This window comes from Pararhizobium sp., from assembly GCF_035497515.1.
In the GTDB taxonomy this organism is placed as follows: Bacteria; Pseudomonadota; Alphaproteobacteria; order Rhizobiales; family Rhizobiaceae; genus Pararhizobium.
This window is the reverse complement of record NZ_DATJDJ010000103.1, coordinates 115,344-160,821: the sequence shown is the minus strand read 5'-3', so window position 1 is coordinate 160,821 and position 45,478 is coordinate 115,344. Positions and strand designations below refer to the sequence as shown.

Annotated in this window: 40 protein-coding genes (1 of these 40 running past the window's edge); 8 read left to right on the top strand and 32 right to left on the bottom strand. The window is 61.1% G+C overall.

Annotated elements, in window-relative coordinates; genetic code table 11:
- The 4 genes from VL202_RS10955 to urtA form a co-directional block, all read right to left on the bottom strand.
- The coding region (locus tag VL202_RS10955) for an ATP-binding cassette domain-containing protein (RefSeq protein ID WP_325464142.1) at positions 1-206 on the bottom strand (206 nt) is incomplete at its 3' end.
- 5 nt (positions 207-211) lie between these two features.
- Positions 212-1,393 carry an urea ABC transporter permease subunit UrtC gene (gene urtC / locus VL202_RS10950; RefSeq protein WP_414692838.1) on the bottom strand — a complete coding sequence of 394 codons (1,182 nt, stop codon included), beginning with the start codon at positions 1,391-1,393 and terminating at the stop codon, positions 212-214.
- A gap of 8 nt (positions 1,394-1,401) precedes the next feature.
- On the bottom strand, positions 1,402-3,009 hold the full coding sequence (gene urtB, locus VL202_RS10945; RefSeq protein WP_325464140.1) for an urea ABC transporter permease subunit UrtB: 1,608 nt from the start codon (positions 3,007-3,009) through the stop codon (positions 1,402-1,404).
- Between the two features lie 301 nt (positions 3,010-3,310).
- Positions 3,311-4,600 (bottom strand): urea ABC transporter substrate-binding protein, encoded by a 1,290-nt coding sequence (gene urtA, locus VL202_RS10940; protein WP_414692837.1) that lies wholly within the window; start codon positions 4,598-4,600, stop codon positions 3,311-3,313.
- A gap of 224 nt (positions 4,601-4,824) precedes the next feature.
- On the opposite strand from urtA, the gene VL202_RS10935 reads away from it, so the two are divergent.
- Entirely contained in the window at positions 4,825-8,217 is a 3,393-nt protein-coding gene (locus VL202_RS10935; RefSeq protein WP_325464139.1) for a hybrid sensor histidine kinase/response regulator, read from the top strand.
- Positions 8,210-9,133 (top strand): response regulator transcription factor, encoded by a 924-nt coding sequence (locus tag VL202_RS10930; protein WP_325464138.1) that lies wholly within the window; start codon positions 8,210-8,212, stop codon positions 9,131-9,133. Before VL202_RS10935 ends, VL202_RS10930 begins: the two co-directional genes overlap by 8 nt.
- On the opposite strand, the gene VL202_RS10925 is transcribed toward VL202_RS10930, so the two are convergent.
- The 12 genes from VL202_RS10925 to VL202_RS10870 form a co-directional block, all read right to left on the bottom strand.
- The gene (locus VL202_RS10925; protein ID WP_325464137.1) at positions 9,134-10,108 is read right to left on the bottom strand and encodes a D-glycerate dehydrogenase; all 975 of its coding nucleotides are present in this window, start codon (positions 10,106-10,108) and stop codon (positions 9,134-9,136) included.
- Positions 10,109-10,345: 237 nt separating this feature from the next.
- The gene (locus tag VL202_RS10920; RefSeq protein WP_325464136.1) at positions 10,346-11,464 is read right to left on the bottom strand and encodes a branched-chain amino acid ABC transporter substrate-binding protein; all 1,119 of its coding nucleotides are present in this window, start codon (positions 11,462-11,464) and stop codon (positions 10,346-10,348) included.
- A gap of 115 nt (positions 11,465-11,579) precedes the next feature.
- Positions 11,580-11,924, bottom strand: a complete 345-nt coding sequence (locus VL202_RS10915; protein ID WP_325464135.1) for a DUF6867 family protein — start codon at positions 11,922-11,924, stop codon at positions 11,580-11,582.
- A 101-nt stretch (positions 11,925-12,025) separates the two neighbouring features.
- Positions 12,026-12,751: an ABC transporter ATP-binding protein gene (locus VL202_RS10910; protein ID WP_325464134.1), complete on the bottom strand. Its 726-nt coding sequence runs from the start codon at positions 12,749-12,751 to the stop codon at positions 12,026-12,028.
- Positions 12,751-13,629, bottom strand: a complete 879-nt coding sequence (locus VL202_RS10905) for an ABC transporter ATP-binding protein (protein ID WP_325464146.1) — start codon at positions 13,627-13,629, stop codon at positions 12,751-12,753. The genes VL202_RS10910 and VL202_RS10905 overlap by 1 nt, the downstream gene beginning before the upstream one ends.
- On the bottom strand, positions 13,629-15,014 hold the full coding sequence (gene livM, locus VL202_RS10900; RefSeq protein ID WP_325464133.1) for a high-affinity branched-chain amino acid ABC transporter permease LivM: 1,386 nt from the start codon (positions 15,012-15,014) through the stop codon (positions 13,629-13,631). Before livM ends, VL202_RS10905 begins: the two co-directional genes overlap by 1 nt.
- Positions 15,015-15,018: 4 nt before the next feature.
- Positions 15,019-15,921, bottom strand: a complete 903-nt coding sequence (locus tag VL202_RS10895) for a branched-chain amino acid ABC transporter permease (RefSeq protein ID WP_325464132.1) — start codon at positions 15,919-15,921, stop codon at positions 15,019-15,021.
- A gap of 302 nt (positions 15,922-16,223) precedes the next feature.
- Positions 16,224-18,650, bottom strand: coding sequence for an FAD-dependent oxidoreductase (locus VL202_RS10890; protein WP_325464131.1), 2,427 nt, complete (start codon positions 18,648-18,650; stop codon positions 16,224-16,226).
- A 183-nt stretch (positions 18,651-18,833) separates the two neighbouring features.
- Positions 18,834-19,388 carry a sarcosine oxidase subunit gamma gene (locus VL202_RS10885; RefSeq protein WP_325464130.1) on the bottom strand — a complete coding sequence of 185 codons (555 nt, stop codon included), beginning with the start codon at positions 19,386-19,388 and terminating at the stop codon, positions 18,834-18,836.
- A gap of 13 nt (positions 19,389-19,401) precedes the next feature.
- Entirely contained in the window at positions 19,402-22,359 is a 2,958-nt protein-coding gene (locus VL202_RS10880; RefSeq protein WP_325464129.1) for a sarcosine oxidase subunit alpha family protein, read from the bottom strand.
- Positions 22,356-22,634, bottom strand: coding sequence for a sarcosine oxidase subunit delta (locus tag VL202_RS10875; protein WP_325464128.1), 279 nt, complete (start codon positions 22,632-22,634; stop codon positions 22,356-22,358). Before VL202_RS10875 ends, VL202_RS10880 begins: the two co-directional genes overlap by 4 nt.
- 10 nt (positions 22,635-22,644) lie before the next feature.
- Complete coding sequence (locus tag VL202_RS10870; protein WP_325464127.1) at positions 22,645-23,895, bottom strand: sarcosine oxidase subunit beta family protein; 1,251 nt, start codon at positions 23,893-23,895, stop codon at positions 22,645-22,647.
- A 287-nt stretch (positions 23,896-24,182) separates the two neighbouring features.
- Here VL202_RS10870 and cysQ point away from each other — a divergent pair, with 287 nt between their 5' ends.
- On the top strand, positions 24,183-24,959 hold the full coding sequence (gene cysQ / locus VL202_RS10865; protein WP_325464126.1) for a 3'(2'),5'-bisphosphate nucleotidase CysQ: 777 nt from the start codon (positions 24,183-24,185) through the stop codon (positions 24,957-24,959).
- A 132-nt stretch (positions 24,960-25,091) separates the two neighbouring features.
- Entirely contained in the window at positions 25,092-26,123 is a 1,032-nt protein-coding gene (locus VL202_RS10860) for a DUF2793 domain-containing protein (RefSeq protein ID WP_325464125.1), read from the top strand.
- Between the two features lie 25 nt (positions 26,124-26,148).
- On the opposite strand, the gene VL202_RS10855 is transcribed toward VL202_RS10860, so the two are convergent.
- Together VL202_RS10855 and VL202_RS10850 are read right to left on the bottom strand one after the other, a co-directional pair.
- The gene (locus VL202_RS10855; protein ID WP_325464124.1) at positions 26,149-26,541 is read right to left on the bottom strand and encodes a response regulator; all 393 of its coding nucleotides are present in this window, start codon (positions 26,539-26,541) and stop codon (positions 26,149-26,151) included.
- Between the two features lie 141 nt (positions 26,542-26,682).
- Positions 26,683-27,438, bottom strand: a complete 756-nt coding sequence (locus tag VL202_RS10850) for a Crp/Fnr family transcriptional regulator (protein ID WP_325464123.1) — start codon at positions 27,436-27,438, stop codon at positions 26,683-26,685.
- Between the two features lie 168 nt (positions 27,439-27,606).
- Between VL202_RS10850 and VL202_RS10845 the strand changes: the two genes are divergently transcribed.
- A complete protein-coding gene (locus tag VL202_RS10845) occupies positions 27,607-28,470 on the top strand; it encodes an SDR family NAD(P)-dependent oxidoreductase (RefSeq protein WP_325464122.1) in 864 nt (287 codons plus the stop codon).
- Positions 28,471-28,582: 112 nt separating this feature from the next.
- On the top strand, positions 28,583-30,139 hold the full coding sequence (locus VL202_RS10840) for a VOC family protein (protein WP_325464121.1): 1,557 nt from the start codon (positions 28,583-28,585) through the stop codon (positions 30,137-30,139).
- Positions 30,140-30,145: 6 nt separating this feature from the next.
- Here the strand turns inward: VL202_RS10840 and VL202_RS10835 are convergent, their stop codons facing one another.
- The 11 genes from VL202_RS10835 to speB form a co-directional block, all read right to left on the bottom strand.
- On the bottom strand, positions 30,146-30,706 hold the full coding sequence (locus VL202_RS10835) for an NADPH-dependent FMN reductase (RefSeq protein WP_325464120.1): 561 nt from the start codon (positions 30,704-30,706) through the stop codon (positions 30,146-30,148).
- Between the two features lie 93 nt (positions 30,707-30,799).
- Complete coding sequence (locus tag VL202_RS10830; protein ID WP_325464119.1) at positions 30,800-31,753, bottom strand: ring-cleaving dioxygenase; 954 nt, start codon at positions 31,751-31,753, stop codon at positions 30,800-30,802.
- Between the two features lie 146 nt (positions 31,754-31,899).
- Positions 31,900-32,682, bottom strand: a complete 783-nt coding sequence (locus tag VL202_RS10825; protein ID WP_325464118.1) for a carbon-nitrogen hydrolase family protein — start codon at positions 32,680-32,682, stop codon at positions 31,900-31,902.
- Positions 32,679-33,479 carry an ABC transporter permease gene (locus VL202_RS10820; RefSeq protein WP_325464117.1) on the bottom strand — a complete coding sequence of 267 codons (801 nt, stop codon included), beginning with the start codon at positions 33,477-33,479 and terminating at the stop codon, positions 32,679-32,681. Before VL202_RS10820 ends, VL202_RS10825 begins: the two co-directional genes overlap by 4 nt.
- Entirely contained in the window at positions 33,476-34,330 is an 855-nt protein-coding gene (locus VL202_RS10815; protein WP_325464116.1) for an ABC transporter permease, read from the bottom strand. Before VL202_RS10815 ends, VL202_RS10820 begins: the two co-directional genes overlap by 4 nt.
- Positions 34,327-35,361: an ABC transporter ATP-binding protein gene (locus VL202_RS10810; RefSeq protein WP_325464115.1), complete on the bottom strand. Its 1,035-nt coding sequence runs from the start codon at positions 35,359-35,361 to the stop codon at positions 34,327-34,329. The genes VL202_RS10815 and VL202_RS10810 overlap by 4 nt, the downstream gene beginning before the upstream one ends.
- A 212-nt stretch (positions 35,362-35,573) precedes the next feature.
- Positions 35,574-36,662, bottom strand: a complete 1,089-nt coding sequence (locus VL202_RS10805) for an ABC transporter substrate-binding protein (RefSeq protein WP_325464114.1) — start codon at positions 36,660-36,662, stop codon at positions 35,574-35,576.
- An 88-nt stretch (positions 36,663-36,750) separates the two neighbouring features.
- Positions 36,751-37,398 carry an amino acid ABC transporter permease gene (locus VL202_RS10800; protein WP_325464113.1) on the bottom strand — a complete coding sequence of 216 codons (648 nt, stop codon included), beginning with the start codon at positions 37,396-37,398 and terminating at the stop codon, positions 36,751-36,753.
- On the bottom strand, positions 37,395-38,063 hold the full coding sequence (locus VL202_RS10795; protein ID WP_325464112.1) for an amino acid ABC transporter permease: 669 nt from the start codon (positions 38,061-38,063) through the stop codon (positions 37,395-37,397). The genes VL202_RS10800 and VL202_RS10795 overlap by 4 nt, the downstream gene beginning before the upstream one ends.
- Positions 38,064-38,067: 4 nt before the next feature.
- Positions 38,068-38,868: a transporter substrate-binding domain-containing protein gene (locus VL202_RS10790; RefSeq protein ID WP_325464111.1), complete on the bottom strand. Its 801-nt coding sequence runs from the start codon at positions 38,866-38,868 to the stop codon at positions 38,068-38,070.
- 180 nt (positions 38,869-39,048) lie between these two features.
- A complete protein-coding gene (gene speB, locus VL202_RS10785) occupies positions 39,049-40,110 on the bottom strand; it encodes an agmatinase (RefSeq protein WP_325464110.1) in 1,062 nt (353 codons plus the stop codon).
- Between the two features lie 254 nt (positions 40,111-40,364).
- Between speB and VL202_RS10780 the strand changes: the two genes are divergently transcribed.
- Both VL202_RS10780 and VL202_RS10775 read left to right on the top strand, forming a co-directional pair.
- A complete protein-coding gene (locus tag VL202_RS10780; protein WP_325464109.1) occupies positions 40,365-41,414 on the top strand; it encodes a LysR substrate-binding domain-containing protein in 1,050 nt (349 codons plus the stop codon).
- Positions 41,415-41,451: 37 nt separating this feature from the next.
- Positions 41,452-42,630, top strand: coding sequence for an aminotransferase (locus tag VL202_RS10775; protein ID WP_325464108.1), 1,179 nt, complete (start codon positions 41,452-41,454; stop codon positions 42,628-42,630).
- A 282-nt stretch (positions 42,631-42,912) separates the two neighbouring features.
- On the opposite strand, the gene VL202_RS10770 is transcribed toward VL202_RS10775, so the two are convergent.
- The 3 genes from VL202_RS10770 to VL202_RS10760 form a co-directional block, all read right to left on the bottom strand.
- The gene (locus VL202_RS10770; protein ID WP_325464107.1) at positions 42,913-44,346 is read right to left on the bottom strand and encodes an aldehyde dehydrogenase family protein; all 1,434 of its coding nucleotides are present in this window, start codon (positions 44,344-44,346) and stop codon (positions 42,913-42,915) included.
- Between the two features lie 468 nt (positions 44,347-44,814).
- Entirely contained in the window at positions 44,815-44,961 is a 147-nt protein-coding gene (locus VL202_RS10765) for a hypothetical protein (protein WP_325464106.1), read from the bottom strand.
- 175 nt (positions 44,962-45,136) lie between these two features.
- Positions 45,137-45,478, bottom strand: partial view of a transglutaminase family protein gene (locus VL202_RS10760; protein WP_325464105.1) — the final stretch only. Its footprint extends 576 nt past the window's final position; only the last 342 of its 918 coding nucleotides appear in the window; its start codon lies off the right edge, out of view; its stop codon occupies positions 45,137-45,139.

The following is a 45,478-nucleotide window of genomic DNA, read 5'->3' as shown; positions in this document are numbered from 1 at the left end:
TTGAAGAAGACCTGGCCCGAATCCGGCCGGGTCTTGCCGGTGATGATGTCCATCATCGTCGTCTTGCCGGCGCCGTTCGGGCCGATGATCGCGCGCAACTCGCCCGGATCGACCACGAAGGACAGCGAATTCAGCGCCTTGAAGCCATCGAAGGAAACAGACACGCCATCAAGATACAGCAGGCTTTTGGAGGGTTTCTCATCCATAGACTTTACTCCGCGGCCTGGGGTTCGAGTGCAGCAAGCTGGCTATCCGCCTTGGCAGTGGCCTTGTCCTGATAGGCCTTCTCGATCGCATCAGCCTTCTTCTGTTCCTGGCGGCGCGCGAGATACTGCTGAACGGTGCCGACCACGCCCTTGGGCAGGAACAGGGTGGTTGCCACAAACAGCGCGCCGAGCGCAAACAGCCAGAATTCAGGGAAAGCGGCGGTAAAGATGCTCTTGCCAAAATTGACCAGCACAGCGCCGATGATCGGTCCGATCAGCGTGCCGCGCCCGCCGACCGCGGTCCAGATGACCACTTCGATCGAATTGGCCGGAGCGAATTCACCCGGATTGATGATGCCGACCTGCGGCACGTAAAGCGCGCCGGCGACACCCGCCATCATCGCCGAAACGGTGAAGATGAAGAGCTTCATGTTCTCGACGCGGTAACCCAGGAACCGGGTCCGGCTTTCCGCATCGCGCACGCCGACCAGCACCTTGCCGTATTTCGAGCGAACGATGGCGGAGCTGAAAACAAGTGCGAGAGCAAGGGCAAGAGCGGTTGCGGCAAATAGAGTTGCCCGCGTGCCGCCGGCCTGGATATTGTAGCCGAGGATTTCCTTGAAATCGGTCAGGCCGTTGTTGCCGCCAAAGCCCATTTCGTTGCGGAAGAAGGCCAAGAGCAGGGCATAGGTCATCGCCTGGGTGATGATCGACAGATAGACACCGGTGACGCGCGAGCGGAATGCGAACCAGCCGAACACGAAGGCGAGAATCCCCGGCACCAGGAACACCATCAGGGCCGCAAACCAGAAATGGTTGAAGCCCGTCCAGTACCATGGCAGTTCGCTCCAGTTGAGGAAGACCATGAAGTCCGGCAGCAACGGGTTGGCGTAGACGCCCCTGTCGCCGATCTGGCGCATCAGGTACATGCCCATCGCATAACCGCCCAGCGCGAAAAACGCACCGTGGCCGAGCGAAAGAATGCCGCAATACCCCCAGACCAGATCCAGCGCCAGAGCCAACAGCGCGTAGCACAGGTATTTCCCGAGCAGCGGCACCAGATGGCCCGGCACGTGGAAGAAATTGTCTTCCGGGATCAGCAGGTTGGAGAGTGGCACGAAGGCCGCGACGAGAAGGATCAGGCCGACCGCCCAGATCGTTTTCTTTTCATGTCTCATGAACAGCATTTGCGCAATCATTGTTCGACCGCCCTTCCCTTGAGCGCGAACAGGCCGCGGGGCCGCCGCTGGATAAAGAGAATAATGAAGATGAGGATGATAATCTTGCCCAGCACCGCACCGGCATAGGGCTCAAGGAACTTGTTGGCGATGCCGAGCGTCAGGGCCCCGACCAGCGTGCCCCAGAGATTGCCGACCCCGCCGAAGACCACGACCATGAAGCTGTCGATGATGTAGTTCTGGCCGAGATTGGGCGAGACATTGTCGATCTGGCTGAGCGCCACGCCGGCCATGCCGGCAATGCCCGAGCCGAGGCCGAAGGTCAGGGCGTCAACCCAAGGGGTACGAATGCCCATCGAGGAGGCCATGCGGCGGTTCTGGGTGACGGCGCGCATCTGCAGGCCGAACTTGGAACGCTTGAGCAGGAGCAGCAGCGCCACGAAGACGCTGAGCGAGAACAGGATGATCCAGAGGCGGTTCCAGGTGCTGGACAGACCACCGATCTCGAACACGCCGGACATCCAGCCCGGATTGTCGACCTGCCTATTGGTGGGGCCGAAGATCGTGCGGATTGACTGCTGCAGGATCAGCGAAATGCCCCAGGTGGCAAGCAGCGTTTCGAGCGGGCGGCCGTAGAGCCAGCGGATGACGCTGCGCTCGATGGCGATACCGACCAGCCCGGTGAAGACGAAGGCTGCGGGAACGGCAAAGACCAGCGAATAATCGCTCATGCCGGGCGCCACGGAATCGATCGTCTGCTGCACGACATAGGTCGTATAGGCGCCCAGCATGACCATTTCGCCATGCGCCATGTTGATGATGCCCATGACACCGAAGGTAATGGCCAAACCGATAGCGGCGAGCAGCAGGACAGAGCCGAGCGACAGGCCGTACCAGACGTTCTGGAAGACGTCCCAGACCGCCAGGCTGCGGGTGATGGAATCGATATTTGCCTCGATGACGGGCTTGAGATCGTCCGGCGCGTTGTCCATCGCGGCCATCAGGATTGCCAGCGCATCGCGATTGCCGCGCGCCGCGATCGTGTCGATGGCCGCCTTCTTGTCCTCGGCGCTGGCATCCGTCTTCAGCATGATGACGGCGCGCGCCGCTTCCATCGTCGCCTTGATTTCGCCGTCCTGTTCTTTCGACAGAGCGGAATTCAAGAGATCGAGGTTGTCCGGGTTGGCTTCCTTCAGAAGGTCCTGCGATGCGGCGAGACGTGCCGCGCGGTCGGGGCTGAGCAGCGTCAGTTGGCTGAGTGCGACGCCGATCGCGCCGCGCAGGCCGTTGTTCAGCCTGATCTTCGCAAGATTGCCCGGCGGATCGGCGACGGCAACGCCGGTGAGAACGTCGACATAGGTCCCGTCTGTCGGGCCGGCAAGATAAACCGCCCCGCCCGTTTTCGGCGCATACAGCTTGCCATCGCTGAGGTTCTGCAGGATTTCGGCAACTTTCGGATCACCGGACGCCGCCAAGGACTTGACCGCCTCGATCTTCTGCGGAAACGCGGTACCTCCGAGCCCATCAACGAAGGGACGAATAGCCTCCTGTGCACGCAGGCCCGTTGCCAGGCAACTGACGAGCAGGCAGAGAGCGACGAGAAAAGTCTGAGTGGCGCGATACATGAGCTCTTCTTGTTCCGTTCGCTTGGCGTCGTAACAGCGGCAGGAAGACCCGGCGCTGGCGACGCTGCTTAAGATTTCCGCAATTCGCTCGTCCGACGATCAGATCAGTCGGGACCGGCAGCCGGAACCGTATCCCCGGGCCTCACCATGCAGAAAACATGCCAGATAGGAGGCAAAAGGATGGAAGTCCCTCCGCCTGGATGGGAGATCCGGACGGAGGGTATTGGCATCAATCAAAAGGTCATTGGATCAATTGGCGAACGGCGGTTAAGCCGTTCGGAGTATATTGGCCTTGATGAAATCAGGAGCCCTTACCGCCGCACTTGCCCGTTGCGACGTTGAAGTTGCCGCAGGACATCGGCTTGCGCCAGTCGGAGATCAGGTCTTTCGAGTCGGGCAGGTAATCGGACCATTCGTCACCGACGACGGCGGGCGTCTGCTGCACGATCTCGAACTGGCCGTCTTCCTGGATTTCACCGATCAGCACCGGCTTGGTGATGTGGTGGTTCGGCATGACGGTGGCGTAGCCGCCCGAAAGGTTCGGAACGGTGGTGCCGATGATCGTGTCGAGAACGGCGTCGGTGTCGGTCGTGCCGGCTGCTTCAACGGCGGATACCCAGGCCTTGAAGCCGATATAGGCAGCTTCCATCGGGTCATTGGTTACGCGCTTGTCGTTCTTGGTGAAGGCGTGCCATTCCTTGATGAACTCGGCATTGGCAGGCGCATCGACCGACTGGAAGTAGTTCCAGGCAGCAAGGTGCCCGACCAGCGGCTTGGTGTCGAGACCGGCAAGTTCCTCTTCGCCGACCGAGAAGGCGATGACCGGAATGTCGGTCGCCTTGATGCCCTTGTTGCCGAGTTCCTTGTAGAACGGAACGTTGGCATCGCCGTTGATGGTCGAGACGACGGCGGTCTTCTTGCCGGCCGAACCGAATTCCTTGATCTTGGCAACTTCCGTCTGCCAGTCGGAGAAACCGAACGGCGTGTAGTTGATCAGGATGTCTTCCTTCGGAATACCCTTGGCGATCAGGTAGGCTTCGAGAATCTTGTTGGTCGTGCGCGGGTAGACGTAGTCGGTGCCTTCAAGCACGAAACGCTCGACGCCTTCGGTGTTCATCAGGTAATCGACCGCCGGAATGGCCTGCTGGTTCGGCGCTGCACCGGTGTAGAAGATGTTGCGCGAGGATTCTTCACCCTCGTACTGGACCGGGTAGAAAAGCAGCGAGTTCAGCTCTTCGAAAACAGGCAGAACGGACTTGCGCGACGACGAGGTCCAGCAACCGAACACGGCCGAAACCTTGTTGACGGAAATCAGTTCGCGGGCCTTTTCGGCAAACAGCGGCCAGTCGGACGCCGGATCGACGACGACGGCTTCGAGCTTCTTGCCGAGCAGGCCGCCCTTCTTGTTCTGATCCTCGATGAGCATCAGCATGGCATCCTTGAGCGTGGTCTCGGAAATGGCCATGGTGCCGGACAGCGAATGCAGGATACCGACCTTGATCGTGTCGTCGGCAGCGTAGACGCCTGAAAATGCTGTCGTGGCAAGCGCAGCTGCCAGAAACGCGCTCATGACATGAGACTTGAATTTCATTGTGAACCCCTCTCGTTCTTTGACGACGGCTCTTGGGAGACCTTTACCGTTCGTAAAGGAACTATCCGACGGGGACCCGGAATTCTGTATACGTCAATTGACGTAGAAGAGGTGGGCAAGTGTGCAATGCAGCACACTTAATGCCCGCGTACATCTGTGCTACGACTTCGTTGCGGCCACTCGACAGGCCATTCTATCAGCATCTAGGGAAACGCACGCAGCAGATGACAGCACGCCAGCGCATCATTCCGGTCCGGCGCGAATATAATCGCTGGGTCGCCAACCAGACGCTGGAAGACTACGCGTTGCGCTTCACCGCCAAGAGCGCCCGGCAGTTCTCCTCGCAACGCATCTCGCAGACCGCTATCGGGGCGATCTCGTTCCTGGCTCTGGAGGCCATCGGCGGGGCGATCACGCTGTCCTATGGCACGACCAACGCCATCCTCGCCATTCTCGTCGCCAGCGTCGTCATGCTCGGGGTCGGCCTGCCGATCAGCCGCTACGCCATCCGCCACGGCGTCGATATCGATCTCCTGACCCGTGGCGCCAGCTTCGGCTATATCGGCTCGACGATCACCTCGCTGATCTATGCCTCGTTCACCTTCATGCTGTTTGCCATCGAAGCCTCGATCATGTCGGCGGCTCTGGAGCTGGCGCTCGGGATTCCTCTCTGGATCGGCTACATCATCAGCGCCGTCATGGTCATCCCGCTGGTAACGCATGGCGTGCGACTGATCAGTAAGTTCCAGTTGATCACCCAACCGTTCTGGATCACTCTCAACATCGCCCCGTTCATTTTCATCGCATTCGCCGACTGGGGGAAATTCGATCTGTGGCTCGCCTTTGCCGGAGCGGCCAAGCCGGCGGGTGCCCCCGGTACCCTCGCCTCCTTTTCGCTGATCGAGTTCGGCGCCGCCTCCGCCGTCATCCTAGCGCTGATGGCGCAGATCGGTGAGCAGGTCGATTTCCTGCGCTTCCTGCCGGCGGAGGGCCAGCGCAAGCTGCATCACCGTTTTGCAGTGTTCCTCGCCGGTGCCGGCTGGGTGATTGTCGGCGCACCAAAACTTTTGGCAGGCTCATTCCTCGTGGTGCTTTGCCTCAGCGCCGGCGTACAGGTGGAGGATGCCGCCGATCCCGCGCATATGTACCTCACAGCCTTCGGCTACATGATCCCCTGGCATAATGCGGCGCTGCTGCTGATGGCCGCCTTCGTGGTCGTCTCGCAGCTGAAGATCAACGTCATGAACGCCTATGCAGGCTCGCTCGCCTGGTCGAATTTCTTTTCCCGCCTGACCCACAGCCATCCGGGCCGCGTGGTCTGGCTGATGTTCAACGTAGCGATCGCGCTGTTGTTGATGGAACTGGGCATCTACAAGCTGCTGGAGGAGACGCTCGGCATCTTCTCGATCATCGCCATGTCATGGCTCTGCACGATCTCGGCCGACCTCTTCATCAACAAGCCGCTGGGTCTTGCCCCGCCCAATATCGAATTCAAGCGTGCCCATCTCTACGACATCAACCCGGTCGGCGTTGGCGCCATGACGGTTTCGGCGCTGATCGCGCTGACGGCCCATTTTGGTGTGCTGGGTGCCGTTGCAGCATCGCTTGCGCCCTATATCGCGCTAATCACCGCGCTTGTCGTCTCCCCGGCCATCGCCTGGGCGACCAAGGGCAAATATTATCTTGCCCGCAAGCCGCGCCAGAGCTGGAAGAAGCTCTCGACCGTCACCTGCTCGATCTGCGAGCATCCGTTCGAGCCAGAGGACATGGCCTGGTGCCCGGCCTATGCCGCGCCGATCTGCTCGCTCTGCTGTTCGCTCGACAGCCGCTGCCACGACATGTGCAAGCCGCATGCGAGCTTCAACGCGCAGACCGCTGTGATCGCCAAGGCTCTTTTACCTCAGAAGGTAACACAAACCCTCTCAACTCGTCTCGGCCGCTATGGCATAGCTGTCGTCCTGTCCGTCGCCGGCATCGGCATGATCCTGGCCATGATCGCGCATCAGACGGGCACCGCCTCGCCGGAAACGGCCGCGGTCGTCAACCGGACCGTCGGCGTGGTGTTCTTCGTCTTCGCGGTGGTGACCGGGGTCGTCTGCTGGTTCTATGTGCTTGCCCATGACAGCCGATTGGTCGCCGAGGAAGAATCGTCCCGGCAGAACACCTTGCTCCTCAAGGAAATCGCCGCCCACAGGAAGACCGACGCGGCGCTTCAATATGCCAAGGAAACGGCAGAAGCGGCCAACCGGGCCAAGAGCCGCTACGTCGTGGGCTTGAGCCATGAACTGCGCACGCCGCTCAATGCCGTGCTGGGTTATGCCCAGATTCTCGAGCGCGACGAGACGATCCCCGCCCCGCGCCAGTCGGCAATCAAGGTCATCAAGCGCAGCGCCGACCATCTTTCCGGCCTGATCGACGGGTTGCTCGACATATCGAAGATCGAAGCCGGGCGGCTACAGGTCTATTCCAACGAGATCAACATCCAGGATTTCCTCGACCAGATCGCCGACATGTTCCGCCCGCAGGCACAGGCCAAGGGCCTGGTATTCGAACACGATCGGACCAGCGCCCTGCCGCAATATGTCCGCACCGACGAAAAGCGGCTTCGGCAGATTCTCGTCAACCTCCTGTCCAACGCCGTCAAGTTTACCGATACCGGCACCATCCGCTTCGACGTTGCCTATCGCAGCCAGGTCGCGACCTTCACCGTGTCCGACACCGGCCGCGGGATCTCCAAGACGGACCTGCCGCGCATTTTCGAGCCCTTCCAGCGCGGCGAGGCCGAGCATGTCCGGCCGATGCCGGGCCTTGGCCTGGGGCTGACGATTACCCGTCTGCTGACCCAGACGCTTGGCGGCGATATCGTCGTCGATAGCGAGCGCGATGCGGGTTCGACCGTCAAGGTGCGGCTGATGCTCTCGGCGATCGACCGGCCAACAACCGCCTTGCCCTCGATCCGCAAGATCACCGGCTATTCCGGACCACGGCGCACCATTGTCGTCGTCGATGACAACGAGGATCATCGCGACCTGATGCGCGAGGTGCTGATGCCGCTCGATTTCGTGGTGCTGACGGCGGCCGGCGGCGCTGAATGCCTGACGCTGATCGAAGGCATCCAGCCCGATCTGTTTTTGATCGACATCTCGATGCCGGGCATGAACGGCTGGCAGTTGGTGACGCGGCTGCGCGAGGACTATGAGCAGACGGCGCCGATCATCATGCTGTCGGCCAATATCGGCGACGGCACGGCAGCCGACGCGCAGACGGGCCATAACGACACGCTCGCCAAGCCCTTCGATATCCGCCAGTTGCAGGACAAGCTCGCCGTCCATCTGGCACTGGAATGGACCTATAACGACACGTTGCCGCCGCCAGCCAGGCGGAAGGCCAACGGCACGGTAAAGACCCCGGGCGTAACGCATGTCGAGGAACTCATCCGCCTCGGTGAGATCGGTTATATCAGAGGCATCGAGGCCAAGCTCGCCGACCTGGCGAAACATGATGAAAATCAACCGTTTACAGAAGCAGTGAAGACCTACGTTCAGGCTTTCGATCTGGCCGGCTATGCCGAGTTCCTGCACAACATCAATAAACAGGGGAGACTGGCTGGTGAATGAAATCGTGCATCCACGCGACATCGTACTCATCGTGGATGACAGTCCCGAGACGCTGGGATTCCTGACCGACGCGCTCGAGCAGTCCGGCTTTTCCGTGCTGATCGCCACCTCCGGCAATGCGGCGATCAAGGTGGTCGATCGCATCACGCCTGACGTCATTCTCATGGACGCGGTCATGCCCGGTATGGACGGTTTCGATACCTGCCGGGCACTGAAGACGAACCCGGCGGTGGCCCAGGTGCCGGTGATCTTCATGACCGGGCTGACCGAAACGGAGCACATCGTCCATGCACTGGAATCCGGCGGCGTCGATTATCTCTCGAAGCCCATCAATATCGACGAGCTGCGCGCCCGTATCCGCGTTCACCTTGCCAATGCGCGCTCCGCCCAAAGTGCCCGCGTGGCACTGGATGCAGCCGGACGGCATCTCCTTGCGGTGCGCGGCTCCGGTAATATTCACTGGTCGACGCCGCAGGCAACCCGACTGGCCAATGCGGCCACCGGACGCGACGACGGGCTGGATATACTGGTCGTTCCTATCCACCAGTGGCTGCAGGAGCGCGAAAGGCACGGCGCGGCCAAGGATAGCCCACTGTTGATCCACCAGAATGGTCAGCCGGTGCTGCAGCTTGCCTATCTTGGTGCCATCGGCGGCGACGAATTCCTGTTTCGCCTGACGGGGGTCAGCCAGACCAGCGACGATGAGATCCTGCGGCAGAATTTTTCTCTGACAGTGCGCGAGGCGCAGGTGCTGCTCTGGATCGCCAAGGGTAAATCGAACCGCGACATCGGCGAAATCCTCGGGCTCAGCGCCCGCACGGTCAACAAGCACCTGGAGCAGATCTACGTCAAGCTCGGGGTCGAAAACCGCGCGTCAGCCGCCGTCAAGGCTGCCAAAGTGCTGCACCAGCAATAGTCAGGCGACCCTGTCCGGCGGCTCGCGGCCTTCGAAGAAGGCGGTGATATTATCGACCACCTTCATGCCCATGGCGGTGCGCGTCTCTTCCGTCGCGCTGCCGAGATGCGGCAGGAGTACGACATTGTGGAGCGCACGCAGACGTTCGGGAACGGCGGGCTCTGCCTCGAAGACATCGAGCCCCGCACCACGGATAGTCCCGGCTTCCAAAGCTTCGATCAGCGCCGTCTCGTCGACGATGTCGCCGCGCGCGGTATTGATCAGGTAAGCACCGGGTTTCGTGATCTTGAGCCGGCGGGCGTCGATCAGATGCCGGTTCTCACCGCCGCCCGGGCAATGCAGTGATACGAAATCGGCGATCGCCAGAACCTCGTCGATTGTATCGAGTTGGCGCGCGCCATAGCGCGCCGCTTCCGACAAATCGACCTTCGAGCGATTGTAGAAAACGATGTCCATGTCGAAACCGAAATGGCAGCGCTTCGCCATTGCCTTGCCGATGCGGCCAAAGCCGATGATCCCGAGCGTCTTGCCGGTGACCTTGGTACCGATCATATGCGTCGGGCGCCAGCCGGTCCATTCGCCGGCCCGGACCTGCCGCTCGCCCTCGCCTGCGCGCCGCGCGACGGAGAGAAGCAGCGACATGGCGATATCGGCGGTGCAGTCGGTCAGCACGCCCGGCGTGTTGGTGACGACGATGCGGTTCGCCTTGGCGGATGCTACGTCGATATGGTTGTAGCCAACACCAAAATTTCCGAGGATTTTCACCCGGACGCCACCGCCCTCGAAGAGTGCTGCCGGCAGGCCGTCGGAGACGGTCGGCAGGACGGCATCGAAATTGCGCAGGGCATCGGCAAGGGCCGCCGCATCCATCGGACTGTCCGGCCCGTTGAAAACTGCGTCAAACCGCTCGGACAGAACCTGTTCGACCGCGCCGGGCCAGCGGCGGGTCACGAGGATGCGTTGCTTCTCAGTCATCGGTTACTCCTGAATCGATTCCGGAGTTGACACCTAACACACGAACAGTCGCCAATCAGCGGCCGTTCTTATGAAAGTGCTGTACGAATCGGAGAAAGCACAACCGTCCGATCCACTCTTCGGGACGGACAGGCCGTCGTTCGGCAGAACGCCATGTATCGGTATAGCGGAAATGCAAAAGGCCCGGCAAAACCGGGCCTTTCGTGATCCTGAGACCAATCGGATTTCCGAAAAAGATTATTCGTTCTCGACGTAGGTATACTTGCCGTCGTCACCCTTCTTCCAGGTGTACATGACGTAGTCCGGACGGGTGATGTCGCCCTTCTCGTCGAAGCCGAGTTCGCCGATGGCAGTCTTGAACGGACCCTTGGCCTTGATGGCTTCGGCAACAGCCTGCGGATCGTTGCCGCCGGCTGCCTTGGCGCCTTCAGCGATGACCTGAACGGCAGCGTAAGCGTAGAGCGTGTAGGCTTCCGGCTCGAAACCGGCAGCGCGGAACTTCTCGACGAGCTCCTTTGCAGCTTCGTTCTTGCGCGGATCCGGAGCAAACGTCATCAGCGTGCCGTCGACTGCGTCGCCGGCGATCGAAGCCAGTTCGTTCGAGACGATGCCGTCACCCGAGATGAAGGTCGCCTTCAGGCCCTGGTCGGCGGACTGGCGCTCGATGAGGCCGAATTCTGTGTGCAGGCCACCCCAGTAGACGACCGATACGCCAGCTTCCTTCATCTTTGCGATGAGAGCCGAGAAGTCCTTGTCACCGACATTCACGCCTTCATAGACGGCTTCCGTGATGCCAGCAGCGTTTGCTGACTTCCGGGTTTCATCGGCAAGGCCCTGACCATACGGGGTCTTGTCATGAAGAACGGCAATTTTGGCGTCCTTGAAATTTGCAGCGATAAACGCGCCAGCAACGGCGCCCTGCTGATCGTCACGACCGCAGGTGCGGAAGGTGTTCCACAGACCGCGTTCGGTGTAGGTCGGGTTGGTCGAAGCCGGGGAAATCTGCAGGATGCCGTTTTCGGCGTAGACTTCCGAAGCCGGGATGGAAACGCCCGAGTTGAAGTGACCGACAACGAACTTGACGCCATCGGCAACGAACTTGTTGGCAACAGAAACGCCCTGCTTCGGGTCGGACACGTCATCACCGAGCACGACCTTGATCTGCTCGCCGTTGATGCCGCCGGCTGCATTGATGTCGGCAGCCGCCTGCTCGGCACCCTTCTGCAGCTGCGCGCCGAATGCGGCGTTAGGACCGGTGATCGGGCCACCAACGCCGATCAGAATATCGGCCCAGGCATTGCCGCTGAAGGCGACCATTGCAGTCAGCGCGACAGCAGACAAAAGTGATTTCTTCATCTTGTTACTCCCAAAAAATTGAGCGGGTGTTTTTAAACCGATCACGATACCCGCCATAATCGCCCCGGTTTTCTTATATCCGCGTCAGCGCGAGCGGCTGGCGCGTTTCCCTCTGTCATTTGGCTTTCCAGGAAAAGGGCGACGCCTTCTCATAAAGCCAGTAGTATTTTTCCGTCATCTGCTTCGTCCGGTAGAAGCGATAACCGCCCGTAGCAAACAACAAAAGAATGACCGTGTCCACGACATAGTACCGGCCCGTCAGCATCGAGCCTTCAAAAAGTGCATGATGGATGAAGCGGATAGCGACACCCAGGAGCAGCGTATAGGCCACCAGCGTCGCGTAGCTGCTCCAGTTGTCGGCGCAGCTCTTTCCCGTGCGCCAGGCGGTCCAGCCGCCCATGATCACGGTCACCAGCATGAACTGCCAGATAGTCGGTTCTTCGTAGAGAATGCCCTGCATTCCTTGCTCCCTTCAAAGCGCCGGCGGCGTGAAAACGTCCCTGCCCTGCGCCTCAATTCCCAAACTCTGCCCATCGCCGGCAGCCCGGCGACAGCGCGGGATCAATGATGGCCACCCTCGAGGTAGGCGGCACGAACCTCCGGATTGGCAAGCAGTTCCTTGCCGCTGCCGCTCATCGTCACCTTGCCGTTGACCATGACATAGCCACGGTGCGACAGCTTCAAGGCAGCAAAGGCGTTCTGCTCGACGAGGAAGACCGTCAGGCCTTCCGTTTCGTTGAGCTTCTTGATTGCCGCAAAGATGCCCTTGACGATCAGTGGCGCGAGACCGAGTGATGGCTCGTCCAGGAGTAAAAGCTTCGGACGCGCCATCAGCGCACGGCCGATCGACAGCATCTGCTGCTCGCCGCCCGAGAGCGTTCCGCCGCGCTGCGCCTGGCGTTCCTTGAGGCGCGGAAACAGCGTGAATATCTTTTCGACGTCCTCGTTGAAATACTTCAGATTGTCCAGGCTGGCGCCCATCTGAAGATTTTCGAACACCGTCATGCGCGGGAAGATGCGGCGGCCTTCCGGCGATTGTGCGATGCGCAGCCGGGCGATTTCGTGCGTCGGCATGCGGGTGATGTCCTGGCCGTCGAAGACCACCGAACCGGTGCGGGCCTGCGGACTGCCGCAAATGGTCATCATCAGCGTCGACTTGCCGGCGCCGTTGGCGCCGATCATGCAGACGATCTCGCCCCTCTTGACCTCGACATCGACACCCGCCAGAGCGCGGATATTGCCGTAGTATGTTTCGACGGATTTTACATGCAGGAGATTGTCGCTCATCAAAGCGGTCCTCCCGGCGTGATGTGCTCGATCTCTTCGATCACCTCTTCGACCTCATCATCTTCAACACCGAGATAGGCCGCGATAACCTTCGGATCGTTCTTCACATGGTCCGGATTGCCGTCCGAAATTTTCTGGCCGTATTCGAGCACCACGACATGGTCGGAGATTTCCATAACCACGGACATGTCGTGCTCGATCAGCAGGATCGACGTGCCGGTGTCCTGGCGAATGCTGCGCAGCAATGTGTTGAGCGCCAGCGACTCGCGCGGGTTGAGCCCGGCCGCCGGTTCGTCGAGGCAGAGGAATTCCGGTCCCGTGCACATGGCGCGGGCGATTTCCAGACGACGCTGGGCGCCATAGGGGAGGTCACCGGCCGGGTCGTCGGCGCGATCGATCAGATTGGCTTTCTCGAGCCAGTACTTCGCCTGCTCGATCGACTGCGCCGCAGCCTTCTTGTAGGCGGGGAAGCCGAGCAGGCCGAGGATCGTGTAGCCCGAGGCCAGCATCAGCTTGTTGTGCTGCGCGACCAGCAGGTTTTCCAGAACCGTCAGGCCGGAAAACAGCCGGATGTTCTGGAAGGTACGGGCCACCTTGGCATCGCGGTTGACCTCGAAATCCGACATGCGCTCGAGGAGGAATTCCTTGCCCGCCTTTTGCCGCATCGTGATCATGCCCATCGTCGGCTTGTAGAAGCCGGTGATGCAGTTGAAGACCGTGGTCTTGCCGGCGCCGTTCGGGCCGATGAGAGCGGTGATATCGCCGCGATAGGCTTCGAACGACAGGTCGTTGATAGCCATGAGGCCACCGAAGCGCATCGACAAATGGTCGACTTTGAGGATGGGATCTTTCGTCATCGTATTCGTTCCGGCCATGATCAACCGTGACCTTCCTTGGTGAAGCTGCCGGAGACAGTCTTGCGCTCGCGCAGGAATGCCGTGGGTTCGCGCGAGCCGACAAAGCCGCGGGGCTTCCACACCATGACGATAACCATGGCCAGACCGAAGATCAGCATGCGGTAGAGTTCGGGGGTGAATTCGGGGCCGAAGATGTGCTTGAGGAATTCCATCTCGCGCAACATTTCCGTGCCGCCGATCATGAGCGTCGCGGCAACAGCGATCCCGATCAGCGAGCCCATGCCGCCAAGAACAACGATGGCAAGGATGATGGCCGATTCCAGGAACACGAAGGATTCAGGCGAGACGAAGCCCTGGCGAACCGCAAAGAAGGAGCCAGCAAAGCCGCCGAACATCGCGCCTGTGGCAAATGCCGTCAGCTTGGTGGTGACGGTGTTGATCCCGAGCGACCGGCAGGCGATCTCGTCTTCGCGCAACGCTTCCCAGGCACGGCCGATCGGCATGCGCCGCAGCCGGATGGTCACGAAGGCGGTCAACAGGCAAAGCGCCAGGATGAGATAAAACAGGAATATCTTGTAGTAGGCCGATGACATCGGCAGGCCGAACGCCTTGGTGAAGTTGTTGGCCGCGCCGATATCGAACGACCAGATACCAAAGACCGACGCCTTGGCGATGCCGGAAATCCCGAACGTACCCTTGGTGACGGCAGTCCAGTTGATCAGGACGAGGCGGATGATTTCCCCGAAAGCGAGCGTCACGATCGCGAGATAGTCACCCTTGAGGCGCAGTACGGGGAAGCCGAGGATGATGCCCCACAGCGCCGCGAAGATGCCGGCCATCGGCAGGAGCAGCCAGAACGACAGCCCGAAATGGGCCGAGAGGAGCGCGTAGGAATAGGCGCCGACCGCGTAGAAGGCGACATAGCCGAGATCCAGCAGACCGGCGAGGCCGACAACGATGTTCAGACCCCAGGCCAGCATCACATAGATGAGGATCTGGATGCCGAAGTTATCGACCCATTTCAGCGATCCCTGGAAGCCGAAGAAGTAGACCATGATCGGCGGATAGACGATCAGTGCGATAATCGCGATCATGCTGAAATTGCGGGTAACGAAGCCGGCTTCCTGTACAGGAGCCGCCGACTTCGCTGCCTTCCGCTCGGCCAGATAAGGACGAATGAAGGCGACCGACAGGAAGCGCCCGACCATGGCGATGACGACGAAGGTCGCCAGCAGGCTCCAGCGCTGAACGAGGATCAACTCGTTCAGGATGTTCTGGTCGGTCTTGAGGCCGACGAAGAGAACGAAGAGACCGAGCGCCACGAGGCCGGCATAAAAGGCCTCGCGCAGAGCCCGCGCCATCAGATTGCTGCTGGCGCCCTCATTGGTGTTCGAAATATTTGCCATGAAATTATACCTTCTCGACTTCAGGCCGACCCAGGATGCCGGACGGCTTGAAAATCAGCACGATGGCGAGGATCGAGAATGTCGCGACATCCTTGTAGTCGATGGTGAAGTAGGCGGACCACAGCGACTCGATGAGGCCGATCATCAAACCACCGAGAACGGCCCCCGGCAGCGAGCCGATGCCGCCGAGAACCGCGGCCGTAAAGGCCTTGACGCCCGGGGTGAAGCCGTCGGTGAAGACGATGACACCGTAATACATCAGGTACATCGTACCGGCGACGGCAGCGAGCGCCGCCCCCATGATGAAGGTGATCGAGATCGTCTTGTCGACGTCGATGCCGAGAAGAGCCGCCATCTTGCGGTCCTGCTCGGTCGCACGTTGGGCACGACCCAGCGGCGTGTGATTGACGACATACCAGAAGACCGTGAGCAGAACTGCCGTCACGACAACGATGATGATCTGCTTCAGCGAAATCGAGATGCCGAAAATCTCATAGACCGAAGATACCATCGGCGGGATCGGCTTGTTGCGCGGGCCCTGCGTCACCTGAATGAAGTTGGACAGCGCGATCGACATGCCGATCGCGGTGATCAGCGGCGCCAGGCGGAACGAGCCGCGCAACGGCCGATAGGCCATTTTTTCGATAACCCAATTCCACAGACCGGTCATCAGCATCGCGACGACAATCATGATGAACAGCGCAAGCGCGATCGGCACGCCGCCGAGCAGCGAAACCAGCAGCAGGTAAACGATCAAAGCCGCGAAACCGCCCAGCATGAAGATATCGCCATGCGCGAAGTTCACCATGCCGATGATGCCGTAAACCATGGTATAGCCAATGGCTATCAAACCGTAAATTGAGCCAAGCGTCAGCCCGTTGACGAGCTGCTGGACAAAGTACTCCATCTATATCCCCCGGATATGATCCATGCGGTCATATCTCTTGTTTTTGTGCCCTTTTAGAGCATCATTTGCCAATGCGGATTCCATACCGCTTTAGAAGGAAAAAGGAAGCCTAAAAGTGCGGCATCGACAATTTCTTTCGGTTTTGGATTAAAATGGTGCACGGATCGATGAAAAACCCAAAAAATCACCAGGAAAAGCCGCACTTTTGAGCAATTTTTTTCTTGATTAATCGATTTATCCGAAACAAAAGCCGGGAACGTTGCTCCCGGCTTTTGTTTTCCATCAGATTACAGGTTATTCGTTTATGACCGCATGCGCGAGCCGTTGGCATCGAAAAGCGGCTGCGGCTGCAGGCGCGCGGTCAGCATTTCGCCGAGCAACTCGACCTGCCAGCCGTCCGCTTCGTCAGCGATCTCCTTCGGCACATAACCGATCGCGACGGAAACGCCCGAAGCATGGGCATAGCCGCCCGAGGTGACCCAGCCACGCACTTCGCCGTTCAGATAGATCGGCTCGTCACCGATAACGTCGGCTTCGCTGGAATCGATGATGAAGGTGCGCAGGCGCAGGCTTCCGCCCTCGGTCTTTTCCTTGATGGCCGCTTCCTTGCCGATGAAATCCGCATCCTTCTTCAAGGCGACGAACCGGCCAAGGCCCGCCTCGAACGGGCCGTAGAGCGGACGATATTCACGCGACCAGCTGCCAAAGGACTTTTCGACACGCAGGGCATTGAGGGCACGCAGGCCGAACAGCTTGATGTTGAACTCGGCGCCGGCCTCCATGATCAGATCATAGAGATAGCGCTGATATTCCGGCTTCATCCAGATTTCATAGCCGAGATCGCCGGTATAGCTGACGCGGCCGACGATCGCCGGCGCCATGCCGAGATCCATCTTGCGGATGTCCATGAAGCCGAAGGCTTGGTCCGACATGTCGAGATGGGTCAGCTTGGACATCAGCGTACGGGAATTCGGGCCGGCGATCGAAAGGCCGACCAGTTGCAGGTTCAGCGCCTTGACGGCGACCGAACCGTCCCTGGGCAGGTGGCTTTCGAACCAGCGCATGTGATAATCCTCGGCGATGCCGGAGCCGATCAGCAGGAAATCTCCCTCGGCGAGCTTCGCCAGCGTGAAATCGCCGATCAGCTTGCCGTCGTCCTTCAGCATCGGCGCCAGCGACATGCGCCCCGCCTCCGGGATGCGGCAGGTCAACATGCGGTCCAGCCAGGCCTCGGCGCCCCTGCCGGTGATGGCATATTTGGCAAAACCCGAGGTTTCCATCAGGCCAACGCTTTCGCGCACGGCCCTGGCCTCGGCGCCGACGACGTCGAAGTCGTTCGAACGGCGCCAGGAGAACGTGTCCTCCTCGCCGTTGGGCGCAAACCAGAGCGGGGCTTCCAGTCCGTAGGACGCGCCGAAGATCGCACCGGCCTCCTTCAGCTTGTCGTAGATCGGCGTCGTCAGGAACGGGCGCGCACCCGGCAGTTCCTCGTTCGGATAACGAATCGAGAAACGGCGGGAATAGTTTTCGCGGACCTTGGCATTGGTAAAGCCGAGCGTGGCGAAATCGCCGTAGCGCGAGACGTCCATGGCGAAGACGTCGAAGCCCGGATCGCCGTAGATGATCCAGTTGGCGAGCGCGAGGCCCACGCCGCCGCCCTGGCTGAAGCCCGCCATGACGGCGCAGGCCGACCAGTAGTTGGTGAGGCCGCGCACCGGGCCGACCAGCGGATTGCCGTCCGGCGAGAAGGTGAACGGGCCGTTGATGATCTTCTTGATGCCGGCCTTGTTGAAGGCGGGAAAGTGGCGGAAGCCGACTTCGAGTTCGGGCGTGATGCGCTCGATATCCTCAGCCAGCAGCTCATGACCGAAATCCCAGGGCGTTGTGATCGGCGACCACGGACGGCAGGCCTTTTCATAGGTGCCCATCAACATGCCGTTGCGTTCCTGGCGCAGATAGATCTCGCCGTCGAAATCGACGCAGTGCATCAGCTCCTTGCCGCGCGTCTGGTTGAATTCGATGACTTCCGGCATGTCCTCGGTGATGAGGTACATGTGCTCCATGGCAAGCACCGGCAGTTCCAGCCCGGTCATGCGGCCGACTTCGCGGGCCCAGAGACCGGCGGCGTTGACGACATGCTCGGCGATGATCTCGCCCTTGTTGGTGATGACGCGCCAGGAACCGTTCTCCATCTGCACGAGATCCTCGACCTTGGTGTGCAGGTAGATGTCGGCGCCGTTCTTCTTGGCCGACTTGGCATAGGCATGCGTCGTGCCATAGGGATCGAGATGGCCTTCGACCGGATCGAACACCGCGCCGACGAATTGGGTCGGATCGAGCAGCGGCATCAGTTCATGCGCTTCCTTCGGCGTCAGCAGATGGGCATCCAGCCCCATGTAGCGGCCCTTGGCAAGAATCGACTTCATCCAGTCGAAACGTTCCTTGGTCGCTGCCAGCATCATGCCGGAGGTCATGTGCAGGCCGATATCCTGGCCGGAATAGTCCTGGATTTCCTTGTAGAGTTCGACCGTATATTTCTGCAGCTTGGCGACGTTCGGGTCGCCGTTGATCGTGTGCATGCCGCCTGCGGCATGCCATGTCGATCCAGAGGTCAGCTCCGAACGCTCCAGGAGAACGACGTCGGTCCAGCCGAATTTCGTCAGGTGGTAAAGGATAGAACACCCGACGACGCCGCCGCCGATCACGACGACTCTGGCATGGCTTTTCATGAAAATTCTCCGGTTTCGGGCGCCAGGAAAAAGCGGCCCGTTCGATTGGGCAAATCTAGCTTTCGAAACCGTAGTGGGAAAGGCATTGCGGAGAAAGCCATTGCTGCGAACAGGCCTTGTCCATTTCCGCCATTCGCTGCTTCACCAGCGCCGTAAAAGCGTCACGCGATGACGCTTTTGTCGTCAGGCCGAAAATCCGACGGACAGACCGTATTCGCGTCCCATCAGCTTGAGATCGTCAAACAACGACTCGGCGAAACTGCGCATGACGATGAGTTCGAAGTCGTTCTCGCCGACACGCGCCAGATTGATGCCGACATGGCCACAGAGAACGTTGGACGACGTGCCGATTTCGAAGACGGCGGGGTGCAGGTCCGGTCCGACGCCCTTGGCGAGGATACGGCGGACATTCGGGCCGGACAGCCGCAAGAGGACACGGCCATCGCTCTGGTCGAAGATGTGCGCGGCATCCGCCAGAAGCAGCGACAGATTGCGGCACAGCACCTCCGGCGTGTCGGTCTGCGACAAAGCCAGCCACTCGCCCGGCCCGACAAACCGCACGGACAGGTCACCCGCGGCGGCAAGTGCGGCGGTCACGAAGGCGTCTCCACCCTCCGCCGCCATGACGGTCGCGATCGCCACGTTTTGCGGAACATCGAGATGATCGACAGCACGGATGCCTGGTTCGGACGGAATTCGGCCTTCGAGGGGATGCCGGGAGATGTAGGTTCTGCTCATGTCCGCACCCGTCTCAAGAATTCAGCTTCGCATTGCCGGGATCGACAAAGACCGGATGGCAGACTTCAGCCACCATTTCCGTTCCGCCGAGCCTGTCCCAGACGATGATGCGCTCGCCATAACGCTCACGTCCGGATTTAAGGAATGCGAGCGCGATGTCATGGCCGAGCGTTGGTGAAAACCCGGCGGAACTGACATAACCCTGGTCGTTCAACGTCGACGGCTTCGCCCCCTCCCGCAGCAGGTGCGCACCGGCACGCATATGCTTGTCCGTCTCGACCGGCTTTAGTCCGACCATCTGCATCCGGTCGGCGGCGGTCAGGCCGTAGCGCGTCGACAGCCGCTTGCCGATGAAATCCGGTTTTTGCGCGGACACCATGCGTCCGAAGCCGGCATCATCGGGCGTCACGCGACCATCGAATTCGGCATGGGTGACATGGCCCTTCTCCAGGCGCAGCACGTTCAGCGCTTCCAGACCGTAGGCGCAGATGCCGTGTGCCCTGCCCTCCTCCATCACCGCGTCGGCGACGGCTTCGCCGAAGGAGGCCGGAACCGCGAGTTCGTAGGCCAGTTCCCCGGAAAACGAGATCCGGAACAACCGTCCCTGCAGCCCGCCCTTCAGCGTCACAACCTGGGCCGCGAGGAAGGGAAAAGCCGCGTCGGAAATATCGTCTTCGACAAGCGCCTGGACAACGAGACGGGCTTTCGGCCCGGCAATCGCCATCTGCGCCCATTGATCGGAGGAGGAGCAGAAACGCACCTTGAGGTCCGGCCAGAGAACCTGCGCGCAATATTCCATGTGGGACATGACGCCGCCGGCTAGCGCCGTGGTCGTCGTCATGAAGAAATGCTCGGATGACAGCCGGCTGGTCGTGCCGTCGTCATAGACCATGCCGTCCTCGCGCAGCATCAGCCCGTAGCGGGCCTTGCCGACAGGCAGTTTCAGGAAAGCGTTGCAATAAAGCCGGTTCAGGAACTCTGCCGCGTCACTGCCGTAGATTTCGATCTTGCCGAGTGTCGAGACATCGCAAAGGCCGACATTCTGACGGACGTTCAAGACCTCACGGTCGGTGCTCAGCCGCCAGGTCTTTTCACCCTCGCGGGCAAACCAGGCGGGGCGATACCAGAGGCCGGAGTCGACGAAGACGGCGCCGTTCTTCTCAGCCCAGTTGTAGAGCGGCGACTTGCGCACAGGCGCCGCATGCTCGTCTCGCGACGTGCCGGCCAGCGCGCCAAAGGCGACCGGCGTATAGAAGGGCCGGAAGGTCGTCGTACCGACATCGGCGGGGCTGACGCCCTGCATGGCCGCCAGAAGTCCCGTAGCGTTGATGCCGGAGAGCTTGCCCTGATCGGTCGCCATGCCGTTGGTCGTGTAGCGCTTGGCATGCTCGACATGGCCAAACCCTTCCCGCAGCGCCAGTCCCAGATCCTTGACATGCACGTCGTTCTGGAAATCGACGAAGGCCTTCGCCTTCGCGCCCGGCGCATACCAGAGTGCGGTAAACGACGGATCGATCTCGCCGCTGACGGACGGCAAGGCGTCCGCCACAGCCGAAAACCCGAGATCGGCGATGATCGCAGCCGCCTTCCGGACACCGTCCCTCAGGCACCCGGCCAGCGAATAGGTCCCCGCTGCAGCACCCGCCACGACAAGTCCGCTGCCGACATCCGGCGCGAGAAACGTGTTCAACTCGGGCGACCAGACCGCCTTTGCGCCGCGTTGGCAGGCGAGGTGGATGACCGGGTTCCAGCCGCCGGACATGGCGACCGCGTCGCAGGCGATCATCTCCTCGAAGCCGGATCGCTCGACGACGATGCCGGACACGCGCTGCTTGCCGCGCGTGTCGATGACGAAGCCCGAACGGATGACACGGACTCCCGCCGGAGCCACGTCTGCGGCGTCGGCCCGACTATCGATGATGGCGGCGACCGCGATGCCATGGGCAGCAAGGTCGGTGGCGGTGCGGTAACCCGTGCTGCCATTGGTGAAGATCGCCACCGACTTGCCGGGCGCGACTGCGAACCGGTTGGCATAGGTGCTGACCGCGCCGGCCATCATCACGCCGGGACGATCATTGCCGCCGAAGACCAGCGGCCGCTCCTCGGCCCCGGTCGCCAGCAACGCGCGCTTGGCGACGATGCGCCAGAGGCGCTCCACCGGAAGCTTCGCCTGCGGCTGCGCCACATGTTTCTGCACCCGCTCGACGGCACCGAAGACATTGTCGTCGTACCAGCCGAACACGGTGGTGCGTGGCATGATCGTGACATTCGGCAGCGAGCGAAGTTCGGCGAGCAGCGCTTCGGCAAAGGCAGGCGCCGGCATGCCGTCGATCTCGACGGTTTCGGCGAGCAGCGAGCCGCCAGCCCGGAAATCCTCGTCGGCAAGAATGACACGCAGCCCGGCACGGCCGGCAACGCGGGCGGCCATCAGGCCGGCCGGGCCGGCGCCGACGACCAGCAGGTCGCAATGCGCCCAGCATTTCTCGTAGGTTTCGGGATCACGCTCAAGAACAGCGCGGCCGAGGCCAGCCGCCTTGCGGATGATCGGCTCGTAGAGCTTTTCCCAAAAGGCGGCCGGCCACATGAACGTCTTGTAGTAGAAGCCGGCCGACAGGAACGGCGAGAGCAGAGTGTTGAGCGCGCCGACATCATGTTTCAGCGACGGCCAGCGATTCTGGCTGCGGGCATCGAGCCCGGCATAAAGCTCGGCAACCGTCGCCTTGGTATTGGGGTCCGAGCACGAACCCCGGCCGATGGTCACCAGCGCATTGGGCTCCGAGGGGCCGGCGGTGACGATGCCGCGCGGGCGGTGATACTTGAAGCTGCGGCCGACCAGAAGCTGGTCGTTGGCCAACAGCGCCGAGGCCAATGTATCGCCTGATAGTCCCGTCAGGGCGCGGCCATCGAACCTGAAATCGACGGCGGTGGTTCGATCGACAAGACCGCCGGAGGAAAGACGATAGGCGGTCATCGCGCCGCCTCCCGCGCTACGGTCGCGCCGTCGATCACGGAATACACCGCATGGGTCATCGTATCGCGTTCGACGACCAGCCAACGGCGACAGCCGGCCACATGTTGCCAGTGTTCGCGGTAGCGGCCGCGAGGGTTGGCGCGAATATGCACATACTCGTTCCAGGCCTCGTCGGAGGCTTCCGGATCGGGACGCAGGACGGATGCGTCGCCCCGGATGGAAAACTCTTCCTTCGGACGGACGCCGCAATGCGGGCAGTGGATGAGGCTCGCCATTCTTCAGGTCTCAATGCAGGTTGGGCTGGGGACCAGCACCGTGTTCATCGATGGGATAGCCACGCTCGAAACGGTCGAGGCGCAGGAAACGGGCGACAGGATGGGTTTCGTCCTTGGCGATCAGATGGGCGAAACACCAGCCCGACGCCGGTGTCGCCTTGAATCCGCCGTAACACCAGCCGCAGTTCAGGTAGAGATTGTCGATCGGCGTGTGACTGATGATCGGCGAGCCGTCCATGCTCATGTCCATCACGCCACCCCAGGAGCGCAGGACGCGCACGCGCGACAGGCCGGGGATCATCGTCACCCCCTCCTCCATCACATGCTCGACGGTCGCCAGATTGCCGCGCTGGGCATAGGAATTGTAACCGTCGATCTCGGCGCCGAAGACGAGGCCACCCTTGTCCGACTGGGAAATGTAGAAATGCCCGGCACCATAGGTAATGACATGGTCGATGGCCGGCTTCAGCCCCTCGGTCACGAAAGCCTGCAGCACATGGCTTTCGATCGGCAGCTTGAGGCCGGCCATTTCGCCGACCCGCGACGTGTTGCCGGCGGCCGCAAGCCCCAGCTTGCCGCAGCCGATGAAGCCGCGCGACGTCTCGACGCCGGTGACGACGCCGTTTTCGCGGCGGATGCCGGTCACTTCGCAATTCTGGATGAGATCGACGCCGAGACGATCGGCCGCGCGGGCATAGCCCCAGGCGACGGCGTCATGGCGCGCGGTGCCGCCCCGCTTCTGCAGCAGACCACCCAGGATCGGGAACCGGGCATGATCGAAATTGAGGAAAGGCAGCATCTTCTTCAGCGCCGCGCGGTCCAGCATCTCGGCAGGAACGCCCTCCATCCACATGGCATTGCCGCGCCGGATATAGGCATCGCGCTGGCCGTCATTATGGTAGAGATTGATGACGCCGCGCTGCGACAGCATGGCGTTGTAGTTCAGGTCCTGCTCCAAGCCTTCCCAGAGTTTCATCGAAAATTCATAGAACGGCTCGTTGCCTGATAGCATATAGTTGGAGCGCACGATCGTGGTGTTGCGACCGACATTGCCCGAACCGAGATAGCCCTTTTCCAAGACGGCGATGTTCTTCAGGCCGAATTCCCTGGCGAGGTAATAGGCCGTCGCCAGACCATGACCGCCGCCACCGACAATGATGATGTCATAGAAGGGCTTCGGCTCCGGCTGCCGCCAGGCGGGCTTCCAGTTGACGTTGCCCGTGAGCGCGTTTTTGACGATCGAGAATGCCGAATATCGCATGCCAGTCCCAATTCACCTGTCAATGTTGCAGCGCCACATGCGCACAGGCGGTAACCGGCGCAAACACCACGCAGGCAAGGCGGATGAAATGCCTCGCACCTTGCTATCGGCACCTCTAGCCGAACGGGACCGCAGATACAGTGCCAAATGCGGCACAGTCGTGGAAATTTGCAGATTCATCCTTGAAGAGACCGGTAAGGAATGTGGATGTATATTTATTGTGCCGACAAGGCCGCGTGTAATCGCGCAACCGGCAAACAGTGATGGCGCAGGGGCACGGGACTGAGATGCTGGATATACTGGAAGAGGCGGCTGTGGCTGCGGGGAAAGCCATCCTCGACGTCTACCATGCCGGACCGGATGTCAGCTACAAGGCCGACTGTTCCCCCGTCACCGATGCCGACGAAAGCGCCGAGAGGATCATTCTCGACCGCCTCGCGGCCGCCTTTCCCGACATTCCCGTCGTCGCCGAGGAAGCCGTTGCCGCGGGCCAGATTCCCGATATCAGCGGCCAGACCTTTTTCCTGGTCGATCCGCTCGACGGCACCAAGGAATTCGTCGGCCGCAACCATGATTTCACCGTCAATATCGCCCTGATCGAAAAGGGAGAACCGGTTGCCGGCGTCGTCTATGCGCCGGCGCTGGGCATTCTCTATGCCGCCACTCGCAGCAAGGCGAAGAAGGCCGTCGTCTCCGACCAAAGAACGATCGGGCCGGAAACGATCATCGGCTGTCGCAGCCGTGGCGACCGGCTTGTCGCCCTTGCCAGCCGCTCCCACAACAGTCAGGAAACCATCGCCTATCTGGCATCGCACGGGATCACGGATTACGAATCTGTCGGCTCATCACTGAAATTCTGCCTTCTTGCCGAGGGGCTTGCGGACATTTATCCGCGCCTCAGTCGAACCATGGAATGGGATACGGCGGCCGGTGACGCCGTTTTGCGCGCCGCCGGCGGCGAGACCCTGACCATGGATGGCAACCCACTCTCCTACGGCAAGCGCAACCAGATCTTCGACGTCGATTTCGCCAATCCGCATTTCGTCTCGCGCGGCAAGAACTGACCGGCGTTCCCCCGCCCGATGGCGGGGATGAGATCGGAAAATTTCCCTTTGCGAGCAACGAGGATCAAGTCCCATCCTCCACCGTCCTCGGCGCGCGGCTACCCTTCTCTCGACGACAGAGGAGAATTGCCGATGAGCGAGACGACGATCAATCTTGAAATACCCTATATCCTGCCCTCGCAGGCGCAAAAGCACGTCACGCATAACGAAGCGCTGCAGCGGCTCGACGCCGTCACGCAACTGACCGTCACCGCATCCCTCGCAACACCGCCGTCGGACCCGCAGGAAGGCACCTGCTACGAGATTGCCGCATCACCGACGGGCACCTGGGCAGGCAAGGCCGGCAAGCTGGCGTTTCGCCAGGACGGCGACTGGATCTTCATCACCCCGCGCACGGGCTGGCGCGGCTGGTTCCTCGCCGAGGACAGGATGAAAATCCACGACGGCAGCGACTGGACGACCTATGACGCGATCGGCACGCCCGCCACGCTCGGTATCAACACCTCCGCCGACAGCACCAACCGCCTTGCCGTCTCTGCAGCCGCGACGCTGCTCACGCATGCCGGAAACGGGCATCAGGTCAAGGTCAACAAGTCGGCCGCCGCCGATACGGCAAGCCTGCTGTTCCAGTCGGGCTGGTCGGGTCGGGCGGAGATTGGCCTTGCCGGCTCGAATGATTTTTCCGTCAAGGTCAGTCCCGACGGTTCGGCCTGGACGTCCGCGCTCAGCATCACCGGCGAGGGACAGGTGCGCATGCCGCAGCGCCCGCTGGTCCGCGCGACCCGTGGCGGCGGCGTGCTGACGCCTTCCTCCGGTTCGCAGACGGGCTTTTCGACGCTGAGCATCAACCAGGGCGGATTCAGCCTCGGCGCCTCGGTCGCTGGCGGCGGCAATCGCCTCGTCGTGCCGGTGACGGCACCCTATCTCGCCTGCCTCGGCGTCGAAGCCAATCCGTCGGGCGCCTTCTCGGTCGCGGTCAAGCTCAACGGCACGACGACCATCGCCAGCATCAACGACAACGACGCCGCCTCCGCATCCTACGGTAACTGCGCCATGGGGCTTGCACTGCTGACCGCCGGAGACTGGCTGGTGTTGGAGCACACCGGCACCACGCCGCTCGATTTCGGTTACGACAAGACGGAACTGACGGTGATGATGCTGTGATTTCTCACGCCGGCGGTCGCGACGTTCATGCGCCAACCGAGGACGGATCGGCGGCGGTCGAAAGCAGGCTCGCCATGGATACTTCGTTGAAAGGCTTGGTTATCCGGGGAATATCACGCAGCCCCAATGGAAAAACAGAACTCTCGCCATAGCCGGTGACGAAGCCGAAAACAGTGCCGCGCGCCATCAGCACCTCGGCGAACTCAAAGCTCGTTTCATTGCCGAGATTGACGTCGAGAAACGCAAAATCGAAGCTATGGACGTCAATCAGGGAGCGGGCCTGATCGAGATTGGTCGCGATCTCGACATGCTCCACGCCGATGGACTTCAGGATGTCCTCGGCCTCCATGGCGATGATGAAATTGTCCTCGAGCACCAGAACGCGCTTGACCGACAATGGATTTTCCGAAATCGCCACCGATGCTGGTTCCTGTCCGCATGAATCCAATTCCGATGAGTCGCGGCCCCTCGATTCGAGACATAGGTCAGGCGCGCAACCGTAGCATTTAAATATGACACATATGGAAGCGATTGTCCGGCGGTGAGCGAGGCCTTCGTTTCAGATGAGAGGCCGGCTTTTCTCGTGATAGCCCTCCCAGTCCGCGATTTTCATCAGCCCTGCATCGTCGATTATATCGCAGCCGCGATCCGCCCAGCGAATCAGCTTGCGTTCGCCGAGCTTCTTCAATGTCTTGTTGGTATGAACGATAGAAAGCCCGAGCGTATCAGCCACGTGTTGCTGGGTGATCGGGATGGAGACGCGCTGGCCCTGGAACAGGTTCGATGCCTTGGCGCGCTGATAGAGGAAGGCGAGCAGATAGGCCGCCCGTTCCAAGGCCGACCGGCGGCCGATGCTCAGGAGGTTTTCATCGAGAATGCGTTCCTCCTGCGCCGCAATCCAGGTCAAATCGTAGGCAAGGTCGGGATAGTTGCGGTAGAGCGTCCCCAACTTGTCGCGCTCGAACACGCAGAGCGTCACCGGCGACAGTGCCTCCACCGAATGCTTCATCTCGCCCATGAGGCTGCCCTGCAGGCCGATCAGATCCCCCGGCATCATGTAGTTGAGAATTTGTCGACGACCGTCATCAAGCGTCTTGTAGCGAAAACCCCAGCCCGACAGGACGGTGAACAGATGCGCGCTGTGGGATCCCTCCGACAGGATGGTCGTGCCCGGAGCCACGGTCAGTTCGCCGACCTTGAAATTCGAAACGAAATCTAGCTCGTCCGGCTTGAAATCTCTGAAGTGCGGAAGCGCCCTGAGGGGACACTGCTCGCAAGGCGTCACCCTGTTGCTCCGGGTCTTCGGTAGGGCCATTCGATTCCTCAAGTTCGGGATGATGAGTAGGGCTTTGATTTCAAGAGAAAATTAGGGCTCGGTGCTTTTCAGGCAAGAGGCTGCGGCAAAGGAGCGATGGACATATGGCTGCCGGAGCCCTAGTTTTCCGTTGAAGATCATATCCTTAAAGAGCGAGACGGAACAGCGATGAACCACGCAGCCTTTGCCAGCAACCATGTTGCCGTCGTGACCGGCGCGGCCTCGGGGATCGGCCTTGCCGCAGCCAGGCGTTTTGCAGGCCTCGGCATGGCCGTGGTGCTGGCCGACCTGCCCGGCGAGCGGCTTGACAAGGCAGCCCGGGAAACCGCTTCACTCTCTCCGCATGGGCCGGACAGCGTGATCGCTTTGGCGACGGATGTCTCGAGCATCGATTCGCTCAGGGCGCTGGAAACGGAGGCCATCGACCGCTTCGGCAAGGTGCACGTCCTGATGAACAATGCCGGCATCCAGCCCGGCAGTTCCATTCTCGGTACCCACGATACATGGGAGCGTGTGATCGACGTCAATCTCTGGAGCGTCATCAATGGTTCGCGCATCTTCGCGCGCCGCATGATCGCCCATGGCCAGAAGGCGCTGATCATCAACACCGGCTCCAAGCAGGGCATTACCACACCGCCCGGAGATCCAGCCTATAATGTCGCCAAGGCCGGGGTGAAGGTTTTCACGGAAGCGCTCCAGCACGAATTGCGCAACACGGCCGATTGCAACGTGACGGCTCATCTGCTGATCCCCGGCTTCGTCCATACCGGCCTCACCGCCAATGGACGCACCGAAAAGCCGAACGCCGCCTGGACGCCCCAGGAAACCGTCGATTTCATGATGCAGAGCCTGGAAAACCACGACTTCTACATTCTCTGCCCCGACAATGACGTGCAGCGATCGACGGACGAAAAGCGCATCCTCTGGGCCGCCGGCGACATCGTCGAAAACCGGCCGCCGCTATCACGCTGGCATCCGGACCATGCCGATGCCTTCAAGGCCTTCCTCGCCAAGGATCGGCCGAAGCAGTAGCTTTCAACACAGCCGACCGATAGCAACGGCCCGGCCGGACAGGCATGCCGGTCCCGTCGGTCCCGTTTCCCTTGCGGCCTCTCCCGCAGACAGACTCACAGGTTCTCAGGCCATGACAAGCGGCATACACCACATCACCCTGATCACCCGCAAGGTTCAGGCCAATGTCGATTTCTATGCCGGCTTCCTGGGTTTGCGCCTCGTCAAGCGCACGGCCGGTTTCGAGGATGCAGCGCAGCTTCATCTGTTCTATGGCGACGCCGCCGGTTCGCCCGGCTCGCTGATCTCGTTTCTCGTCTGGGAAGACGGCGCGCCAGGCCGCGTCGGCCATGGCCAGCCGAGCGAGGTCTCCTTTGTCATCGCGCCCGACAGTATCGGCTTCTGGCTGACGCGTGCGCTGCGCTACAATGTCGCCACGGAGGGGCCGGCACAGGAATTCGGCGAGCCGGTCATCCGGCTGAAGGATCCCGACGGTGTCATCATCAAGCTTGTCGGGACCGAGATGATCGCTGCTCCGGCACTCTATGTCCATGGCGATATTCCGCCACACGATGCGATCCGGCGCCTGCGCGGCGCAACCATTCTTACGGCAACGCCGGACGGAACCGCCGCTTTCGTCAACCGGCATTTCGGCTACGACGAAAGCGACAGGACCGACACGATCCGTCGCCTGGTCTCGCAGTCCGGCGACATTATCGACGTCCGCGATGCCGGCGGTTTCTGGACGGCTGCGCCCGGCACCGGAACCATCGATCATATCGCCTTCCGGGCCACCGACACCGCGGCCGTCGATGCGGTGCGGACGCAACTCGAAGCCGAGGATGCCGGCACGATTGCGGCGCATGACCGGAAATATTTCTACTCACTCTACGTCCGCGAACCCGGCGGCACGCTGTTCGAACTGGCGACGGACGGGCCGGGCATGGCGATCGATGAAAGCCAGGAGACGCTCGGCACGAAACTGTTCGTTCCCGAGCATTTCGGTGGCGAGAACCAGGACAGTCTCGTCATTCTGCCGCAGTTCGCGCTGCCCGGCGAGGCACGCGTTCCGGCCCGCGAACTGCCCTTCGTCCATCGTTTCACCGTCCCGGAAAACCCGGATGGCCGCACACTGATCCTGCTGCATGGAACCGGTGGCAACGAGACCAGCCTCTTGCCGCTCGGACGGCAGATTGCGCCCGATGCGGAATTGCTCAGCCTGCGCGGCCGCAGCGTCGAGGAAGGCTATCCCCGTTTCTTCCGGCGGATCACCAACACCACCTTCGACCAGCGGGATATCATGTCCGAGGCGGAAGCCTTCGTTGCCTTTGTCGAAGGCGCGGTGACGGGTTATGGCATCAACCTGCAGAAGACGGTGTTCGTCGGCTATTCCAACGGCGCAAACATGCTGGGCGCGGTGATGCTAAGACATCCGGGCCTCATCCGCACCGCCGTGCTGCTGCGGCCGATGAACGTGCTGGAAAACACTCCCGTAGCAGACCTCACGGGAACGCGCGTCCTGATGACGAGCGGCACGCAGGACCCCTATTCGCCCTACGCGACGGAACTCGAAAAGAACCTCCTGAACGGCCATGCCACGGTGGAAAGCATCATGATCAATGCCGGACACCAGTTGAGCCCGCAGGACGTGACCATAACCAGGGCATGGCTAACCGGCTTGGAAATCTGACCCGGACTACCCGTCCTTGACCGTCGCAACATAGGCAGAAAAAGCTTCGACGAGGGTCTTCAGCCGCGCCTTTGCCTCTTCGTCGATCATGTTGCCCTCCTTGTCGAACACCGATCCGGCCTTCGGCACCATCAGCCGCTTGCCGGACCAGAGATCGGCACCAAGCGTGCGGAAGACCGACAGCCAGGCATCCTGGCTGAGCAGGGTTCCGAACGGACCGGGCGACGCGCCGGCAAGCGCAAAAACCCTTCCGGAAAAGACATTCGGTGCGCCGGTCATCGATGAACTCACCCAGTCGATCGCGTTCTTGAACACGCCCGGCATCGAATTGTTGTATTCCGGCGTGAACAGGATGACGCCGTCGGCGTTCGCGATCTGATCCTTCAGGACCTGCACGGCGTCCGGCACGCCCTCCCGCTCGACATCGGCATTGTAGAGCGGAATGCCCTCGATCGTTCCGATCGTGAAGGTGACGCCCTCCGGCGCCAGCGGCAGGGCGGCGTTGAGCAAGGCCTTGTTGAACGAGGCCTTGCGCAGGCTTCCGGAAATACCGAGGAGTTTGGTCATGGGATGATCCTTTTGCGTTTCGTGCCAACATGCTGGCCGCGGCTAAAAAGTACAGCCTAAAAAGCCGGGATGAACCCGGCTTTTATCGGTCGATCAGACCAGCGGCTTCAGCCGTGCCTCGATCTGGGCGCGTTTGTGCTCCAGGAATGGTGGCAGCGACAGGCCTTCGCCCAGCGTTTCCAGCGGCTCGTCGACGGCAAAACCGGGACCGTCGGTGGCGATCTCGAACAAGATGCCATTCGGCTCGCGGAAGTAGAGCGAGCGGAAATAGAAGCGCTCGACCTCGCCGCTCGACGGCAGCTGAAAACTCAGCAGCCGCGCGGTCCATTCATGCAACGCCGCCTCGTCCGGCGCACGGAAAGCCACGTGATGAACGGCGCCGGCGCCCTGCCGCGCAGTCGGGAGGCCCGGCTCCACCGCGACATGAAGTTCGGCGGCCGGACCGCCCTCACCCATCGAAAAGACATGCACCGCGCCGTTTCCGTCGGGTGACGGATATTGCCGCTGCTTTTTCATGTTCATCACATGCTCGAGAACAATCTCCGTATTGGTGATATCGGGAACGCTCATGACGATCGGGCCGAGACCCTTGATCTGGTGTTCGACTGGCACCGGGCTGCGATCCCACGGATGCGATGGTGCCAGCCCGCCATCGTCGATCAACCGAAACCGCTGGCCTTCGCCATCCTCGAAATCGAGCGACATGCGCCCGTCGATCTCGATGACATCGCCAATCGTCACGTTCAGTTCCCGCAAGCGAGCCGCCCACCATTCGACACTCTGCGTGCTGCCGACACGAAGGCCGGTGCGCGAAACACTATGCGTGCCGCGCGCTTCCCGGTTCACGGGCCAGTCGAAGAAAGTCAGATCCGTGCCGGGCGTTGCTTCGCCGTCGGCATAGAAAAGGTGATATGCGGTGGTGTCGTCCTGGTTCACCGTCTTCTTCACCAGCCGCATGCCGAGCGTCTGCGTATAGAAGCGCAGGTTTTCCCTGGCGTTCGCGGTGATGGCGGTAAGGTGATGAATTCCTGTCAGTTGCAAGCTCATGGCTGCCTCCATTCGATTATCTGGAGCGAATATCGTCTGGGCAGCCAGTTTAATAAAGAGGTCCGACAGGGACGCAATGTTCACAAAAATTGAACGATACCGTCCACCGCCGCAAAAAGCGCGCTTCCACCGCATCGTGATAATGGTCAGACCGGGTGCCGCAAATCGTTCAAATAGGTGTTTTCGGTCTTGGAAACATCGAAGTCGGCCGGCTTCAACGTAACGATCATCAGCGTTTCACCATGCGAGGCAGCGCTTGCCAGAAGGCTGCCGTCGGGTGCGGCGATCCGCGACGAGCCGGCAAAGGTAAAGCGCTCGTCGGCGCCGCAGTGATTGATATAGGCGACGAAGACCTGGTTCTCGAACGCCCGCGTCTGGATCATGTGATCGGCGATGAACGTGCCGGAATATCCGGCCGGCAGCGCGGTCGGAACCAGCACGGCATCGACACCGGCCAAGGCGAGGCGCCGGACATTCTCCGGAAACTCCACGTCGTAGCAGATCAGCATGCCGCAGCGGACGCCGCGATGGTCGAAGGTCACCGTGCCCGGTTGCGCGGGGGTAAAGAGCGCCCGTTCGTAATCGCCATAGAGATTGGATTTGCGATAGACGACCGGAACCGCATCTCCATCGACATAGACGGCGCTGTTGAAGACCGTGCCCTCGGCATCTTCCGCAAAGCCGGCAATGATCGCCACGCCGGTCGCAACCGACATCGCCTGAAGACGTTTCACCAGAGGTCCATCCGCCGGTTCCGCCAAATCCCGGATGATGGCACCTGCGCCATAGCCGGTGAGACCGAGTTCCGGCGTCATCAGCAGGCTTGCGCCCTTGGCGGCAGCCTCTTTGACCGCCTGCTCGATACGGGCGAGATTGGCGGCGACGTCGCCGGGGACCGATTTCATCTGCAGGGCGGCGAGCGTGATCATGTGTCGTCCGATGACATGGCGCCGAGCAACTTCGGCAGATCGCCGAACCGCGCGACAACGGAAAAGATGACGGCAGCCGTCGCCACGAACAGGATCGTCACCGACGCCATGGTCGGCGTATAGCCGTAGCGCAGGGCGTTGAAGATCTTGATCGGCAGGGTTTCCATCGTGAAGCCGACGGTCATGTAGGCAACGATATATTCGTTGAGCGACAGGACGAAGGCAAAGGCATATCCCGAGACGATATAGGGCAGGATCAACGGCAGAACGACGGTGCGGAAGATCGTCCGGTCGTCGGCACCCATGGTGGCGGCTGCCTCAACCAGCGAGCGGTCGATGGCCGTAAAGCCGAGCGACAGGGTCACCAGCGGGAAGGTTACGAAGAAGATCGCGTGGCTGACAACAGCTGTCCAGGGCTGGCCGTAGAAGCCGGTTGTCGCCCAGAAGGTCAGGAGGCCGAGCGCGGTGATGACGGGCGGCAGCGTGAACGGCGCGATACCGAGAAGCTGGAAGATGTTTGCCCAGGGCGCGATCCGCCGCCACAGGAACCAGGCGAGCGGCAGGGCAATTGCCACCGCCAGCGCCGCCGATGCGAGCGCCAGCGTCAGCGAGGCGAACAGCGCGCTGCGCCATTCCGGATTGAGGAAGATTTCCCCGTACCAGGAGAGCGAAAAACCCTTGGGCGGAAAGGCCAGCGTCTGCTTCTCGTTCACTGAAACGCCGGCGACGACGATCATCGGCAGCGCCAGGAACAGGCCGATCAGGACGAAATAGATCTTGCTCAGTGCCTTCGTCATGCGGCCTCTCCCTTGCGTCCGGCGAGGATCGTCAGCCCCACGAGCCCAAGCGTCACCAGCACCAGGAAGACCGCCATGGCCGCCGCGAACGGCATGTTGGACTGGTAGATCGCCTGGTCGGTGATCAGCACCGACAGTGTCCAGTGCTGTGGCCGCCCGAGAAGCTGCGGCAGGAGGTAGGAGCCGAGCGCGAAGATGAAGACCATGATCAGCGTCGCGGTGATGGTGTTGCGCAGTGCCGGGACGACGACGGTGAAGAACGCCTTGATCGGCGAGGCGCCGAGCGTGCGGGCCGCTTCCGTCAGCGTCGGATCGAGCCGGACGAGCGCCGGGTAGAGCACCAGCACCGTATAGGGAAACGCTTGGTAGACCATGCCGGTCAGCACGGCGCCAAAACTCGGCAACAGCGCCTTCGCCTCGCTCATGAGACCAGCCATGACCAAGATGTTGGTAATCCCCGCCGTGCGCGAAAAGATCGTCGACCAGGCAAAGCCGATGATGACTTCCGACAGCGACAGGACCGAGAGAAGCGCCACCAGCCAGACGATCTGCACCTTTCGCGTCATGCGGGTCAGGAGATAGGTGAAGGGAACGGCGAGCAGAATGCAGCAGATCGCTACCGTCACCGCCAGCATCAGCGAGAAGCCGAGCACATTGGCAAAGAACAGGCTGAGAAACCGCTGATAGTTCGAAAACTCGAAGGCAGGCACGTAGAAACCGCCCTGCTGGCGCTGGAAGAACGACACCGCGATCATCGTCGCGAACGGCACGACGAAGAAGACGATGAGCATCATCGCCGGGAAGAACAGCGGACCATAGTCGCCGAGCTTTTGTGGGGCTTCGCGTCTCATTTGGCCAGCACCACGCAGACATCCGGCAGCAAGACTACGCCGACCGGTTGGCCGACCGTGACTTCGGGCCGCGCACGCGGCGTCGAGACGGCGACGATCTGATGACCGGCAATATCGACGAAGGTTTCGATCGTGCCGCCAAGATCGCGCACGAAGGTGACGGTGCCGGACAGCGCGCCATTGCCGGGCGCCGTCAACTGGATGTCCTCCGGCCGGATGGACAATGTTGCTTTTCTCTCCGCACCGAGCGACACGCCGGAAACCGGCTGGCCGAGCACAGTGACGCGGCCGGTGCTGTCGGCTTCGGCGGCAATCAGATTGGTGGAGCCGATGAAATCGGCGACGAAACTGTCGGCCGGGCGCCGGTAGATCTCGATCGGCGGCGCCGCCTGGCGGATTTCACCGCCTTTCATGACAATCACCGTATCGGCCATTGTCATCGCCTCGCGCTGGTCATGCGTGACGACGATGGTGGTGATGCCGAGCTTCTGCTGCAATTGCCGCAGTTCCACCTGCATGGCCTCGCGCAGTTGCGCATCGAGCGCCGACAGCGGCTCGTCGAGCAGGAAGAGCTTTGGCGAAATCGCCAGGGCCCGAGCGATCGCCACGCGCTGGCGTTGGCCACCGGAAAGCTTGGCGACAGGCCGGTCGGCATAGCCACCAAGATGCACCATTGCCAGCAGCTCGGCGACGCGCTTGACCTGGTCTTCCTTGGCCGTGCCCCGGATACGCAAGGGATAAGCGATATTCTCGCCGACCGTCAGATGCGGAAACAGCGCCAGCGACTGGAACACCATGCCGAGATTGCGCTTGTGGGTGGGAACCTGGGTAATGTCCTCGCCATCGAGGCTGATCGTACCCGCACTCGGCAGTTCAAGGCCGGCAATCATTCTCAAAAGCGTCGTCTTGCCGCAGCCGGAGGGTCCAAGCAGGCAAACGAATGTGCCATGCGGCACCGTCAGGGCAACATTGTTGACCGCGGTGAAAGTCCCAAATTCCTTCGTGACATTGTTGAGGGTCAGGCCTGACATTCGTGTTCCTTCTAAAATTGCAGGGCCCAAATAAGCAGCAGCATATGCCGCGTCCCCCCCTCAGTCCCTTTGGGACATCTCCCCCTCAAGGGGGGAGATTATTCTTTTCCTCTCACGTTCATCATGGTGAAAGGGGAATGCGCGCCTTGCGATCTCCCGCCTTAAGGGGGAGATGCCCGACAGGGCAGAGGGGGTGAGCCCCTCTGACCAGTTCAACCGACGATCAGTTCCGTCCATTTCTGGTTCAGCCAATCCGACTTGGTCTGGTAGAGATCGTAGCGCGGAATGATCGGCTCGATATCGGAGGAGACGGCGGCGAATTCTTCGGCCGTCAGGTCGGTCAGTTCGCGCTTGACCGTCGGCGAGGTGCCGACCTTGCGCGACAGGATCGCCTGGATCGACGGCTGGCTCATGTAATCGATGAAGACATGGGCTTCCTCGACCTTGGTCGATGCACGCGACAGGGCCCAGCAGCCCGAATCCTGGATGCCGCCTTCCTTCGGGAAGGTCGAGCGGACAGGGTTGCCGTCGGCCGCGGCAAGGCCGGTGACGTCGTGATAATACTGGCCCATCGGGATTTCGCCCGACTTCAGCGCCTGTTCGAACTGCGCTTCGTCGCGATACCAGAGGCGAACGTTCGGCTTGACTTCGGCCAGCTTGTCGAACGCTTTCTGGATGCCCTCTTCCGTATCCAGCGCATTGGTGCCGCCGAGATAGGTCTTGGCCGTCACTTCGAGCAAGAAGGAGTTGGAGACAAGCGCAAGCAGGCCGAGCTTGTCGGCATTGGCCGGATCCCAGAAGGCGGTCCAGGAGGTCGGCGCTTCCTTGAAGACGTCCGTGTTGGTGACGAGGGTGATGTACCAGGACACCGCGCCGATGCCGGCAACGCGGCCGTCCGGATATTTGTTGACGAAACGGTCGATCAGGTTCTTGCCGTTCGGAATCTTCGCCATGTCGAGCGGCGCCCAGAGGTCCGTCGCCTGGCCCTTCAGCATCGCGACCTGCGACATCATCGAGACGTCGGCAGGCGCCTGGCCAGCCTTGGCGGCCTGGTCGAGCTGTACCAGCCAGGCTTCGCCGGTCGGCTCTGCAACGGCTTCGACGACGATACCGGTTGTCTTGGTGAATTCGGGGAAAATGTTCTTGTCGAACGAATCCTTGAAGTAGCCGCCGTAGACGCCCACCTTCAGCGACTTGTCCTGCGCCCGCAGGATCGACGGCATGGCCAGCATCGATACACCCGCAAGACCAGCGCCCAGAACGGCGCGACGGCCGACGCTCTTGCTCAGAAATTCAGTCATGATCGTTCTCCTTTTTATGCCGGCCGCTTCTGGCTACCGGTCTGTTCCCAATTTTCAGTCCGGCTTGCAAGTCCGAACCGTGGTTCAATCAATGTTTCAGGGCACGAAGCTCCAGCATCTTGGCGTATCGAGTCAACGGAAAACACAAGACGAAATAGATAAGGGCAACAAAGCCATAGACCTTGAACGGCTCGAAGGTCGCATTGTTGATCGCATTCGACGTCCTGACCAGTTCCTCAAAGCCGATGATCGAGGTCAGCGCGGTGTTCTTGATCAGTTGCACCAGGAAGCCGACCGTCGGCGCCCGCGTGATCGCAAAGGCCTGCGGCAGGATGATCAGCCGCATCTGGCTGATATAGTGGAGCCCGAGGCTGCTTCCCGCGTCCCATTGCCCGACCGGCACCGCCTCGACACCGCCACGCCAGATTTCGGCCAGAAACGCGCTGGCGCAAAGAGTAAGCCCGAGCACGGCAGCCGTCCAGGGTTCGATGCGCAAGCCCAAAAGCGGCAGGCCGAAGAACAGCAGGAACAGTTGCATCAGCAGCGGCGTACCCTGGAACAGGCCGATATAATATTCCGCGAAACGCTTCAGCCAGCGCCGCTTGGAAATGCGCAGGAACAGGATCAGCAATCCGACGACGATGCCGCCGGCAAAGGCTACGACGGAGAGAAGGATGGTCCAGCGCGCGGCCAGAAGCAGGTTGCGGATGATGTCCCAAAGCGTGAATTCGATCACGAAACGCCTCCGGGCAAGAAGCGATTGCCGCCGGCAACCAGCAGGCGGCGCAGGCCGATGCTCATGCCGAGATAGACCAGCGTGATGACGAAATAGGTTTCGAAGGCGCGGAAGGTGCGAGCCTGCAGCATGTCCGCCTCGTAGGTCAGTTCGCGCACGGCGATCTGCGAGACGACGGCGGATTCCAGCATCATGATGATGATCTGGCTGGTCAGGGCCGGATAGATCACTTTCAAGGCCTGTGGCAGGACGATCTTGACGAAGACCTGCCGCGGTCGCAGCCCCAGAGCCAGCGCCGCCTCGCGCTGTCCTTTCGGCACGGCATCAAGACCAGCGCCGACGATCTCGGTCGTATAGGCGGTCATGTTCAAGGTCATTGCCAAAATGGCCGCGACGACCGGATCGAGCCGGATGCCAAGGCTCGGCAGGCCGAAGAAAATGAAGAACAACTGCACCAGAAAGGGCGTGTTGCGCACGAGCTCGACATAACCGGCGATCAGCCGGCGCAAGGCCGCATGACGGCTGCGCCGGGCCGCCGCGCCGAGAATGCTGAGCACGGTGCCGGCAACAGCCGACACCGCGATCAGAAGCATCGTCATGGCGGCGCCGTTTGCGATCAGGAAGACCGCATCCTCCAGCCAGCCGAAGTCGAGCGCATAACCCAAAGGATCAATCCTTCAGGTTTTCTGGATTGAGCGGAACCTTCAGCCAGGTTTGCGAGCTTTCGTTCAGCTTGCCATCTGCCAGCATCTTGGCAACTGCATCGTTGATCGCAGCTTTCAGGCGGTCCTCACCCTTGTTGAGCGCGAGATGCGACGGCGAGGTCAGCAGTTGGAACTTCTGCTCCGGCTTCAAGGCTTCCTGGCGGGCCAGAACCTGCGCACCGACATCGTTGCCGACGACCATCAGGTCGGTCTGGCCTGAAATGAAAGCCTGAATGACGGCGTTATAGTTGTCGAACCGCTTGATATCGGTCTCCTTGGGGGCGGCTTCCGTCAGCGAGGTGTCTTCCAGCGTGCCGCGGTTGACGGCGATGCTCTTGCCGGCGAGGTCGTCCTTGCCCTTCACGTCCATCGCAGCCGGTCCGATCACGGCGATGTAGTAGGGCGCATAGGCGGCGGCGAAATCGATGACCTCGGCGCGCTCCTTGCTGTAGCCGACGCTGACCAGCATATCGACGCGCTTTTCCGTCAGGTACGGAATACGGTTCTGGCCGGTGATCGGAACGGGAACCAGCTTCACCTTCAGTGCATCGGCGATATACTGAGCGACGTCGATGTCATAGCCCTTGAGGCTCATGTCGGCACTGGCCGAGGAGAAGGGCGGAAAATCGGCGAAGACGCCGACATTCAGAACGCCTGCCTTGGTGATGTCGTCGAGAGCGTCGGCATTGGCAGCCGAGGCAAGACCGAGAACGGCACCGCCGAGCAGGAGCATGGCGGCAAAAGATGATTTCAATGCGGTTTTCATTTTTGTTCCCCTTATGAGTTTGTTTGGCAGGCGAAGCATGTGCGGTTGATAGCCCCTCCCCCTGGCCCTCTCCCGGTAAACGGGGTGAGGGAACGACGGAGATTGCCGCAAGTTCCTTCTCCCCGCTTACGGGAAGAAGGTGGCCGACAGGCCGGATGAGGGGCCGTCGGCGTAAAAAGGTCAGTCCCGCGTGCCATTGACGAACGGGCTGAACACCATGAGGCTCAGGATTTCGAACAGAACCTGCGAACCGACATGCGCCGTATTGGTGGTCGCGTCATATTGTGGCGCAACCTCGACGACGTCGCCACCGACAAGGTTCAGGCCCTTGAGGCCACGGATCAGTTCCAGCACTTCGCGGGTCGTGAGGCCACCGATTTCCGGTGTGCCGGTGCCCGGCGCAAAGCTCGGATCGACGCTGTCGATATCGAAGGACAGATAGGTCGGGCCATCGCCGACGATCGCCTTCGCCTTCTCGATGATCGCCGGCATGCCCATCCCGGTGACTTCTTCCGCATGGATGACGGTCATGCCGGATTCGTAGGAGAATTCCCACAAATATTCCGAGGAGCCGCGAATGCCGATCTGGATCGTCCGGGTCGGGTCGAGCACGCCGTCGAGCACCGCGTTGCGGAACGGGCCGCCATGGTGGAACTTGGTGAGATCGTAGGCGCCGCCGGTATCGCAATGGGCGTCGATATGGATCATGCCGACCGGGCGGTTCTTGCCGACAGCTTTCAGGATCGGATGGCTGATCGAGTGGTCGCCGCCGACCGACAGCGGAACCACGCCGGCATCGACGATCTGGTTGATGCGCTTTTCGATATCGTCATGGCTGAGTTCCAGCCGGTAACGGCTCTGGAACGGTACGTCGCCGATATCGGCCACACGCAGGTCGTGCACCGGAGCACAACCGAGAACGTGATTGTAGGGACCGATCCGCTCGATCGTGCGCATGGCGCGTGGCCCGAAACGCGAACCTGGACGGTTGGTGACGCCAAGATCCATCGGCACGCCGACAATGGCGACCTGCAAATTGCCGAAATCCGGCGCGTTGGCATCAACAGGCATATAGGGCGCCATCAGGAAAGTCGGCACACCGGAATAGGGCGCAAGGCGCGTGCCGTTCTTGGAGAATATCTTGTCAGCAACCTTGCGGAAGGTGGGGTCGAACATTTCGCCACCATGCGCCTCGCCGTATTTCGCCTTCAGATCGTTGAGCTTCTTGTCATCCCACGTCATGTCCGCCGACCTTTCCTTCAAGCCCGGGAGAACGTGCGTACTGACGTCGCAAGGCCGAAAACCAGCCTCGATGATCGCCAACAAACGGAATTGGCATCGTCATTTCACCGATGGAATTTCCGTGCATGTTCCCCAGGCTTTTGCCTTTGTTGGGCATATTAGGAAACAAATCCACTGGAAAATCAATTGACATTGTTATAGCGTTTGGCGTGAGAAAAACTCACAGTTCAATTCGCTTTCAAGAGCATTCTTTCGTGTCCAGCCGCCTGCCCCCGCTCAATCCCCTGCGCGCTTTCGAAGCGACGGCCCGCCGTGGATCGGTCTCGGCTGCGGCACGCGAACTGAATGTGACCCACGGTGCGATCAGCCACCAGATCCGGGCGCTTGAACTCTCCTTCAACGCGCCGCTTTTCGAGCGCGGCGGCAAGCGGTTGAAGTTGACATCGCAAGGCGCGCTGCTGTTGCCGGCCGTCACCAACGCGTTCGAGGGCATAGCGGCCGCCACCGCCGCCATGACGCGTCCGACCACCAGCGGCGAACTGCGCATCGCCTGCGTGCCGGCGCTCCTGTCGTTCTGGATGATCCCGCGCCTGCATCAGTTCACCGAGCAGTTTCCGGATGTACAACTGACCCTCATCGCCTCCAACGATGCAGCCAACCTGTTTTCCAACGATGTCGATATCTGTCTGCTCTACGGCGACGGCAACTGGCCGGATTGCTGGGCGCGGCTGTGGAGCCGGCTGGAACTTTTCCCTGTCGTCAGCCCGACCCTTGTCAACATGCGACCGCTGCGTTCGCTGCGCGACCTGCGCGACCATGTCATCCTGCATGGGGATGACGGGCGCGAATGGAACACCTGGCTTGCGGCCGCGACGGAAGGCACCGACATCCAGCGTGGCCGCCAGCACTTCATGAGCGACGCGCGGCTTTCAACCGAAGCGGCCCTGCACAATCAGGGCGTGGCGCTCGGCGATACGATTACCGCAGGCAGCCTCATCGCCAAGGGCGAACTGATCGCACCCTTCGACCTGACCGTTCCCGCCAACGACGCCTTCTATGTCTCCTGCCGCAACGAGGTCCGGGCCGCGCCGATCGTCAAGGTGTTCATCGACTGGCTGTTTGCCGCGCTCGAAAGCGACCCGATGCCGGAGCTGCAGACCTCGGCGCGCACCATCATCCGCGCCCGGCCGCCGAAGATCAGCGCGCCTGAGCGGCTGCCGACCAAGGACGGTTTCCAGCCGGTCTCCTCCCCTGCCCGCGCGCGCCGGCCGGAACCGACGCTGAAGCGCCGCGCCAAGTCTTGAAAAAACACGCTCGCCTAAAACCAACAGGATCACCGCAATGCCGCATTTCAATCCGCTGATCGCCAGACTGTCGCCGCCGCCGGTGCCTTCCGTGCTTGCCTGGGGCAAGGAATATGACGGTGCGCGCGGCCCCCGGATCGATCTCAGCCAGGCCGTTCCGGGCTATCCGGCCCATCCCGACATGCTGGCATGGCTCGGCGAAGCGGCGGCCTCGCCCGCCTATACCGGCTATGGCGCGATCGAGGGCGAGGACGTTTTGCGCGCGGCCTATGCAACGCATGTTTCCGGCGTCTACGGTGCATCCGTCACGGCCGAAAACATCCACATCACATCCGGCTGCAACCAGGCCTTCATCTCGACCGCGATGGCCATCGCCGGCGCGGGCGACAAGGTCCTGATGACCAACCCCTTCTATTTCAACCAGGAAACGACGCTCTCCATGCTCGGCATCGGTGTCGAGCTGGTGCCCTGCGACGCCGCCCTCGGCTTCCTGCCTGACATCGACGCCATTGCCTCGGCGCTGAAGCCCGGCGTGCGAGCCTTGGCACTGGTCACACCAAACAATCCGACCGGCTCGGTCTATCCGCCGGCTCTGCTGCGCCGGATCTTCGACCTCTGCCGGACAAACGGAACCTGGCTGATCCTTGACGAGACCTATCGCGACTTCCTGCCCGAGGGCAGCGGCGCGCCGCATGATCTGCTGACCGTCGAGGGATGGCAGGATAGCCTCGTCTGTCTCTACAGCTTCTCGAAGTCCTTCTGCATTCCCGGTCACCGCCTCGGCGCGATCACGGCCGGGCCGGCGCTGGTGGAGCAGGTCGCCAAGATCATGGACAATCTGCAGATCTGTGCCCCCCGCTCCGCGCAGGCGGCCATCGCCAGGGCACTCCCGGCGCTGGACGACTGGCGGGCCGGCAACCGCGCCGAGATCACCCGGCGCGCCGAAGCGTTGAAGCAAGTCATGAGCGGGCTGAAAGGCTGGAAACTGCAGGCGATCGGCGCCTACTTTGCCTATATCCGCCATCCTTATCCGGATATCCGCTCGGAATTCGTGGCGGAAAAACTTGCAAAGATCGCCGGCATCGTCTGCCTGCCGGGTGACTATTTCGGCCAGGGCCAGGAAGGCTACCTTCGTTTCGCCTTCGCCAACGCCGACGTGCCGACGATCCTCCAGCTGGAAGAACGCCTGTCGAACTTCAACCTGCCTGGAATCTGAGACGCGGCCCGCTCAGCCGCGGCGGGCAAAGGCGAGGCAGTCTCTGACACGAACAAATCCATTGCGGTCTACTGCATATTTAAAGTGTTACAGCGCCCTTTGCGCATCAGATTTGACGCGCGGCGTTGTGGCGCAATGGGCTGCATGCCCTGCGACTGCACCGCAGCTGTCAGAAAGGTGCCGCCGCAAACAGCGACTTATCCTGATAGGAACATGAGAATTGTTGAAGCAAGCAACCCCGCGGTCCATCGAACACGGGGTTCATCAGGTTGCCAAAAAGGCTCAGGCCGCGTCAGGCCGATGCACGGTCTTGACTTCAAGGAAATCCTCAAGCCCGAACATGCCACCCTCACGACCATTGCCGGACTGCTTGTAGCCACCGAACGGGCTGCCGTAACGATGCGGTCCGCCGTTGATATGCACCATGCCGGCGCGAAGGCGCGAGGCGACGCGTTCGGCACGCTTCGGGTCGCCCGTCTGGACATAAGCTGCAAGACCGTAATTGGTGTCGTTGGCGATCTCGATCGCCTCCTCCTCCGTCTCGAACGGCATGATGGCGAGCACCGGGCCGAACACTTCCTCGCGGGCGATGCGCATGGTGTTGTCGACATCGGCGAAAATCGTCGGCTTGACGAAATAGCCGGTCTCGAAGCCTTCCGGCTTGCCGGCGCCACCGACGAGGACACGCGCGCCTTCGGCAATGCCGGCCTCGATCAGCGCCTGCACCCGGCCGAACTGTACGTCGCTGACCAGCGGGCCGATATGGCTGCCTTCATCGGCCGGATTGCCGACCCTGGCTTGCCTGCCGACACGTGTGGCGATCTCGACGGCCTTGTCATAAACCGACTTCTGCACCAGCAGACGGGTCGGCGCATCGCAGGACTGGCCGGAATTGTTGAAACATTCCAGAACGCTGCCGGCGACGCGATCTTCGAGGTCGGCATCCTCGAAAACGATGTTCGGCGATTTGCCGCCCAGTTCCAGCGTCACGCGCTTGACGGTATCGGCCGCATCCTTGCTGACCGCGATACCGGCGCGGGTCGAACCGGTAAAGGACATCATGTCGATATCCTTGTGCTTGGAGAGTGCAGCACCGGCATTCGGGCCATCGCCATTGACGAGGTTGAACGTGCCGGCCGGGAAACCGGCCTCGTCAACCATTTCCGCGTAAAGCAGCGCATTCAGAGGCGTGAACTCGGACGGCTTCAGAACGCAGGTCGAGCCGGTCGCAAGCGCCGGCACGACCTTGAGCGCGATCTGGTTGATCGGCCAGTTCCAGGGCGTGATCAGGCCGCAGACGCCGATCGGTTCGCGCAGCATGACGTCGCCATTCGGCAGGACCTCGCGCATGTGCACGCGCTTCAGCGCATCGATGAAACCCTGAAGATGACCGACACCGACATCGGCCTGCTGCTCCGTGCTCATGGTGATCGGCGCGCCGAGTTCCATGGTGATCGTCTTCGCCATCTCGTCATAGCGGCGCTTGTAGATGGCGAGCAGCTTTTCCAGAAGCGCCAGCCGTTCCTCGACGCTGGTGCGGCTGTAGCTTGCAAACGCCTTCTTGGCGGCGGAAACGGCCCGGTCGGTATCGGCCGCCGTGCCCATCGAAATCACCGCGATCGGCTTTTCCGTTGCCGGATTGAGGACTTCGAGATCGTTGGCGACCAGCGGAGCGACCCATTCGCCGTTGATGTAGAACTTGCGTTTGTCGAGCATGCTTCTTGTCCTTCCCGTCAGATCGTCTTCTGTTTTTCGTTCAGCCAATCGGTGATCAATTGGCGGTAGCGTTGCCCGCTGAAGCCTGGAAAATCGCCGCCATGCACGATGCGGGGGAAATTTTCAACAGGCGCTCCAGGCTAGATAGTCTTCGGCGTCGGAATGAGGATTCGCCGGAGAACGGAATTTCGGTCGCCTTTTCCGAAAGCGCAATACCCCCGAGAAATGGGCGGACATTCGAATGGCCTCGAAGACACGGTCACCGAGGTCGATCCAGGATCAGCCAGCGTGTTCCGGCGAGTCGGATTGGCGAGGAAGCCGACCTTGGCGAATGCACGGCGCGGCGTTCGAACGCGTGAAGCAGCCTATGGCTCGACATGCCCCCTGACAGACGAAAGCCCTGATTCCGTCGGGAACCAGGGGCTTGATGAAACGATCGTTCAGCAGCTTTTCTTGCCGACCCGGATCTCAGATCGCGCCGCAGACGAGCGCGGAGACGAAGAGGAAGGCCGCAGCCAGTGCGGCGGCCTGCGCCGCGATATTCCAGGAAAACTGTCCCGGCTGTGTGCCGTAGGCTGCCGGGCGATTCTGCATGACTTGTTTCGAACCTTGCATATTGTCCTCCAACAGAGTTGTTGCAGATGTCCTGCCGCCTTTTCGGCCGCAGCGTCTTTTTGTGTTCTCCGATATTTTCCATCAAGTTTATAGATATTATTTTCTGCATTGTGCGCCATCTGGGAAAAAAGCGACCAGACGGCGTTAGGCCAGCACCATTAACGCGGGTTCGGCCTTAATGTTCCTGCTCGTGCTGTCTTTCCTGCAGAAGCCGCGACCACTGCTCGCTGAACCACGGCGTCAGCAACGAAACATCGCCATGGCGGTGCGGTTCCGTGAGAGCGCCATCGGCCTCCTTCGAGGTCCAGACCTTGAACGTGGTCAGTTCATGCTTGCCGAAAGTCTGGATCAGCGGAATGTCAGCAGCATCCCGCCCTCGCGCCACGACGATCCGACCGATGCGGGGCACGTTGTGGCGGGCATCGAACGTGTACCAGCGATTTCCTATATAGACCTCGAACCAGGCATTGAAATCCATCGGCGCCGGATTTCCCTCGACGCCGATATCGCCCATATA

Coding starts and splice junctions, on each gene's coding strand:
- VL202_RS10860 (WP_325464125.1), top strand. CDS start 25,092: ATGAGCGAGACGACGATCAATCTTGAAATACCCTATATCCTGCCCTCG.
- VL202_RS10770 (WP_325464107.1), bottom strand. CDS start 44,346: ATGCTCGACAAACGCAAGTTCTACATCAACGGCGAATGGGTCGCTCCG.
- VL202_RS10845 (WP_325464122.1), top strand. CDS start 27,607: ATGAACCACGCAGCCTTTGCCAGCAACCATGTTGCCGTCGTGACCGGC.
- VL202_RS10850 (WP_325464123.1), bottom strand. CDS start 27,438: ATGGCCCTACCGAAGACCCGGAGCAACAGGGTGACGCCTTGCGAGCAG.
- VL202_RS10935 (WP_325464139.1), top strand. CDS start 4,825: ATGACAGCACGCCAGCGCATCATTCCGGTCCGGCGCGAATATAATCGC.
- VL202_RS10775 (WP_325464108.1), top strand. CDS start 41,452: ATGCCGCATTTCAATCCGCTGATCGCCAGACTGTCGCCGCCGCCGGTG.
- VL202_RS10895 (WP_325464132.1), bottom strand. CDS start 15,921: ATGGAGTACTTTGTCCAGCAGCTCGTCAACGGGCTGACGCTTGGCTCA.
- VL202_RS10835 (WP_325464120.1), bottom strand. CDS start 30,706: ATGACCAAACTCCTCGGTATTTCCGGAAGCCTGCGCAAGGCCTCGTTC.
- VL202_RS10840 (WP_325464121.1), top strand. CDS start 28,583: ATGACAAGCGGCATACACCACATCACCCTGATCACCCGCAAGGTTCAG.
- VL202_RS10875 (WP_325464128.1), bottom strand. CDS start 22,634: ATGGCGAGCCTCATCCACTGCCCGCATTGCGGCGTCCGTCCGAAGGAA.
- VL202_RS10820 (WP_325464117.1), bottom strand. CDS start 33,479: ATGACGAAGGCACTGAGCAAGATCTATTTCGTCCTGATCGGCCTGTTC.
- VL202_RS10815 (WP_325464116.1), bottom strand. CDS start 34,330: ATGAGACGCGAAGCCCCACAAAAGCTCGGCGACTATGGTCCGCTGTTC.
- VL202_RS10885 (WP_325464130.1), bottom strand. CDS start 19,388: ATGAGCAGAACCTACATCTCCCGGCATCCCCTCGAAGGCCGAATTCCG.
- VL202_RS10825 (WP_325464118.1), bottom strand. CDS start 32,682: ATGATCACGCTCGCCGCCCTGCAGATGAAATCGGTCCCCGGCGACGTC.
- VL202_RS10925 (WP_325464137.1), bottom strand. CDS start 10,108: ATGACTGAGAAGCAACGCATCCTCGTGACCCGCCGCTGGCCCGGCGCG.
- urtA (WP_414692837.1), bottom strand. CDS start 4,600: ATGAAATTCAAGTCTCATGTCATGAGCGCGTTTCTGGCAGCTGCGCTT.
- VL202_RS10810 (WP_325464115.1), bottom strand. CDS start 35,361: ATGTCAGGCCTGACCCTCAACAATGTCACGAAGGAATTTGGGACTTTC.
- VL202_RS10830 (WP_325464119.1), bottom strand. CDS start 31,753: ATGAGCTTGCAACTGACAGGAATTCATCACCTTACCGCCATCACCGCG.
- urtB (WP_325464140.1), bottom strand. CDS start 3,009: ATGTATCGCGCCACTCAGACTTTTCTCGTCGCTCTCTGCCTGCTCGTC.
- VL202_RS10920 (WP_325464136.1), bottom strand. CDS start 11,464: ATGAAGAAATCACTTTTGTCTGCTGTCGCGCTGACTGCAATGGTCGCC.
- VL202_RS10805 (WP_325464114.1), bottom strand. CDS start 36,662: ATGACTGAATTTCTGAGCAAGAGCGTCGGCCGTCGCGCCGTTCTGGGC.
- VL202_RS10890 (WP_325464131.1), bottom strand. CDS start 18,650: ATGAAAAGCCATGCCAGAGTCGTCGTGATCGGCGGCGGCGTCGTCGGG.
- livM (WP_325464133.1), bottom strand. CDS start 15,014: ATGGCAAATATTTCGAACACCAATGAGGGCGCCAGCAGCAATCTGATG.
- VL202_RS10870 (WP_325464127.1), bottom strand. CDS start 23,895: ATGCGATATTCGGCATTCTCGATCGTCAAAAACGCGCTCACGGGCAAC.
- VL202_RS10910 (WP_325464134.1), bottom strand. CDS start 12,751: ATGAGCGACAATCTCCTGCATGTAAAATCCGTCGAAACATACTACGGC.
- VL202_RS10765 (WP_325464106.1), bottom strand. CDS start 44,961: ATGCAAGGTTCGAAACAAGTCATGCAGAATCGCCCGGCAGCCTACGGC.
- speB (WP_325464110.1), bottom strand. CDS start 40,110: ATGACGTGGGATGACAAGAAGCTCAACGATCTGAAGGCGAAATACGGC.
- VL202_RS10790 (WP_325464111.1), bottom strand. CDS start 38,868: ATGAAAACCGCATTGAAATCATCTTTTGCCGCCATGCTCCTGCTCGGC.
- VL202_RS10880 (WP_325464129.1), bottom strand. CDS start 22,359: ATGACCGCCTATCGTCTTTCCTCCGGCGGTCTTGTCGATCGAACCACC.
- VL202_RS10915 (WP_325464135.1), bottom strand. CDS start 11,924: ATGCAGGGCATTCTCTACGAAGAACCGACTATCTGGCAGTTCATGCTG.
- urtC (WP_414692838.1), bottom strand. CDS start 1,393: ATGCTGTTCATGAGACATGAAAAGAAAACGATCTGGGCGGTCGGCCTG.
- cysQ (WP_325464126.1), top strand. CDS start 24,183: ATGCTGGATATACTGGAAGAGGCGGCTGTGGCTGCGGGGAAAGCCATC.